The 55715-nt window shown below is 65.7% G+C and carries 57 protein-coding genes (2 of these 57 only partly in view); 35 read left to right on the forward strand and 22 right to left on the reverse strand.

Annotation, left to right across the window (positions count from 1 at the left end):
• Both RPS27_RS15855 and RPS27_RS15860 read left to right on the forward strand, forming a co-directional pair.
• On the forward strand, window positions 1-14 hold the 3' portion of the coding sequence (locus RPS27_RS15855) for a response regulator (RefSeq protein ID WP_194406090.1). It extends 712 nt beyond the left edge of the window; 14 of the gene's 726 nt are visible here — the last part of the coding sequence; its start codon lies off the left edge, out of view; its stop codon occupies window positions 12-14.
• 19 nt (window positions 15-33) lie between these two features.
• Window positions 34-1422, forward strand: coding sequence for an ATP-binding protein (locus RPS27_RS15860; protein ID WP_212067990.1), 1389 nt, complete (start codon window positions 34-36; stop codon window positions 1420-1422).
• A 67-nt stretch (window positions 1423-1489) separates the two neighbouring features.
• Here the strand turns inward: RPS27_RS15860 and RPS27_RS15865 are convergent, their stop codons facing one another.
• Together RPS27_RS15865 and RPS27_RS15870 are read right to left on the reverse strand one after the other, a co-directional pair.
• The gene (locus RPS27_RS15865) at window positions 1490-2020 is read right to left on the reverse strand and encodes a DUF3617 family protein (RefSeq protein ID WP_212067989.1); all 531 of its coding nucleotides are present in this window, start codon (window positions 2018-2020) and stop codon (window positions 1490-1492) included.
• Window positions 2021-2065: 45 nt separating this feature from the next.
• Window positions 2066-2365, reverse strand: a complete 300-nt coding sequence (locus tag RPS27_RS15870) for a hypothetical protein (protein WP_194406087.1) — start codon at window positions 2363-2365, stop codon at window positions 2066-2068.
• Window positions 2366-2550: 185 nt separating this feature from the next.
• On the opposite strand from RPS27_RS15870, the gene RPS27_RS15875 reads away from it, so the two are divergent.
• The 4 genes from RPS27_RS15875 (at window position 2551) to RPS27_RS15890 (ending at window position 5302) form a co-directional block, all read left to right on the forward strand.
• A complete protein-coding gene (locus tag RPS27_RS15875; protein ID WP_212067988.1) occupies window positions 2551-3012 on the forward strand; it encodes a hypothetical protein in 462 nt (153 codons plus the stop codon).
• Window positions 3013-3132: 120 nt separating this feature from the next.
• A complete protein-coding gene (locus RPS27_RS15880) occupies window positions 3133-3837 on the forward strand; it encodes a ribonuclease T2 family protein (protein ID WP_212067987.1) in 705 nt (234 codons plus the stop codon).
• Between the two features lie 121 nt (window positions 3838-3958).
• Complete coding sequence (locus RPS27_RS15885) at window positions 3959-4819, forward strand: 23S rRNA (adenine(2030)-N(6))-methyltransferase RlmJ (RefSeq protein WP_212067986.1); 861 nt, start codon at window positions 3959-3961, stop codon at window positions 4817-4819.
• 267 nt (window positions 4820-5086) lie between these two features.
• Complete coding sequence (locus tag RPS27_RS15890) at window positions 5087-5302, forward strand: cold-shock protein (protein WP_008544396.1); 216 nt, start codon at window positions 5087-5089, stop codon at window positions 5300-5302.
• A 125-nt stretch (window positions 5303-5427) separates the two neighbouring features.
• Here the strand turns inward: RPS27_RS15890 and RPS27_RS15895 are convergent, their stop codons facing one another.
• Window positions 5428-6051, reverse strand: a complete 624-nt coding sequence (locus RPS27_RS15895; protein ID WP_212067985.1) for an outer membrane protein — start codon at window positions 6049-6051, stop codon at window positions 5428-5430.
• Window positions 6052-6302: 251 nt separating this feature from the next.
• Between RPS27_RS15895 and uvrC the strand changes: the two genes are divergently transcribed.
• From uvrC to RPS27_RS15940, 9 genes are all read left to right on the forward strand, one after another.
• Window positions 6303-8345, forward strand: coding sequence for an excinuclease ABC subunit UvrC (gene uvrC / locus RPS27_RS15900; protein ID WP_212067984.1), 2043 nt, complete (start codon window positions 6303-6305; stop codon window positions 8343-8345).
• Between the two features lie 96 nt (window positions 8346-8441).
• On the forward strand, window positions 8442-9059 hold the full coding sequence (gene pgsA, locus RPS27_RS15905; RefSeq protein ID WP_194406081.1) for a CDP-diacylglycerol--glycerol-3-phosphate 3-phosphatidyltransferase: 618 nt from the start codon (window positions 8442-8444) through the stop codon (window positions 9057-9059).
• Window positions 9056-9307 carry a molybdopterin converting factor subunit 1 gene (gene moaD / locus RPS27_RS15910; protein ID WP_194406080.1) on the forward strand — a complete coding sequence of 84 codons (252 nt, stop codon included), beginning with the start codon at window positions 9056-9058 and terminating at the stop codon, window positions 9305-9307. The genes pgsA and moaD overlap by 4 nt, the downstream gene beginning before the upstream one ends.
• A 3-nt stretch (window positions 9308-9310) precedes the next feature.
• The gene (locus RPS27_RS15915) at window positions 9311-9793 is read left to right on the forward strand and encodes a molybdenum cofactor biosynthesis protein MoaE (RefSeq protein ID WP_212067983.1); all 483 of its coding nucleotides are present in this window, start codon (window positions 9311-9313) and stop codon (window positions 9791-9793) included.
• The gene (prmB, locus tag RPS27_RS15920) at window positions 9793-10752 is read left to right on the forward strand and encodes a 50S ribosomal protein L3 N(5)-glutamine methyltransferase (RefSeq protein WP_212067982.1); all 960 of its coding nucleotides are present in this window, start codon (window positions 9793-9795) and stop codon (window positions 10750-10752) included. Before RPS27_RS15915 ends, prmB begins: the two co-directional genes overlap by 1 nt.
• Window positions 10753-10844: 92 nt before the next feature.
• Complete coding sequence (locus RPS27_RS15925) at window positions 10845-11432, forward strand: phage holin family protein (RefSeq protein WP_212067981.1); 588 nt, start codon at window positions 10845-10847, stop codon at window positions 11430-11432.
• Window positions 11432-12562: a YihY/virulence factor BrkB family protein gene (locus RPS27_RS15930; RefSeq protein ID WP_212067980.1), complete on the forward strand. Its 1131-nt coding sequence runs from the start codon at window positions 11432-11434 to the stop codon at window positions 12560-12562. The genes RPS27_RS15925 and RPS27_RS15930 overlap by 1 nt, the downstream gene beginning before the upstream one ends.
• Before the next feature lie 162 nt (window positions 12563-12724).
• Window positions 12725-14242 (forward strand): EAL domain-containing protein, encoded by a 1518-nt coding sequence (locus tag RPS27_RS15935; RefSeq protein WP_212067979.1) that lies wholly within the window; start codon window positions 12725-12727, stop codon window positions 14240-14242.
• Window positions 14243-14257: 15 nt separating this feature from the next.
• Window positions 14258-15112 (forward strand): TIGR01459 family HAD-type hydrolase, encoded by an 855-nt coding sequence (locus RPS27_RS15940; protein ID WP_028140142.1) that lies wholly within the window; start codon window positions 14258-14260, stop codon window positions 15110-15112.
• 200 nt (window positions 15113-15312) lie between these two features.
• On the opposite strand, the gene RPS27_RS15945 is transcribed toward RPS27_RS15940, so the two are convergent.
• On the reverse strand, window positions 15313-15708 hold the full coding sequence (locus RPS27_RS15945) for a response regulator (protein ID WP_008567674.1): 396 nt from the start codon (window positions 15706-15708) through the stop codon (window positions 15313-15315).
• Between the two features lie 229 nt (window positions 15709-15937).
• Between RPS27_RS15945 and RPS27_RS15950 the strand changes: the two genes are divergently transcribed.
• From RPS27_RS15950 to arfB, 7 genes are all read left to right on the forward strand, one after another.
• On the forward strand, window positions 15938-16909 hold the full coding sequence (locus RPS27_RS15950; RefSeq protein WP_211418504.1) for a bifunctional riboflavin kinase/FAD synthetase: 972 nt from the start codon (window positions 15938-15940) through the stop codon (window positions 16907-16909).
• A 207-nt stretch (window positions 16910-17116) separates the two neighbouring features.
• A complete protein-coding gene (gene ileS / locus RPS27_RS15955) occupies window positions 17117-20116 on the forward strand; it encodes an isoleucine--tRNA ligase (protein WP_212067978.1) in 3000 nt (999 codons plus the stop codon).
• 8 nt (window positions 20117-20124) lie between these two features.
• Window positions 20125-20619 (forward strand): signal peptidase II, encoded by a 495-nt coding sequence (gene lspA, locus RPS27_RS15960; protein ID WP_212067977.1) that lies wholly within the window; start codon window positions 20125-20127, stop codon window positions 20617-20619.
• 96 nt (window positions 20620-20715) lie between these two features.
• Window positions 20716-21444, forward strand: a complete 729-nt coding sequence (locus tag RPS27_RS15965) for a hypothetical protein (RefSeq protein ID WP_194406071.1) — start codon at window positions 20716-20718, stop codon at window positions 21442-21444.
• Window positions 21445-21633: 189 nt separating this feature from the next.
• Complete coding sequence (locus RPS27_RS15970) at window positions 21634-23028, forward strand: M16 family metallopeptidase (protein ID WP_374762337.1); 1395 nt, start codon at window positions 21634-21636, stop codon at window positions 23026-23028.
• Window positions 23025-24389, forward strand: coding sequence for a M16 family metallopeptidase (locus RPS27_RS15975; RefSeq protein ID WP_212067975.1), 1365 nt, complete (start codon window positions 23025-23027; stop codon window positions 24387-24389). Before RPS27_RS15970 ends, RPS27_RS15975 begins: the two co-directional genes overlap by 4 nt.
• Before the next feature lie 116 nt (window positions 24390-24505).
• On the forward strand, window positions 24506-24922 hold the full coding sequence (arfB, locus tag RPS27_RS15980; RefSeq protein ID WP_211418509.1) for an alternative ribosome rescue aminoacyl-tRNA hydrolase ArfB: 417 nt from the start codon (window positions 24506-24508) through the stop codon (window positions 24920-24922).
• Between the two features lie 63 nt (window positions 24923-24985).
• Here arfB and RPS27_RS15985 read toward each other — a convergent pair whose 3' ends face one another.
• Window positions 24986-25294: a hypothetical protein gene (locus RPS27_RS15985; protein ID WP_211418510.1), complete on the reverse strand. Its 309-nt coding sequence runs from the start codon at window positions 25292-25294 to the stop codon at window positions 24986-24988.
• A gap of 317 nt (window positions 25295-25611) precedes the next feature.
• Between RPS27_RS15985 and mutL the strand changes: the two genes are divergently transcribed.
• A complete protein-coding gene (mutL, locus tag RPS27_RS15990) occupies window positions 25612-27426 on the forward strand; it encodes a DNA mismatch repair endonuclease MutL (RefSeq protein ID WP_212067974.1) in 1815 nt (604 codons plus the stop codon).
• 72 nt (window positions 27427-27498) lie between these two features.
• Here the strand turns inward: mutL and rsmD are convergent, their stop codons facing one another.
• Both rsmD and RPS27_RS16000 read right to left on the reverse strand, forming a co-directional pair.
• Complete coding sequence (gene rsmD, locus RPS27_RS15995; RefSeq protein ID WP_194406061.1) at window positions 27499-28056, reverse strand: 16S rRNA (guanine(966)-N(2))-methyltransferase RsmD; 558 nt, start codon at window positions 28054-28056, stop codon at window positions 27499-27501.
• A gap of 1 nt (window position 28057) precedes the next feature.
• Window positions 28058-30172 carry a pseudouridine synthase gene (locus tag RPS27_RS16000; RefSeq protein WP_212067973.1) on the reverse strand — a complete coding sequence of 705 codons (2115 nt, stop codon included), beginning with the start codon at window positions 30170-30172 and terminating at the stop codon, window positions 28058-28060.
• Window positions 30173-30293: 121 nt separating this feature from the next.
• Between RPS27_RS16000 and RPS27_RS16005 the strand changes: the two genes are divergently transcribed.
• Window positions 30294-30752: a nucleoside deaminase gene (locus tag RPS27_RS16005; protein WP_194406059.1), complete on the forward strand. Its 459-nt coding sequence runs from the start codon at window positions 30294-30296 to the stop codon at window positions 30750-30752.
• On the opposite strand, the gene RPS27_RS16010 is transcribed toward RPS27_RS16005, so the two are convergent.
• The 3 genes from RPS27_RS16010 to RPS27_RS16020 form a co-directional block, all read right to left on the reverse strand.
• Window positions 30749-31654 (reverse strand): alpha/beta fold hydrolase, encoded by a 906-nt coding sequence (locus tag RPS27_RS16010; RefSeq protein ID WP_212067972.1) that lies wholly within the window; start codon window positions 31652-31654, stop codon window positions 30749-30751. The genes RPS27_RS16005 and RPS27_RS16010 overlap by 4 nt on opposite strands.
• 219 nt (window positions 31655-31873) lie before the next feature.
• Entirely contained in the window at window positions 31874-33157 is a 1284-nt protein-coding gene (purD, locus tag RPS27_RS16015; RefSeq protein ID WP_212067971.1) for a phosphoribosylamine--glycine ligase, read from the reverse strand.
• Between the two features lie 1039 nt (window positions 33158-34196).
• Complete coding sequence (locus RPS27_RS16020) at window positions 34197-34517, reverse strand: hypothetical protein (protein WP_212067970.1); 321 nt, start codon at window positions 34515-34517, stop codon at window positions 34197-34199.
• A gap of 543 nt (window positions 34518-35060) precedes the next feature.
• Between RPS27_RS16020 and RPS27_RS16025 the strand changes: the two genes are divergently transcribed.
• Both RPS27_RS16025 and xseA read left to right on the forward strand, forming a co-directional pair.
• Window positions 35061-35597 (forward strand): REP-associated tyrosine transposase, encoded by a 537-nt coding sequence (locus RPS27_RS16025; RefSeq protein ID WP_212067969.1) that lies wholly within the window; start codon window positions 35061-35063, stop codon window positions 35595-35597.
• Between the two features lie 125 nt (window positions 35598-35722).
• Window positions 35723-37345, forward strand: a complete 1623-nt coding sequence (gene xseA / locus RPS27_RS16030) for an exodeoxyribonuclease VII large subunit (protein ID WP_212067968.1) — start codon at window positions 35723-35725, stop codon at window positions 37343-37345.
• A 66-nt stretch (window positions 37346-37411) separates the two neighbouring features.
• Here xseA and RPS27_RS16035 read toward each other — a convergent pair whose 3' ends face one another.
• Window positions 37412-37558: a hypothetical protein gene (locus RPS27_RS16035; protein ID WP_194406047.1), complete on the reverse strand. Its 147-nt coding sequence runs from the start codon at window positions 37556-37558 to the stop codon at window positions 37412-37414.
• 260 nt (window positions 37559-37818) lie between these two features.
• On the reverse strand, window positions 37819-38640 hold the full coding sequence (locus RPS27_RS16040; RefSeq protein WP_212067967.1) for a dienelactone hydrolase family protein: 822 nt from the start codon (window positions 38638-38640) through the stop codon (window positions 37819-37821).
• 195 nt (window positions 38641-38835) lie between these two features.
• Between RPS27_RS16040 and RPS27_RS16045 the strand changes: the two genes are divergently transcribed.
• Window positions 38836-39066, forward strand: coding sequence for a DUF2093 domain-containing protein (locus tag RPS27_RS16045; protein ID WP_194406045.1), 231 nt, complete (start codon window positions 38836-38838; stop codon window positions 39064-39066).
• A 22-nt stretch (window positions 39067-39088) separates the two neighbouring features.
• Here the strand turns inward: RPS27_RS16045 and RPS27_RS16050 are convergent, their stop codons facing one another.
• From RPS27_RS16050 to RPS27_RS16085, 8 genes are all read right to left on the reverse strand, one after another.
• Entirely contained in the window at window positions 39089-39400 is a 312-nt protein-coding gene (locus RPS27_RS16050) for a hypothetical protein (protein WP_212067966.1), read from the reverse strand.
• 1038 nt (window positions 39401-40438) lie between these two features.
• Window positions 40439-40774 (reverse strand): GYD domain-containing protein, encoded by a 336-nt coding sequence (locus tag RPS27_RS16055; protein WP_194406043.1) that lies wholly within the window; start codon window positions 40772-40774, stop codon window positions 40439-40441.
• Window positions 40775-41104: 330 nt separating this feature from the next.
• On the reverse strand, window positions 41105-42121 hold the full coding sequence (lpxK, locus tag RPS27_RS16060) for a tetraacyldisaccharide 4'-kinase (protein WP_212067965.1): 1017 nt from the start codon (window positions 42119-42121) through the stop codon (window positions 41105-41107).
• Entirely contained in the window at window positions 42114-43460 is a 1347-nt protein-coding gene (locus RPS27_RS16065) for a 3-deoxy-D-manno-octulosonic acid transferase (protein ID WP_259215828.1), read from the reverse strand. Before RPS27_RS16065 ends, lpxK begins: the two co-directional genes overlap by 8 nt.
• Window positions 43423-44136: a lysophospholipid acyltransferase family protein gene (locus tag RPS27_RS16070; protein WP_212067963.1), complete on the reverse strand. Its 714-nt coding sequence runs from the start codon at window positions 44134-44136 to the stop codon at window positions 43423-43425. Before RPS27_RS16070 ends, RPS27_RS16065 begins: the two co-directional genes overlap by 38 nt.
• Window positions 44133-44375: a DUF4170 domain-containing protein gene (locus RPS27_RS16075; RefSeq protein ID WP_028134338.1), complete on the reverse strand. Its 243-nt coding sequence runs from the start codon at window positions 44373-44375 to the stop codon at window positions 44133-44135. The genes RPS27_RS16070 and RPS27_RS16075 overlap by 4 nt, the downstream gene beginning before the upstream one ends.
• 62 nt (window positions 44376-44437) lie before the next feature.
• On the reverse strand, window positions 44438-45247 hold the full coding sequence (locus RPS27_RS16080) for a 3'(2'),5'-bisphosphate nucleotidase CysQ (protein ID WP_211418526.1): 810 nt from the start codon (window positions 45245-45247) through the stop codon (window positions 44438-44440).
• Window positions 45234-46622 (reverse strand): TldD/PmbA family protein, encoded by a 1389-nt coding sequence (locus RPS27_RS16085; RefSeq protein ID WP_212067962.1) that lies wholly within the window; start codon window positions 46620-46622, stop codon window positions 45234-45236. The genes RPS27_RS16080 and RPS27_RS16085 overlap by 14 nt, the downstream gene beginning before the upstream one ends.
• A 265-nt stretch (window positions 46623-46887) precedes the next feature.
• Here RPS27_RS16085 and RPS27_RS16090 point away from each other — a divergent pair, with 265 nt between their 5' ends.
• Window positions 46888-47406, forward strand: a complete 519-nt coding sequence (locus RPS27_RS16090; RefSeq protein WP_212067961.1) for a DUF6101 family protein — start codon at window positions 46888-46890, stop codon at window positions 47404-47406.
• A gap of 112 nt (window positions 47407-47518) precedes the next feature.
• On the opposite strand, the gene ubiA is transcribed toward RPS27_RS16090, so the two are convergent.
• Together ubiA and RPS27_RS16100 are read right to left on the reverse strand one after the other, a co-directional pair.
• Window positions 47519-48457, reverse strand: coding sequence for a 4-hydroxybenzoate octaprenyltransferase (ubiA, locus tag RPS27_RS16095; protein WP_212067960.1), 939 nt, complete (start codon window positions 48455-48457; stop codon window positions 47519-47521).
• Entirely contained in the window at window positions 48454-49116 is a 663-nt protein-coding gene (locus RPS27_RS16100; protein WP_212067959.1) for a hypothetical protein, read from the reverse strand. The genes ubiA and RPS27_RS16100 overlap by 4 nt, the downstream gene beginning before the upstream one ends.
• A gap of 211 nt (window positions 49117-49327) precedes the next feature.
• Between RPS27_RS16100 and RPS27_RS16105 the strand changes: the two genes are divergently transcribed.
• The 7 genes from RPS27_RS16105 to RPS27_RS16135 form a co-directional block, all read left to right on the forward strand.
• A complete protein-coding gene (locus tag RPS27_RS16105; protein WP_212067958.1) occupies window positions 49328-50098 on the forward strand; it encodes a 16S rRNA (uracil(1498)-N(3))-methyltransferase in 771 nt (256 codons plus the stop codon).
• Between the two features lie 122 nt (window positions 50099-50220).
• Entirely contained in the window at window positions 50221-51372 is a 1152-nt protein-coding gene (locus RPS27_RS16110) for an ATP phosphoribosyltransferase regulatory subunit (RefSeq protein WP_211418531.1), read from the forward strand.
• 3 nt (window positions 51373-51375) lie between these two features.
• Window positions 51376-52353: an ATP phosphoribosyltransferase gene (gene hisG, locus RPS27_RS16115; protein ID WP_211418532.1), complete on the forward strand. Its 978-nt coding sequence runs from the start codon at window positions 51376-51378 to the stop codon at window positions 52351-52353.
• 99 nt (window positions 52354-52452) lie between these two features.
• A complete protein-coding gene (locus RPS27_RS16120) occupies window positions 52453-53499 on the forward strand; it encodes a glycosyltransferase family 2 protein (protein WP_313754114.1) in 1047 nt (348 codons plus the stop codon).
• Entirely contained in the window at window positions 53496-54341 is an 846-nt protein-coding gene (locus tag RPS27_RS16125; protein ID WP_212067956.1) for a ChbG/HpnK family deacetylase, read from the forward strand. Before RPS27_RS16120 ends, RPS27_RS16125 begins: the two co-directional genes overlap by 4 nt.
• Window positions 54342-54467: 126 nt before the next feature.
• The gene (locus RPS27_RS16130; protein WP_212067955.1) at window positions 54468-55295 is read left to right on the forward strand and encodes a DUF2076 domain-containing protein; all 828 of its coding nucleotides are present in this window, start codon (window positions 54468-54470) and stop codon (window positions 55293-55295) included.
• Between the two features lie 310 nt (window positions 55296-55605).
• On the forward strand, window positions 55606-55715 hold the 5' portion of the coding sequence (locus RPS27_RS16135; protein ID WP_313754115.1) for a hypothetical protein. The gene runs 748 nt beyond the window's last position; 110 of the gene's 858 nt are visible here — the first part of the coding sequence; it begins with the start codon at window positions 55606-55608; the stop codon falls past the right edge of the window.

Consider the following 55715-nt stretch of genomic DNA (forward strand, 5'->3'; position numbering starts at 1 on the left):
TGGCCTCGCCATAAATCAAGTGAAGCGCGCCAGATGAGCACGATCGACACCGGCCTGACGCTTCTGAAGAGCGCCGCCGGCCGCGTTTCGGCGGCCAATGGCTGGATGGGCAACGCGTTCAAGGGCTGGATGCCGACCGGCCTCTACGCCCGCGCGCTCCTCATCATGATCGTGCCGATGGTGGTGCTGCAATCGGTCGTCGCCTTCGTGTTCATGGAGCGGCACTGGAACACGGTGACGCGCAGATTGTCCGCCGCGGTGGTCCAGGATATCGCCGCGCTGATCGACGTCTACAAGGGCTATCCGCAAGATAAGGATCGCGACCAGATCAAGCGCATCGCACAGCAGCGTCTCGGTCTCGTCGTCGACTTCCTCCCCGCCGGCGACATGCCACCGCCGGGACCAAAGCCGTTCTTCTCGCTGCTCGATCAGACGCTGTCGGTGCAGCTCGGCCGCCAGATCGGGCGCGCGTTCTGGATCGACACGGTCGGCCGCTCCAATTTGGTCGAGATCCGCATCCAGCTCGACGATGCCGTGATGCGCGTGTTCGCGCAGCGCAGCGCCGCCTATGCCTCGAACTCGGAGATCTTCCTGTTCTGGATGGTCGGCACGTCGTCGATCCTCCTGATCGTCGCGGTGCTGTTCCTGCGCAATCAGATCAAGCCGATCCTGCGCCTTGCGGACGCCGCCGAAAGCTTCGGCAAGGGCCGCGAGGCGCCGAACTTCCGCCCGCGCGGCGCGCGCGAGGTCCGGCGCGCCTCCGTCGCCTTCCTCGAGATGAAATCGCGCATCGAGCGCACGATGGAGCAGCGCACCGCGATGCTCGCCGGCGTCAGCCACGATCTGCGCACCATCCTGACCCGCTTCAAGCTCGAGCTGGCGCTGATCGGCGACAGCCCCGAGCTCGAGGGCATGCGCAAGGACGTCGACGAGATGTCGATGATGCTGGAGGATTACCTCGCCTTTGCGCGCGGCGATTCCGGTGAGCAATCGCAGCCGACCGACATGGCGCAGGCGCTCGAGGAGCTGCGCGGCGATGCCGAGCGCCATGGCCATGCCGCGACCGTCGCCTTCCATGGCCTGCCGGTCGTCACCGTGAAGCCGGCCTCGTTCAAGCGCTGCCTCGCCAACCTCGTCACCAACGCGGCACGCTACGGCAAGAGCATCGCCATCACCGGCCAGCGCGATCACCGTTATTTGACCGTGACGGTCGACGACGACGGACCCGGCATTCCCACGCATTTGCGCGAAGAAGTGTTCAAGCCGTTCCTGCGGCTGGACAATGCCCGCAACCAGGACGAAGGCGGCACCGGCCTCGGCCTTGCCATCGCCCGCGACATCGCCCGCTCCCACGGTGGCGACATCACGCTCGGCGACAGCCCGATGGGCGGCTTGAGGGCGAGCGTGCGGATTCCGGTGTAGGTCTTACTTCACCTCTCCCCCTAAGAACGGGGCGAGGAAGCGCACCGATTTTGCAGCTACGACAATCCTACTTCGGCAGCAGCGCCTTCAGCTTGTCCATGTCGCGCACGTTCATCTTGAAGCCGCCGGGCATCACGATGTCGCCGGGCTTCTGCTCCGGCTTGCAGGCGCCGAGCCATTTCGCCTCGAGAGTCATCGAGGTGTCGCGGCCCGCGGCACCGGCGGCGCCGCCCTGCGCGTGCGAGGTGGTCTTCACCGTATAGGCCGAATTGAAATCGCCCGTGATCTCGGCATGCGTGGTCGTGCTGATGCCGGCGACGCTGCACTCGGAATCGCTGACATAGCCGGTGGCCGTCTTCTTGATCTCCTGCTTGGCGCAGACCTGCTTGGCCATCGGCGAGACGTTGTTGTTCATCTCCTTGTCGACGGTCTCGTCGGTGCAGTGCTGCATGGTCATCTCAGGCACCGGCCCGCCGGTGCGGACCATCTTCAATTCCCAGAGACCGGCCTTGCGCACCGGCAGATCGTCGGCGCTGGCAATCCCCGCCGACACCACGAGACAAAGCGTCGAGCCGAGCAAAGCGAGTTTGCGCGTCATGCGAGAAGCTCCCGGCTTATTGGATTGCGGCGTTACGACAACGCCTCAGTAGAGCGTGCGGATCGGCTGCTCGGCGGCGCCATAGGGCACCCAGCGGCAGGAGAACGAGATGTAGCCGCCCTCATAGGCCTGCACGCTGAGGAATTTGACCACCTTGCGGTAGCGCGCGCAGTGATCGACCGCGACCTGACGTGCATCGACCTGGGTGGCCATCGAATAGGCGATGATCCCGCCGGTGTCATTGCCCTTGAACGGCGGCACGATGTCGGCGCGCGCCGACTGGCTCGCCGTCATACCCGAGACAACCAGGCTGGCGAGAAGACCCGCGGCCGCAATGATTCGCATTCCCGTCACTCCAATTGGCTGGCCCCCAGTTTACGGTGCCGGGATGGAAGTGGAAAGAACCGAAGCCCTGCCGACCACGATGTTGTGGTCAACTCCTGGCGAAGTGTTGCCGCGCTGCACTTGACCTCCCCCGGCCTTCACGGCACCGTCCGACCTTCGCAAGACCTTAGCTGTCCGGATTGACCATGCGCGCCCCCTCCCTGAAATCGCTCCGCTTTGCCGCTCTGCTCGGCCTCATGTTCGGGGCGGTGACGCTCGGCGAGGCCAGGGCCGCCAATCCGCTGGAGCTGAATTTCTGGCTGAGCGGACCCCGCTATGACGGCAACGTCGCCAATTGCGACTGGGCTCTGCCGAGGATCGAGCGCGAGTTCGCGGAGAAGGAATATACCTTCTGGAATTCTTCGCTGAAGATCACCGGCTTCTCCGCCGTGCACGAGACCGCGTACCGGCCCTGGCAGTCCGACAACATTCCGCGCCGCTATTGCAGCGGAGAGGCCATGCTCACCGACGGCAAGGTGCGCAAGGTGCACTTCTCGATCATCGAGGACGGCGGGTTCGCCAGCTACGGCAACGGCGTCGAATGGTGCGTGGTCGGGGTCGATCGCAACTGGGCCTATAATCCGGCCTGCCGCGCCGCCAGGCCTTGAGCTCGAGGCGCCCTGATTCGGGCGCTGTCAGCCGCCAAATGGCGGCCGCCTGAATTTTGTTCTTGAAATGTTCTTTTCGCCTGCTAGGCTTCCTGCACAGTCTAGTTGAGGGGCGTTGCCATGTTTCATTCCAGATTGCATTCGTTCTCCCGCCTCGTGATCTCGCTGGCCCTTTCCCTGATCCTCGCGGCTAGCCTCGCCTCGTTCGCCGGCGACGTAAAGGCCCAGGACAAACGGCAGAACGCGCCCGGCGAGTTCGATTTCTATGTGCTGTCGCTGTCATGGTCGCCCTCGTTCTGCGAGGAGGCGGCCGAGCGTGGCGGCCGCTCCCAGATCCAGTGCGGCGGACGGCCCTATGCCTTCGTGGTGCATGGGCTGTGGCCGCAATATGAGAACGGCTTCCCGGAATATTGCCAGCGGCCCGCGCCGCGGCTGAACCGCAACATCGTCTCCTCGATGCTCGACCTGATGCCGGCGCCGGGGCTGATCTTCAACGAATGGGACAAGCACGGCACCTGCTCGGGCCTCGAGGGCCGCAGCTATTTCGAGACGATCCGCAAAGCGCGCGCCGCGATCAAGATTCCGGCCGAATATCTCGATCTGTCGCAGGCCAAGTCCGTGGCGCCGGCTGAGGTCGAGGAGGCCTTCATCAAGGCCAATCCTGGCCTGAGCAATGCCGCCGTCTCGGTCACCTGTAACCGCACTCGGCTCTCCGAGGTGCGCATCTGCCTCAGCAAGGACCTGCAATTCCGTACCTGCGAGGAAACCGACCGCCGCGCCTGCCGCCGCGATCAGGTGACGATGCCGCCGATCAGGGGTGGTTGAGGCCGAGGCTCGCGCAAGAAACCGGCCCCGGCTCGGCGGCGCAGCGTTACACGCTGCACCGCGTCCAGGACACGTGATTGTGCCTCTTTGCTCGAGCCGTCACGTGGCGTAGTCCTACCTCATGAATTACCGCCACGCCTTCCACGCCGGCAGCTTCTCCGATGTCATCAAGCACATCGTGCTGGCGCGCATCGTCACCTATCTGCAGGACAAGCCGGGGGCGTTCCGCGTCATCGACACCCATGCCGGGGCCGGCCTCTACGATCTCGACAGCGACGAAGCGCGCCGCAGCGGCGAATGGCTGACCGGCATCGCGCGGCTGATGCAGGCCCGGCTGTCGAACGAGAGCGCGGCGCTGGCCAAGCCCTATCTCGACATCGTCCGCGCCTTCAACCCGAAGGGCGAGCTCAAAACCTATCCAGGCTCGCCGTTGATCGCGCGCGGTCTGCTGAGGCCGCAGGACCGGCTGGTCGCCTGCGAGCTCGAGCCGAGGGCGCGCAAGGCACTGATCGACGCTCTGCGCCGCGACGAACAGGCCCGCGTGGTCGATCTCGACGGCTGGGTGGCTCTGCCGGCCTTCGTGCCGCCAAAGGAGCGGCGCGGCCTCGTGCTGATCGATCCGCCCTTCGAAGCCAAGGACGAGTTCGAGCGGCTGGGCGAAGCCTTCGCCGCCGCCTTCGTGAAATGGCCGACCGGCATCTATCTCATCTGGTATCCGGCCAAGAGCCGGCGTGCCACCGACGCGCTGGCCCAAACGGTGGCCCGGCTCGCAGCCGCAGCAAAACCACCGGGAAAATGCCTGCGCCTCGAATTCAGCGTCGCGCCCCAGCTGGATGGCGGAGCGCTCGCCTCCACCGGGCTGCTGATCGTCAATCCGCCCTACACGCTGCAGGGCGAGCTGAAGACCATCCTGCCCGAGTTGGAAATACCGCTCGGCCAGGGCGGTGCTGCCAGATTCCGATTGGAGGTCCCCAAGCCTTAAGGAGAGACCGTAACACTCCGGCATTCTTGGGAAAAATATGCAGGAGCGGTAGTCAATCTGCAGAGAACCGTATTATGCTGTTTCCGTGACTGGCTTTACGTTCCGCTTCCGCGAATGGTTGCGGCGGAGTGAAGGCCTAAGAAAGATCCGGCCGGACCGCTTACGGTCCGCCCAAGGATGGCCAGCTCTCCCGGGCTTCGTATCGCCCGGTCATGTCGCGACGTGAGTCTGCGTCGCGGCGGAGGAGCAATGAGGGGGAGTTTCCCGATGGCCATGACGGGAACGGTTAAGTTTTTCAACGGCGAACGCGGCTACGGTTTCATCAAGCCTGACGACGGCGGCCGCGACGTCTTCGTGCATATTACTGCTGTGGAGCGGGCCGGACTCAAGGACCTTGCGGAAGGACAGCGCATTACTTTCGAAGTCGAGCCGGACAAGAAGGGGAAGGGACCGAAGGCGGTCAACCTGGTCATTCTCTCCTAGCGGGCCTGACGCAAAATACTTCGCGAAAATACTTCGCGAAAATACTTGGCGTAAAAATACTTGGCGAAAAAAATCCCGGCCGCGAGCGGCCGGGAGTTGTTGTCCGGTATTTTCTTCTTCAGCTATCAGAAGCGATAATTCACGCCTGCGCGAACAACGCTGGCGCTATAGCCGTTTGACACGCCCGTAATTGCGAACTGACTGGTCGACAGGTCGATGTAGAGATATTCGAGCTTGGCACTCCAGTTCGGAGCAAGGCCGACTTCTGCGCCGGCACCGATGGTCCAGCCCGCGGTGGTGTGCGATTCCGACCAGCCGAAGGTCTGCGCGCGCAGCTCGCCGAAGGCGAGGCCGGCGGTGCCGTAGAACAGCACGTTGTTGAAGGCATAGCCCGCGCGGCCGCGCAGGGTGCCGAACCACGGATTGGAGAATTTCCACGGGGCGAAGGTATCGTCGGCACCGGCCGCCTGGAGATCGCCCTCGACGCCGAACACGAACGGGCCGTTCTGGAAATTGTAGCCGGCCTGCACGCCGCCGACGAAGCCCGACGGCTTTGAGGGATTGTTGTCGACCGAGCCCCATTCATAGCCGATGTTGCCGCCGAGATAGGGACCTGCCCAGCTATACGCATTGAGCGGCTGGTTGACGGTATAGGGCGCACGCTGGCCGTAATTGAAATCCGCTGCCTCTGCCGAAGCTGTCCAGCCGGCTGCGACCAACGCGGCCGCGCCCAAAATGAGCCCCCTCATCACTTAACTCCAACGCAACTGCCGTTGCCGGTGCGGCGCCCGCGCACCCCGCGCGAGGCAAACCGCATGGTTACGGAACCACCATCTTTTCGCGTAAGATTTATCGAGAGTTTTAAGTTAAAGGGCTGTTAAGCTGGGTTACCGCGCGCTTAACACCCTTAAGGAAGCGTTACCGGGAACCGCGCCGCCGTCCTGTGCGTGCCGCACGGCCGGAACTTCAAATCGGCACCCCCAGCGCCTAAATTCGCCTCATGGTTCACGATTCCCCCGATAATCCGGACGACCGCGCGCGCAAACCGCCCCCGACTGCCGCGAGCGACACGCCGCCCGACCTCGATCCCGCGACGACCGGCGGTGACGACGAGGACGAGGCGCGGCTGCCCGACATCCTCGAAGAGAGCGGCGCGGTCGGCGAGGAGCCGCTGGCGACCGGTCACGAGGCGATCGAGCGCGCGGTCCGCCTCGCCCCGACCTCGCCCGGGGTCTATCGCATGCTCAGCGCCAATGCCGACGTGCTCTATGTCGGCAAGGCCAAGAACGTCAAAAAGCGCCTGTCGAACTATGCGCGCCAGAGCGCGCCGCAGCCGGCGCGCATCCTGCGCATGATCGCCGCCACCGTGACGGTGGAGATCGTCTCGACCAACACCGAGACCGAAGCGCTGCTGCTGGAAGCCAACCTGATCAAGCAGCTGCGTCCGCGCTTCAACGTGCAGCTGCGCGACGACAAGTCGTTCCCCTATATCCTGATCACCGGCGACCATTGGGCGCCGCAGATCCTGAAACATCGCGGCGCGCAGAGCCGGCCCGGCCGCTATTTCGGCCCGTTCGCCTCCGCCGGCGCGGTCAACCGCACCATCACGGCCTTGCAGCGCGCGTTCCTGATCCGCTCCTGCACCGATTCCTTCTTCGAGAGCCGCACCCGGCCCTGCCTGCTCTACCAGATCCGCCGCTGCGCTGGTCCCTGCACCCGCGAGATCGACTTCGGCGGCTATACGACGCTGGTGCGCGAGGCGAGCGACTTCCTGTCCGGCAAGAGCCATGCGGTGAAGCAGGAGCTTGCCGGCGAGATGGAGAAGGCGTCCGGTGAGCTCGAGTTCGAGCGCGCCGCGCTGTACCGCGACCGCCTCGCCGCGCTGTCGGCGATCCAGTCGCAGCAGGGCATCAATCCGCGCACGGTCGAGGAAGCCGACGTGTTCGCCATCCACCAGGAAGGCGGATTCTCCTGCGTCGAAGTGTTCTTCTTCCGCACCGGCCAGAACTGGGGCAACCGCGCCTATTTCCCGCGCGCGGAGAAGTCGTTCACCCCCGAAGAGGTGCTCGGCTCCTTCCTCGCCCAGTTCTACGACGACAAGCCGCCGCCGAGAAACATCCTGCTCTCGCACGAGATCGAGGAGAGCGAGCTGCTCGCCAACGCGCTGGCGATCAAGGCCGGCCACAAGGTCGAGGTCGCCGCACCCAAGCGCGGCGAGAAGAAGGAGCTGGTCGCTCACGCCCTGACCAATGCGCGCGAGGCGCTCGGCCGCAAGCTCGCCGACACCGCCACGCAAAGCCGCCTGCTCGACGCCATGGCCGCGACGCTGAGCCTGCCACATTCGCCCAAGCGCATCGAGGTGTACGACAACAGCCACATCCAGGGCACCAACGCGGTCGGCGCCATGATCGTCGCCGGCCCCGATGGTTTCGTGAAGAACCAGTACCGCAAGTTCAACATCAAGTCGGAAGGCATCACGCCCGGCGACGACTTCGCCATGATGCGCGAGGTCCTCGAGCGGCGCTTCAAGCGCCTGATCAATCCGCCCGAGGACGCCGGCACCAAGGCCAAGGACGACGATTTCCCGCAATGGCCTGACCTCGTGATCATCGACGGCGGCCGTGGCCAGCTCAACGCCGTCCGCGAGATCTTCTCCAATCTCGGGCTCACCCAGGTGTCGCTGATGTCGGTCGCCAAGGGGCCGGACCGGGATGCCGGCCGCGAGACCCTGTTCATGCCGGAGCGCGAAGCCATCAAGCTGGAGCCGCGCGACCCCGTTCTGTATTTCATCCAGCGCCTGCGCGACGAGGCCCACCGCTTCGTCATCGGCTCGCACCGCAAGCTGCGCAAGAAGGACATCCGCGAGGCCGGTTTGCAGGAGATTCCGGGCATCGGCCCGTCACGCAAACGGGCCTTGCTGCATCATTTCGGCACCCTGAAGGAGATCGAACGCGCCTCGATCGCCGATCTCGGCAAGGTTCCGGGGGTCAGCGCCGAGAGCGCTCGCAGAATTTTCGACTATTTCCATCCCCAGCTGGGATGAACTAAAGGGGCTGCGGTCATATGGTCGTCGCACCCCGCACCCCATCTGGGGAGCGGAACGGTTGACCTTCAGGCTTGAGCGGTATTGGTAGGACGAATGAACATCGCCACGACACGAGGGACCACCAGCCGCGCGATGTCCCTCCCGAACATCCTGACTTATGGCCGGATCGCCGCGATCCCGGTCGTGGTCGGATGCATCTATGCGCAGTCGATCCTGGATCAGCCGCTGTGGCTGCGCTGGGTCGCGGTCGCCATCTTCATCGCCGCCGCGGTGACCGATTACCTTGACGGCTATTATGCGCGAATCTGGAATCAGCAATCGGCCTTCGGCCGGATGCTCGATCCGATCGCCGACAAGCTCCTGGTCGCCTCGTGCCTCTTGATGCTGGCGGCCGACGGCATCATCCACGGCTGGTCGCTGTGGGCCGCCATCGTCATCCTGTGCCGCGAGATCCTGGTCTCGGGCCTGCGCGAATATCTCGCCGCGCTCCGCGTCAGCGTGCCCGTGACCAAGCTTGCGAAGTGGAAGACCACGGTCCAGCTGGTCGCGATCGGGTTCCTCCTTGCCGGCCCCGCCGGCGACGAGGTCGTGCCCGTCGTCTCGATGCTTGGCCTCGCGCTGCTCTGGGCCTCGGCGATCGTGACCATCTACACCGGCTACGATTATTTCCGCGCCGGCATCCATCACCTCATCAAGGAGGACGAGGGATGAAGGTGAAGTATTTCGCCTGGGTGCGCGAGCGCGTCGGCAAGGCGGAGGAGACCATCGAGCCGCCGGCGACCGTGCGCACCGTCGAGGAGCTGATCGCCTGGCTGTCCGGCCAGAGCGAGGCCTATGCCTACGCGTTCGAGAAGCCGAAGGTGATCCGCACCGCGATTGATCACACCCACGTCAAATCGGATGCCGCTATCGCGGGCGCCCGCGAGATCGCGTTCTTCCCGCCGATGACCGGCGGCTAGGCCATGACGTCCCCTGTCGCCAGCTGCCCCGTCACCATCCGCATCCAGGAAGACGATTTCGACATTGCGCGCGAGATCGCGATCCTGACCAAGAGCCGCACCGATATCGGTGCGGTCGTGAGCTTCTCCGGCATCTGCCGCGCCGACGACGACAGCGCCAGGGTCGCGGCGCTGACGCTCGAACATTATCCGGGGATGGCCGAGGAAGAGATCAGGCGCCACGCCGACGAGGCCACATCGCGCTGGCCGCTCAACGGGGTCACCGTGATCCACCGCGTCGGCCGCTTCATGCCGGGCCAGAACATCGTGCTGGTGCTGACCGCCTCGCAGCATCGCCAGGCCGCGTTCCAGGCGGCCGAGTTCCTGATGGACTACCTCAAGACCAGCGCGCCGTTCTGGAAGAAGGAAGAGAGCGCCTCCGGCACCGGCTGGGTCGAGGCCCAGGCCCGTGACGACGAGGCCGCCGCACGCTGGACCAAATCCTGATGGCTAGAGCTGCAAAAAAGACCGCGCGCGGCCGCGCTACGCCGAAGCTCGCGAAAGTGGGACCCGGCGAGCTTGTCACGCTGTTCGATTTCGTCCGCTATGCCGTGAGCCGCTTTGTCGAGGCCGAACTCGCCTTTGCCCACGGCACGACCGACCCGGTGGCCGAAGCCGCGTTCCTGGTCGGCGAAGCGCTGCATCTCGATCCCGAGCAGTTCGAAGCCTTTGCCCACGCCCGCGTCACGGCTGCCGAGGGCAAGACCGTCCTCGATCTCGTTCATCAGCGCATCACCACGCGCAAACCGGCCGCCTATCTCGTCAACAAAATCTACATGCGCGGCCTGCCCTTCTATGTCGACGAGCGGGTCATCGTTCCGCGCTCCTTCATCGGTGAGCTCCTGGATTCGCATTTCGGCAACGAAGGCGCTGCCGGATCGCTTATCGACGATCCCACGGAAGTCGAGCGCGTGCTCGATCTCTGCACGGGGTCGGGATGCCTCGCCATCCTCGCCGCACATCACTTTCCAAACGCTATTGTCGACGCCGTCGACATCTCCAAGGGCGCGCTCGAGGTTGCCGCCCGCAATGTCGGCGAGTATGGGCTCGAGGACCGGGTCAGCCTGTATCGCGGCGATTTGTTCGCCCCACTCGGCAACAACAGATACGATCTGATCATCACCAACCCGCCTTACGTCGATGCCGAAGGCATGGCGGCATTGCCGCCGGAATGCCGGGCCGAGCCAAAACTCGCCTTCGACGGCGGCGCCGATGGTCTCGACGTGGTGCGCCGGATCCTGCGCGAGGCGCCGGATCACCTGACGCCGGACGGCGGGCTGATCTGCGAGATCGGCCGTGGCCGGGACTTGGTCGACGAGGCCTTTCCGGAACTGCCGCTGCTCTGGCTCGACACCGAGGAGTCCGAGGGCGAGGTGTTCTGGATCGCGGCCGCCGATCTCGGCTGATTCATCAGGACGGACGGAGCTCCGTCGGAACAAGTCAAATTCGGCCACGTTCACCCCCCGAACGAATTTTCTCGCTCTCGGAGGATGTCCAGATGCTCGCGCCATCGGGCGAATTGCTGCGCGCCGGCATGGCGCTCAAGCTCAATCACGTCAAACGCGCCGCGCAAGCCTATCTGCGCGACCAGACCAGCCAGGCCACCGGCAAGGTGACATCCTACGCAATGGCTGGCGGGCTGTTCGCGGTCGCGGGCCTGTTCGCCATCGCGGCATTCTTCGTCGGGCTGATCGCCCTGTACCGCTGGATCGCCATCACCTACGGGCAGTTCTGGGGTTTCGGTGCCGTCGCGGGCGTGCTGCTGGTGCTGGCGGCGGTCTGCGCTGGGGTGGCGATGGCGCAGATGAAGCGCAAGGCCAGGCCGATCGTGCCACTTACTAGCCGGTTGCGCGTTGCCATCGCGACCCCGCGGATTCCGCGCGGAACGGTCAAGCAGGCCGTCAAGGAGGTCGCCACCACGATTCCCCTTGCGCCGCTCGCGCCCGGCGAGCGCCGCCATGGTGCAAGCGCTCGGCCGGCGTATACCAACCGCCCCGTGCAGCTCGGTCTGATGCTCGCGGCGATCGGATTGGCGGGGTTCACGGCGGCGCGGCGCAGGCGTCACGGTCATAGATTGGATGCCTGATGCTGGTGCGGCGCTCCGAGCAGATCGACTCCTGGCTGCTGGTGGCGGCGACGGCCGTCTTCGTGCTGACGGCTGAGCGCTACTTCCAGGACTCTGACCTGCTCCGGTCGGGCCCGCCGCAGGGCCACCGCAAGGGCGAGGCAAACTCACCAGAGACGCACCCGGCGCGCGCCGCCGTGCAGCCCGGCCGCGGCCGCCATGCGAAGAGCCCGTTCGCAATCCCCTGGGCCGGCTGGAAGGACATTTTCTGGCGGACCTATCAACGCGTCGACGAGGATCGCCTGCTCGCGACTGCAGGCGGTGTCGTCTTCTTCGGGCTGCTCGCGATCTTTCCGGCGGTGACGGCGCTGGTTTCCTCCTACGGCCTGTTCGCCGATCCCGCGACGATCAGCGCCAATCTGCACACGCTCGCGACCATGCTGCCTGAGGGCTCGTTCCAGATTGTCGAGGACCAGGTGGCCCGCGTGGTCTCGCATGGCAACACGACGCTCGGTGTCACCTTCCTGTTCGGCCTCCTGCTGGCGATCTGGAGCGCCAATGCCGGCGTCAAGGCGATCTTCGATGCCCTCAATGTCGCCTATGAGGAGCGCGAGAAGCGCGGCTTCATCAAGCTCAACATGGTGTCGCTCGCCTTTACGGTCGGCGGCATCGTGGCGCTGCTGCTGATGGTCGGAGTTGTCGTCGCCTTCCCGCTGGCGCTCAATCATCTCGGCATGGCGCCCGAAAGCAAGCTGATCGTGGCGCTGGCACGATGGCCGCTGATGTTCCTCATCCTGCTCGTGGCGCTCGCGATCCTCTACCGCTTCGCGCCGAGCCGCGATGCGCCGCGCTGGCAATGGCTGAGCCTCGGCGCCGTGGCCGCGGCGCTGCTCTGGATCGCCGGTTCGGCGCTGCTGTCCTGGTATCTCTCGGAATTCGCCAATTACAATGCGACCTACGGCTCGCTCGGCGCAGCGATCGGCCTGATGACGTGGATGTGGATGTCGGCGATCGTCATCATGTTCGGCGCCGAGCTCAATTCGGAGATCGAGCGGCAGACGCTGAAGGACACGACCGAGGGGCCAGCCAAGCCGCTCGGCAGCCGCGACGCCGTCTCGGCCGACACCGTCGGCGCCGCCGCGCCGTCTTGACTCCCCACGGGCCTGAACTTGCAGGCCCGAGGCGCTATCCCCTCGAATCAACAATGATGTTAAGGTTGCGCGGCTTGGGGAAGCACGAGGCGTGACGCGATCGCACGGCGACCCGTGTTTTCCCGGGTGAGGCAGTCAGCTCTTAAAGGCGTAACGCGCGGCATGATTCGCATTTCGACGATCTTCATCGCCATCTGCATGGTTCTGGTCGCGGCCTCGCTCGGGCTTGTCCTCTACGCCGTCGCCGGCATCAGCGGAACCGAATCCGCGATCGTGGCGCTGACCGCGCTGACCTTCCTGATCCTCTACAATGCGGTGTCGATGCGGCTGCGTGACCGCAGCGACGTCGGCGGCCAAATCGCCGACCTGTCGCGCGGCACGGCCGACCTCGCCCGCCAGGTGGCCGAGTTCGGCCGGCGGCTCGCCGCGATCGAGGGCCGCATCGCCTCGTCCAATTCGACCAACTCCGACCGCATCCAGTCGGTGGTCGGCGAGATCAACGAGCTCGGCGGATTGGTCAGACAGCTCGCCACCACCGTGTCGGCCCATGAGGACATGCTGGCCGGCAGCGCGCCGGCGCCCGCCCCGGTCGCCAGATCCGAGTTCAAGTCCGAATTCAAGTCCGAGCCGGAGGCGCCGATCGACCTGGTTGCGCCGTTCGAGGAGCAGCCAGCCGCTCCTCCCCCGCTTCCCGCAGCTCCGCCGCCTGCACTGGCGCAGCCGCGGCCGGCGCCGGCGGTCCAGCCCCCGAGCTCCAGCCCGGTTCAGACGGCAGGTGGGCGCAACCAGACCCAATTGCTGGCGACGCTGCGCAACGCCATCGACGAGAACCGCATCGACATCTTCCTGCAGCCGATGGTGACGTTGCCGCAGCGCAAGGTGCGGTTCTACGAGGCGGTGACGCGCCTGCGCGACGAACGCGACCAGTTGATCGCAGCCGAGGAGTTCATCAGCATCGCGGAGGCCTCCGGGCTGATCGGGCGCATCGACAACATGGTGATGCTGCGCTGTGTGCAGGTGCTGCGGCGCCTGATGGTGCGCAACAAGGAGGTCGGCGTGTTCTGCAACGTCGCCGCGTCCACGCTCGGCAATTCCACCACCTTCGCACAATGCCTCGACTTCCTCGAAGCCAACCGGGCGCTGGCGCCCTCGCTGGTGCTGGAGTTCAAGCAATCGACGTTCCGCAATCTCGGCCCGGCCGAGACCGAGAATCTCGCGGCGCTGGCCCAGCGCGGCTTCCGCTTCTCAATCGACCATGTCACGGATCTCAGGATCGAGCCGCGCGAGCTGGCCGACCGCGGGGTGCGTTTCATCAAGGTGCCGGCGACGCTGCTACTCGACCCCAGGCAAGCCTCGGCCTCGGACATCCATCCTTCCGACCTCTCCGACCTGCTCGGCCGCTTCGGCATCGACCTGATCGCCGAAAGGATCGAAGGCGAGCGCGCGGTCGTGGACCTGCTCGATTACGACGTGCGGTTCGGCCAGGGCTTCCTGTTCGCGCCGCCCCGCCCATTGCGGCCGGAGGGGGCATCTGCTACCGGCGGGGCCTCGCCGAACCAGGACATTCAGGGATCCAATGGCTCCGCTTCCCCCAGCCAAGGCACGCAATCTGGCACGACGTCAGCCACTTCTGCGGCCCAACGCATCACCGGCAACGCCGCGCTTGCGCGCCGCATCTGATCGGCCCCGCGCATCATGACCACGCTGCATTTCGCCGAAAGCCTGCGTGAGCTCGTGGGCGGCGTGGATGTCGTGCTGAGCGACATCTGGGGCGTCGTCCATAACGGCCTCGAATCCTTCCCCGAAGCCTGCGAAGCCTTGCACACTTATCGCAGCCGCGGCGGTACGGTGATCCTGATCACCAACGCACCGCGGCCGGCCGACAGCGTGCAGCGGCAATTGCGCAAGCTCGGCGTCGCCGACGAGACCTACGACGCCATCGTGTCTTCGGGCGACCTGACGCGGCTCTATGTCGCCGAGCATCCCGGCCGCAAGATGTTCTGGCTCGGGCCCGAGCGCGACAACTCGATCTATCGCGGCCTCGATGCAAAGACCGCTCCGCTGGAGGAAGCCGATTACATCGTCTGCACCGGCCTCTATGACGACGAGACCGAGACGGCGGAAGACTATCGCGGCATGATGCTGAAGGCCCGCGAGCGCAAGCTGACGCTGGTCTGCGCCAACCCCGACATCGTGGTGGAACGCGGCGACCGGCTGATCTACTGCGCCGGCGCCATCGCGGAGCTCTACCGGGAGCTCGGCGGCGAGGTGATCTTCTACGGCAAGCCGCACCGGCCGATCTACGAGCGCGCCATGGCGCTCGCCGGCGAACGCCAGGGCCACCCGATCGACCGGAAGAAGGTGCTGGCGATCGGCGATTCCGTCCGCACCGACTTAACCGGCGCGCGCGAATTCGGCATCGACTGCCTGTTCGTGACCCGCGGCATCCATGCCGAGGAGTTCGAGGGCCTCGACCAGCTCGACCCGGCATCGGTGATGGAATTGTTCGGCCACCCGCCTAAGGCCTTGATGCGCGAATTGAAGTGGTGACGATCTAGCCGTCATCCCGGGATGGTCCGAAGGACCAGACCTCGGATGCGCATTGCGCATCGGGGGATCTCGAGATTCTCAGGTGCGCAATTGCGCACCATAGCTCGGTGCTCGCGCACCGCTCCGGTGTGACGATCCCAACGCAAAAAGCCCGGGACCAGCCCGGGCTTTTCCGAATCACCTGATGGCTTCGAAGCGCCTTACGCGCTCGCCATGTCCGGGAAGACCGCCTCGATCTTGGTCTTCAGCGTCGCCGCATTGAACGGCTTGACGATGTAGTTGTTCACGCCGGCCTTCTTGGCCGCGATCACGTTCTCGGTCTTGGATTCGGCTGTGATCATGATGAAGGGCGTGGTGGCGAGGTTCGGATCCGCGCGCACTTCGCGCAACAGGTCGTAACCCGTCATCGGCTCCATGTTCCAATCGGAGATCACGAGCCCGTACTTCTTGCCGCGCATCTTGTTCAGTGCTGCCGAACCGTCGCTGGCATCATCGATGTTCTCGAAGCCAAGCTGCTTCAGCAGATTCCGGATGATACGGATCATGGTGCTGTAGTCATCCACCACCAGAACCGGCATCGACAAATCAACCGCCATCTCGACTCCCCCAACGCATACCCAGGAATATTACGATCGGACCTGCCGGGCCGGAGCCCGCCTGTTCCAGATGCAAGGACTAGCACCAAGGCGTTAAACAGCGCGTTAATTGGGGGCGCCCCGAAAGAACTGAAATTGCGTTCGATACGCCCCGCCCCCTTCCGCTTGACTTCATCGGGCTCGTCGCGCCACGGTCCCGGACGGTCCCGCCGGTTCGAGAATTCCCCTGATGGCCCCGCATTTTAACGTTATCCGCGACACCACGCCGGACTCCGCGATTCCGAGGGGCGCCGTGGTCGCCATGGGCAATTTCGACGGGGTCCATCTCGGTCACCGCGCCGTGATCGCCGCCGCCCTGGAAATGGGCCGGGCGCATGGCCGTCCTGCGCTGGCGCTGACCTTCGAGCCGCATCCAAGGCGGTTTTTCAGCCCCAACACCCCGCAGTTCCGCCTGACGGATGAACGGGCCAAGCTGCGGCTCCTGGCCGGCACAGGGCTTGCCGGCGCCGTGGTCATGACCTTCGACAAGGCGCGCGCCGGGACCAGCGCGCAAGATTTCATTCACCATGACCTGATCGGGCGGCTCGGCGTCAGCGGGATCGCGGTCGGCTACGACTTCCATTTCGGCAAGGGACGCGTCGGTTCGCCCAGCCTGCTGGTCAACGAGGCGCCCCGGCTCGGCATCGAGGTCGACGTGCAGCCGCATGTCGACATCGACGAGCGGCCGGTGTCCTCCAGCGCGATCCGGATCGCCCTCGCCGAAGGCCAGCTCGACGAGGCCACCACCATGCTGAGCGCGCCCTGGTTCATCACCGGCGAGGTGATCCACGGCGAGAAGCGCGGCCGCGATCTCGGCTACCCCACCGCCAATATCCGCCTGGACGCCAATTGCGGGCTGAAGCACGGCATCTATGCGGTGCGGGTCGGCCGCGGCACCGAGCGGCTCGACGGGGTCGCCAGCTTCGGCCGCCGCCCGACCTTCGACAACGGTGCCCCGCTGCTGGAAATCTTCCTGTTCGACTTCAAGGGCGACCTCTACGGGCAGGTGCTGGACTGCGCCTTCATCGGCTTCATCCGCGAGGAGCTGAAATTCGAGGGTATCGAGGCCCTGATCCGGCAGATGGACGACGATTCCGCCCGCGCCCGCGCCATCCTGGCCGCCGCCCCGGACGCGTTTCCGCGGCTCGGCACCATAGATTAAGGCCAGGGCCGGGGCCTTTCCCGAACCTTTGCGCTTCCTTTGGCCCCCTGCTATGGAGAGCCCATGTTTGCGCGGCGCATCATAGGGATTAGCGGCCCGGCTTCCGCCTGAGCCCAAAGGCTCGGCGCAAGACCGGGATTTTGGTCGTTTCACCCCGCGATTCCGCATCGCCATCCGTTCCCGCGCCATTCCGAGCCAGTCAGCCCCATGTCCGAAAAGCCGCAAAAGTCCGACACCAAAGACTATTCGAAGACCCTGTTCCTGCCGCAGACCGAATTCCCGATGCGCGCCGGCCTGCCGCAGCGCGAGCCGGAGATCCTCAAGCGCTGGTACGAGATCGGCCTCTACGAGAAGCTGCGCGAAACCGCGAAGGGCCGCGCCAAATTCGTGCTGCATGACGGCCCGCCCTATGCCAACGGCAACATCCATATCGGCACGGCGCTGAACAAGATCCTCAAGGATCTCGTCACCAAGAGCCAGCAGATGCTCGGCTTCGACTCCAACTACGTGCCCGGCTGGGACTGCCACGGCCTGCCGATCGAGTGGAAGGTCGAGGAGGAGCACTATCGCAAGAAGGGCAAGCAGAAGCCCGACTTCCGCGACTCCACCGCGATGATCGACTTCCGGAAGGAGTGCCGCGCCTACGCCACGCATTGGCTCGGCGTGCAACGCGAGGAGTTCAAGCGCCTCGGCGTCATCGGCGACTGGGACCATCCCTACGCCACCATGAGCTTCCCGGCCGAGGCCCAGATCGCGCGCGAGCTGATGAAGTTCGCCGCCAACGGCACGCTCTATCGCGGCTCCAAGCCGGTGATGTGGAGCGTGGTCGAGAAGACCGCGCTGGCCGAAGCCGAGGTCGAGTACGAGGACTACACATCCGATACGGTGTGGGTGAAATTCCCAGTCACCTCCCCCGCGCACGGTGCACTCGCCGCCGCAAGCGTCGTGATCTGGACCACCACGCCCTGGACGCTGCCCGGCAACCGCGCCATCTCGTTCTCGCCGAAGATCGCCTACGGCCTGTACAAGGTGACGGACGCGCCCGCCGACAATTGGACCAAGACCGGCGATCTCCTGATCCTCGCCGACGCACTGGCCGAAGAGGTCTTCAAGCAGGCGCGCGTGACTGCTTACGAGAAGGTCCGCGACGTCCCCGGCGACACCATGGACGCGATCGAATGCGCCCATCCGCTCAAGGGGCTTGCCGGCGGCTACGACTTCATCGTGCCGCTGCTGCCCGGCGACCACGTCACCGACGACACCGGTACCGGCTTCGTGCACACCGCGCCCGGCCATGGCCGCGAGGACTTCGATGCCTGGATGGCGCAGGCGCGCGACCTCGATGCGCGCGGCATCAACACGGCGATCCCCTACACCGTCGACGAGAACGGCAGCTACACCGATCATGCGCCGGGTTTTGCCGGCAAGCGTGTCATCAACGACAAGGGCGAGAAGGGCGATGCCAACGAGGCCGTGATCAAGGCGCTCGTCGAACGCGGCATGCTGCTCGCCCGCGGCCGGCTCAAGCATCAATACCCGCACTCCTGGCGCTCCAAGAAGCCGGTGATCTTCCGCAACACGCCGCAATGGTTCATCGCCATGGACAAGGACGTGGCGCAGAGCGGCAAGGCCAAGAGCGGCGACACGCTGCGCGCCCGCGCGCTGCACGCGATCTCGGTGACGCAATGGGTGCCGCCGTCGGGCGAGAACCGCATCAACGGCATGATCGAGGCGCGGCCCGACTGGGTGATCTCGCGCCAGCGCGCCTGGGGCGTGCCGATCGCCGTGTTCGTGCGCGAGAAGGGCGACGGCTCCGCCGAGATCCTGCAGGATGAGGCGGTCAACGCCCGCATCGGCGAAGCCTTCGAGAAGGAAGGCGCCGACGCCTGGTACGCGACGGGGGCGCGCGAGCGCTTCCTGGGATCACGCGCGAGCGAGGATTGGCAGAAGGTCGACGACATTCTCGACGTCTGGTTCGATTCCGGCTCGACCCACGCCTTCGTGCTCGAAGACCCCGTGCAGTTTCCCGGGCTCGCCGGCATCAAGCGCAAGGTCGACGGCGGCACCGACACGGTGATGTACCTGGAAGGCTCGGACCAGCATCGCGGCTGGTTCCACTCCTCGCTGCTGGAAAGCTGCGGCACGCGCGGCCGCGCGCCCTACGACATCGTGCTGACCCACGGCTTCACCCAGGCCGAGGACGGCCGCAAGATGTCGAAGTCGCTCGGCAACACCATCGAGCCGCAGGCGGTCATCAAGGAATCCGGCGCCGACATCCTCCGGCTCTGGGTCGCGTCCTGCGACTACACCGACGACCAGCGCATCGGCCCCGAGATCCTGAAGAACACGGTCGAGACCTACCGCAAGCTGCGCAACACCGTGCGCTGGATGCTCGGCACGCTGCATCATTACAAGCCGGCTGAGGCCGTCGCGCCCGCCGACATGCCCGAGCTCGAGCGGCTGATGCTGCACGAGCTCGCGATGCGCGCGGCCGCCGTCGACAAGGCCTATCGGGAGTTCGACTACAAGACCGTGGTCGCGACCCTCTCCGCCTTCCTCAACAGCGAGCTCTCCGCGTTCTATTTCGACATCCGCAAGGACACGCTGTATTGCGATCCGCCGTCCTCGCTGACGCGCAAGGCGGCGCTGACTACGATCGACCTGTTGTGCACCTCGATCCTGAAGTGGCTGGCGCCGATCCTGAGCTTCACCGCGGAGGAAGGCTGGCGCATGTACCGGCCCGACGCCGAGCCGTCGGTGCACCTGACGCTGTTCCCGACGGATCTCGAAGGCTTCCGCGACGACAAGCTCGCCGCGAAGTGGGAGACGATCCGCAATGTCCGCCGCGTCGTCACCGGCGCGCTCGAGCTCGAACGCGCCGCCAAGAACATCGGCTCGTCGCTGGAGGCATCGCCCGTGATCTATGTCGCGGACCGCGCGATGCTGGCGACGCTGTTCGACATCGACCTGGCTGAAGTCTGCATCACCTCGAATTACGAGGTACGCGAGGGCGAGGCGCCGGCTTCGGCGTTCCGTCTCGATGCCGTGCCCGGTGTCGCGGTCGTGGTGGAGAAGGCGGTCGGCACCAAATGCGCCCGCTCCTGGAAGATCTCCCCGATGGTGGGCGAAGACGCTGAGTATCCCGACGTCACCCCGCGCGATGCCAAGGCGCTGCGCGAATGGAAGGCGTTGGGGGTAGCGGTCTGATTCCGGCCATGTCCCCGCTCGGCGCCGGCATCCTCGCGGCATTGGCGACCCTCGTGGCCGACCAGGCCTCGAAGCTCTGGCTGCTGAACGGGTTCGACCTCGCCCGCCGCGGGGTCGTGAAGGTGACGCCGTTCTTCGATTTGGTGCTGGCCTGGAATATCGGCATCAGCTTCGGCTGGCTGCAGAACGACGGCCAGGCCGCGCAGCTCGCGCTGATGGCCGTCAAGGTCATCGCCGTGGTCGCCCTGGCGATCTGGATGGCCCGTTCGCAAACCCGGCTTGCGACCATCGCCCTGGGGCTGATCATCGGCGGCGCCATCGGCAACGGCATCGACCGCCTGGCCTATGGCGCGGTGGTCGATTTCGCGCTGTTCCACATCGAGATCGGCGGAAATACCTATAATTGGTATGTGTTTAACCTCGCGGACGTGGCGATCGTTGCTGGGGTGGCGGGGCTATTGTATGATTCCTTCCTGGGGGTACCCGCCGCAAAAGCGCCCTGATCCCGGCCGATACGGACCGGCAGGTGGAACCCGGCTTTTGCGAGGGGTCGGCCGCGTTTGAGCGGCAATCTGCCACAATATGGAACAGGTACAGTAATGCGCAGCTCGAAGACCAGCGGTTCGATGGTTCGAGACCCCCAATCGGGGTTCTGGCAGGCGTTGAAATTGTCCGCTGCCGTACTTGGCGTCGGTCTCGTCGTCATGTCGGCTGGTGCGGCCCGCGCCGGTGACGACGACGATGAAGATGACGGCATGACCTTCGAAGAGAAGATCATCGACAATCTGATGTCCGGCATCGGCGCCAAGAGCATGGAGAAGAAGGGCATCGAATACCGCGAGCGCTCGCCGCTGGTCGTGCCGCCCAAGCTCGATCTGCCGCCGCCTGCGACCGAAGCCAAGGCTGCGCCGAACTGGCCCAAGGATCCCGAGGAAAAGCGCCGCAAGGAAGCCATCGCCGCGCGCAGGAAGGCGACCAAGGAAACCGAGAACTGGCAGGCCGCCCGACAGCTGACGCCCGCCGAGATGAAGGCCGGCCAGGTCGCCGCCGCCCCCCGGACCAGCAATGATCCGATCCAGCCGGGCACCAACGGCAATCCGTCGCTCAGCCCCGCCGAGCTCGGCTTCTCCGGCGGCCTGTGGAATATGATGAAGGGCGGCAACGCCACCGAAGAGAAGAAATTCACCAGCGAGCCGCCGCGCCAGTCGCTGGTCGAGCCGCCCGCGGGCTATCAGACGCCTTCGCCGAACTACGCCTATGGCGCCGGACCGGACAAGACACGGCGGACCTATTTCGACATCATGTCGGGCAAGGACAAGGAACAATAGCGTTCCTGTCTCATAGAAGCGGCCCCGGAGCCGGCGTGTCATGCACGCCGGCCGCAGTCCATAAATTGCCTATCAGTAACTTGCCACCGCGTTGAGTTCTCTGCTTCGTGACGCGAAGCCTCAGCCGCACGGTGTACCATGCCGTGCCTTTCGAGCCGGACATCCGGACTCGGCCTTTCACTAGGGATCATGATGTCCGCAAACCGATCGGCTGCCTGCCTCCTTGCCGCGCTGCTTTCGACCAGTGTCCTGACAGCGGGCGCGGCCCTCGCCCAGACCACGGTCACATCCGCCCCGCCCGCCAGCTTCACGCTTCCCAACGGCATGCAGGTCGTGGTGATTCCCGATCACCGCACCCCCGTCGTCACTGAGATGATCTGGTACAAGGTCGGCTCGGCCGACGAGACACCGGGCAAGTCCGGGCTCGCGCACTTCCTCGAGCATTTGATGTTCAAGGGTACCTCGAAGCATCCCGTCGGCGAATTCTCCCAGACCGTGCTCCGCGTCGGCGGCAACGAGAACGCTTCGACCTCGGTCGACTACACCAATTACTACCAGCGTGTGCCGAAAGAGCAGCTGCCGACCATGATGGAATTCGAGGCCGACCGCATGACCGGCCTGATCCTCAAGGACGAGAACGTGCTGCCCGAGCGCGACGTGGTGCTCGAAGAATACAACATGCGCGTCGCCAACAATCCGGACGCGCGGCTGAACGAGCAGATCATGGCCGCGCTCTATCTCAATCATCCCTACGGCCGTCCGGTGATCGGCTGGCATCAGGAGATCGAGAAGCTCGATCGCGAGGACGCGCTTGCTTTCTACCGCCGCTTCTATGCGCCGAACAACGCGATCCTGGTGATCGCCGGCGACGTCGAGGCCGCCGACATCCGCCCGCTGGTCGAGCGCAATTTCGGCTCGATCCCGGCGCAGCCTGCGATCCCGGCGCGGCGTGTCCGCCCGCAGGAGCCGGAGCCCGCTGCCCCGCGCACCGTCACGCTGGCCGACCCGCGCGTCGAGCAGCCGAGCATGAGGCGCTATTATCTCGTGCCCTCGGCGACCACGGCCGCGGCCGGTGAGAGCGCGGCCCTCGACGTGCTGGCGCAGCTGATGGGCAGCGGCAGCAATTCCTATCTCTACCGCGCGCTCGTCGTCGACAAGCCGCTCGCGGTCTCCGCCAATGCCAGCTATTCGAGCATCTCGCTCGACCCGACCCAGTTCGCGATCTCCGCGGCGCCGAAGCCCGGCGTCAGCTTCGCCGACGTCGAGCAGGCGGTCGACGGCGTCATCGCCAACGTCGCGCAAAACCCGATCCGCGCCGAGGACCTGGAGCGTGTGAAGACCCAGCTCATCGCGGAAGCGATCTACGCCCAGGACAACCAGGCGGTGCTGGCACGCTGGTATGGCGGCGCGCTGACCACGGGTCTGTCGATCGAGGACATCAGGAGCTGGCCCGACCGCATCCGCGCGGTCACCGCCGAGCAAGTCCGTGCCGTCGCGCAGAAATGGCTCGAGAAGAAGCGCTCGGTCACGGGCTATCTGATCAAGGACACCGCGACGACCAAGCGCGAGGAGAAGCGTTCGTGACCTATCCTTTCCTTCGACGCATTGCATTCTCTCTCGCCACCGGCGCGGCACTCGCGCTGGCCGCGGTGACGCCGTCGCTGGCCGCTGCCAAGATCCAGCACCTGACCTCGCCGGGCGGCATCGAAGCCTGGTTCGTGCAGGACGCGACCGTGCCGCTGATCGCCATGGAATATTCCTTTGCCGGCGGCTCGGCGCAGGATCCCAAGGACAAGCCGGGCGTCGCCAATCTGGTCGGCGATCTGCTCGACGAAGGCTCCGGCGACCTCGATTCCAAGACCTTCCACGAGCGGCTCGACCGCCGCGCCATCGAGCTCTCCTTCAGCGCCACCCGCGACACCTTCCGCGGCAGCCTGCGCATGCTGCGCGACAACAAGGACGAGGCCTTCGACCTCTTGCGCAGCGCGCTGACCTCGCCGCATTTCGACACCGCCGATGTCGAGCGCATCCGCTCGCAGGTCATCTCCGGCCTGCGCCGCGAGACCACCAACCCGACCTCGCTGGCGAGCCGCAAATTCCTCGAGGTCGCCTTCGGCGATCATCCCTACGGCCGGCAGAGCAACGGCAACCTCGACAGCGTGCCGACCATCACGGTCGCCGACATGAAGGACTATGTCGGCCGCGTGCTTGCCAAGGATGGGCTCAAGATCGCAGTCGTCGGCGACGTCGATCCGGCAACGCTCGGCAAGCTGCTCGACCACACCTTCGGCAGCCTGCCCGCCAAGGCCAATCTCACGCCGGTCCCCGACGTCGAGGCCGCAAAGCCGCCGCAACGCGCCTTCGTGACCCTCGACGTGCCGCAGACCGTGATCACCTTCGGCGGTCCCGGGGTGAAGCGCAGCGATCCCAACTTCATGGCCGCCTATGTCGTCAACCACATCCTCGGCGGCGGTGGATTGTCCTCGCGCCTCTATCGCGAGGTCCGCGAGAAGCGCGGCCTCGCCTATTCCGTGTTCGAATCGCTGCTCTGGATGCAGCATTCGGCGGTGTTCATCGGCAATACCGGCACGCGCGCCGACCGTGCCAACGACACGATCGAGGCCATCGACAAGGAAGTCCGCCGCATTGCCGAGGAAGGCCCCACGCAGAAGGAGCTCGACGAGGCCAAGTCCTACCTCAAGGGCTCGCAGATGCTGGCGCTCGACACCTCGTCCAAGCTGGCGCAGGCGCTGCTGCAGTACCAGCAGGACAAGCTGCCGATCGACTATATCGAGAAGCGCAATGCCATCGTCGACGCCGTGACGCTGGACGACGCCAAGGCCGCCGCCAAGCGCCTCTGGGGCCAGGGCCTCCTGACCGTCGTCGTCGGCCGCGCCCCGCAGGCCGCGGCACAGCCGGCCGCCCCGGCGACGAAGTCGAACTGAGACCTCCAACGTCGACTGCAATGGCCGGGCTCGCCCCGGCCATTTGCGTTTTCAGCATGCACCATTGCCGAAATCTGACGTCCGCGATATGTCCGGACATCACAGATGGTGCCAGCATGCTGCGGATATCCCGCGATCTCGTCATCGACGAGGACGACATCGAGATCGGCTTTGTCCGCGCCTCCGGCCCGGGCGGGCAGAACGTCAACAAGGTCTCGACCTCGGCCCAGCTGCGCTTCGACACGCGCAAGCTGACGATCCCGGAGGACGCGGCGATCCGGCTCGCCCGCATCGCCGGCCAGCGCATGACCAAGGACGGCGTGATCGTGATCCACGCCCAGCGCTTCCGCACCCAGGAGCGCAATCGACAGGACGCCATCGATCGGCTGGTCGAAATCCTGAGCGAGGCGATGGTGCGGCCGAAGCCGCGGCGCGCGACAAAGCCGACTTTCGGGTCCAAGCAACGCCGGCTCGACGGCAAGAAGCGCCGCAGCGACGTCAAGGCCGGACGCGGCCGGAGCTTCGACGATTAGCAGGCGCAGCCGAAAAAACTCCGGCCGCGAGGCGGCCGGAGTTTTGCCGCTTCACCGGCGGGATCAGTAACGCTTGGATGGAGCTGCGCCGCCCGTCGCCGCATCGTCGGCGGTTCCCTTGTGCGCAGCGCTGCCCGTGGTGCCGACCGTACCTTTGGTGCCCTTGGTCGACTTCATGCCGGTCTTCTCGCCCGCGGCGCCCGGCTGAGCATTCATCTCGTCGTCGCCGCTGCCCATCGTGCTGCCTTGCATGGGTTTGCTTTGCACGGTGCCGCCCGGCTTGGCGGTCGGAGGCGCGCTCTGCGCGAGAACGGGCGTCGCAATGAGAGCCGACACAGCGCATGCGATCATCGAGGTCTTCACCAACTTCATCCATTTCTCCTGGATTTTCGCGCGATGAATGGCTCGGCGATTCTCCACGCCGCTCCTCCGGACCGGACCATCACATCGCGCAAACTATGCGAACGGCGCACCCGCGATGCAAACGGTCTGGTGTGTTGATCGTTTAGGGATTTCGCGGCGGTTTCGCGGAATTGCGCTCCTTATATGCGGCGCCCGAGTACGCACGTCGGATTGCGCCGGAGCTGCCCGAGGCTTGGATTTCCCACATCTGGTATGTGGGAAGTGCGACCTTCCCCATGCATTTGTTGCAGGTCGGAGTTACACTGGGACATTCGCCGAGTGAACCCATGCCCGTCCGCCAATTGCCAGAACAGGTCGTCAACCGCATCGCCGCCGGCGAGGTGGTCGAGCGGCCTGCGAGCGTGGTCAAGGAACTGGTCGAGAACGCGATCGATGCCGGCGCGAGCCGGATCGACGTCTTCACTGACGGCGGCGGACGGCGGCGAATCGGCATCACCGACGACGGCGGCGGCATGACCGCGAAAGACCTGGCGCTCGCGGTCGAGCGCCATGCGACCTCCAAGCTCGACGACGAGGATCTCTTGCAGATCCGCACGCTCGGCTTCCGCGGTGAGGCGCTGCCCTCGATCGGCTCCGTCGCGCGGCTCTCCATCACCACGCGGCATGCGAGCGAACCCCACGCCTGGGCGCTGACAGTCGAGGGCGGCGAGAAATCCGAGATCATGCCGGCGGCGCTGGCCCATGGCACCCGCGTCGAGGTGGGCGACCTCTTCTATGCGACGCCGGCGCGGCTGAAGTTTCTGAAGACCGACCGCACCGAGGCCGAGGCGATCCGCGAGGTGGTGCGGCGCCTCGCAATGGCGCGGCCCGATATCGCCTTCACGCTGGCGGGCGAGGAGCGCGCGCCGGTGACCTGGGCCGCGGCGCTGCCCGGCGCCGCCGGACGGCTGACGCGGCTCGGCGACATCCTGGGCGCGGAGTTCCGCAGCCATGCCTTCGAGGTCCATGCCGAGCGCGACGGCGTCGTCGTCGCCGGCTATGCCGCGGCACCGGCGCTGACCAAGGCCAATGCGCTCGGGCAATATCTCTTCGTCAACGGCCGCCCCGTGCGCGACAAGCTGATCTTAGGGGCGGTGCGCGGAGCCTATGCCGACTATCTGCCGCGCGACCGGCATCCGGTGCTGGCGCTGTTCGTCACGCTCGACCCGCGCGAGGTCGACGCCAACGTGCATCCGGCCAAGACCGAGGTGCGCTTCCGCAATGCCGGACTCGTCCGCGCGCTGATCGTGCACGGATTGAAGGAAGGTCTCGCGCGCGAGGGACGTCGCACCGCCGCCAACAGCGGCGAGAGCGCGTTGTCTTCGTTCCGGCCCGCCTTCACGCCACAGCGTCCGGCGAGCTGGGACTGGCGCGCCTCGCCCTCCGCCCCGGTGGCACCGAAGCCGTCATTCGAAGGCGCCGCCGCGCCCGCCTTCGCCGAGCGCGCGCAGGCCGCATTTGACGTCGGGGCGCCCAGCGCGGACGTGAGGATCGAGACGCAGCCGGCGAGCGACCTCGTCGACCGCCCGCTTGGCGCGGCGCGCACGCAGATCCACGAGACCTACATCGTCTCGCAGACCCGCGACGGCCTGATCATCGTCGACCAGCATGCCGCGCATGAGCGCATCGTCTATGAGCGGCTCAAGGCGTCGCTGGCCGCGAACGGCGTGCAGCGGCAGATCCTGCTCATTCCCGAGATCGTCGAGATGGACGAGGCGACGGTCGAGCGCCTCCTGGAGCGCAGCGAGGAGCTGGCCTCGTTCGGCCTCGCCATCGAATCCTTTGGCCCCGGCGCTGTCGCGGTGCGCGAGACGCCCTCGCTGCTTGGCAAGACCAACGCGGGCGGATTGCTGCGCGATCTCTCCGAGCACATGGCCGAATGGGACGAGGCGCTTCCTCTCGAACGCCGCCTGATGCACGTCGCTGCGACCATGGCCTGCCACGGCTCGGTGCGCGCCGGCCGAAGGCTGCGTCCGGAGGAGATGAACGCCCTGCTCCGCGAGATGGAGGACACGCCGAACTCCGGCCAGTGCAATCACGGCCGGCCGACTTACGTTGAGCTGAAGCTGAGCGATGTGGAGAAGCTGTTCGGGCGGAGGTGAATTCGTAGGGCGGGTTAGCGTAGCGTAACCCGCCTCTTCTGCATCTCTGGGACGATGGCGGATTACGCTTCGCTAATCCGCCCTACGCAAAAACACGAACTCGGTGTCGTCATACGCCCGCCGCTCCAGCTCCTCAAAGCCGTCCGGTGTCGCGAACTGCGCGGCCTTGGCCTCTTCCACCACCAGCAGCGCCCCCGGCGTCAGCCAGCCGCCATCGCGCAAGGATGCCAGCGCCTTCTCCGCAAAGCCCTTGCCATAGGGCGGATCGAGAAACACCAGCGAGAACGGCTCGACGGGATGCGCAGGCCCGAGATCGGTCGCGTCGCGGCGATAGACTTTTGTGACGCCACCCAAGCCGAGTGACTCGACGTTGTTGCGCAGCAGCGCCCGCGCTTCCGCGCCGTTGTCGACGAACAGCGTGAACTTCGCCCCGCGCGACGAGGCCTCGATGCCGAGCGCGCCGGTGCCGGCGAACAGATCGAGCACGCGCGCGTCCTCGATCGGATCGTCATAGGCATGCACAAGGATGTTGAACACGGACTCGCGCAACCGGTCCGCCGTGGGGCGGATGTCGCGCGAGGACGGTGAGGCCAGATTACGCCCCTTCAAACGACCGCCGACGACGCGCAAGCTAGTCCTCCCGCGGCGTCAGGTCGCGCTTGCCGTGATAGCCGCGCTTGGGACGGCGCGGCGGGCCGTAGCCGCTCGCCTCTTCCTCGTTGCGCTCGCGCGCCTCTTCGCTCCCAGTGCGCTGCACCAGCACGCGGCGGCCCTTGCGGTCGTTGATCACGGCGCGCTTGCTGACGGGCTTCTTCTCGCTCGGTGCGTCATCGACGCGTGCGGATTTCGAGGGCACGTCGAACTGCGCGCCCGACTTCTCGATCACCTTGTCGCCGAGCTGCTCGCGCAGCACGCGCGAACGGATCTCCTCGACCTGGCCTTCGGGCACCTCGCCGAGCTGGAACGGTCCGTAGGAGACGCGGATCAGCCGGTTCACCTCGAGCCCGAGATGGGCGCAGACGTTGCGCACCTCGCGGTTCTTGCCTTCGCGGATCGCGAACACCAGCCAGACATTGGCGCCCTGATCACGCTCCAGCGTCGCCTCGATCGGACCGTATTTGACGCCCTCGACCTCGATGCCGTTCTTGAGCTCGTCGAGCTGGGCCTGGGTGACGTCGCCGTGGGCGCGAACGCGGTAGCGGCGCAGCCAGCCGGTATCCGGCAATTCGAGCGTGCGCGCGAGGCCGCCGTCGTTGGTGAGCAGCAGGAGGCCTTCGGTGTTGAAGTCGAGCCGGCCGACGCTGATCAGCCGCGGCAGACCTTCCGGCAGATTGTCGAACACGGTCGGACGCCCCTCGGGATCGTCATGCGTGGTCATCAGTCCGCGCGGCTTGTGATACAGAAACAGCCGCGTGCGCTCGCGCTCCGGCAACGGCTTGCCGTCGACCAGGACGACATCGTTCTTGGTGATGTCGAGCGCAGGCGAGTTGATGACGCGGCCATTGACCGTGACGCGGCCCTGCGTGACCATTTCCTCGGCGTCGCGGCGCGACGCGAGGCCTGCGCGTGCCAGCGCTTTCGCGATACGCTCGCCGGCCTTCTTCGGCTTCGGCTCTTCGTCCCGGCGCGGCCGCCGGTCGAAATCACGATCGCGCTCGCGATAGGCACCGCGGCCGCCGAAGGCCGGACGTTTCTCGAAGATCCTGCTCTCGTCCTCGTTTTCGCGGCGCGGGCGATCGCCGAAACGGCCTTCGCTGCGCGGATGCTCGTGCCAATCGGAACGGCCTTCCGACCGCTCGCGCGGACGATTGAATTTCGGCCGGTCACCACCGCGCCCGCCGCGGTCGCCGTCGCCCTCACGTCGGGGCCGATCGAATTTTGGACGATCCTCGCGCGGCCGGTCGAATTTGGGCCGCTCGCGGAACGGGCGATCGCCCGACGCGCGATCGTCGCGCGAACGCGAGAACCGCGGACGATCATCGCCGCCGCCTTGCCGATCGTCGCGCTTCTGCCAGGGCTTGTCCTGGCCGCGATCACGGTCGCCGAAATCCTTGCGCGGACCCTTGCCGAAATCCTTGCGCGGCGGCCGGTCGCCGCGCGGAGCCGCGTCACGCTTCTGCCAGGGCTTGGAATCGCTGCGCTCGCCGCGATCCCGCGGACCGCCGCCGCGATCCCCCCCGCGCGAAAACCTCCGCTCGCCGTCGAACGGGCGCTCGGGGCGGTCGCCACGCGGCGCATAGGGCTTCTTGTCGCCGAACTTCCTGTCGCTCGAGCGGCCGGCCGGGCGGGCGTCGTCGCGGTCCCTGCGCGGCGGACGGTCGTCACGGCCATAGGACGGACGATCGCCACGCGGCTTGAAGGGGCGCTTCTCGCCATCGCGCGAGGAGCGATCGGAAAACGGACGGTCGCCGCGCGGCTTGAAGCTGCGCTCGCCGCGGGCTTCACTGCCGCGATCGTCGCGCTTGAAGCGCGGACGGTCGGAAAAATCGCGGCGCGGGGCATCGCCCTCCTCGCGGCGGCGGAACGGACGGTTCTCGCGATCCCCGCGCGGTGGACGGCTGTCGCGATCGCCACGGGGCGGGCGGCTGTCGCGGTCGCCCCTGCCCTCGCTCTTTCCCGCGCTCTTGCCCTCAAAACCGCGCTTGGCGAACTTCTTCTCGGGGCCGCGCGCCTTGCCGCTGCGGCCGCCTTTGGGCGGGCCTCGCCGGCCGCGGGAATCGTTGTCTTTGTCGCTGTCGCGAGGCATGGATAATCTCACTCGAGGGGGTGGCCGTTGAGCATTGTGCGCGCTCGTTCCGAGCCGCATGCTCAGGCAATTTCGGTTAAGCACTTCTGCTGAAGGCGCAGCTACTAGCAGGTTTCTGGCGATGATACGAGGCTTGAAAGCCCCCTCTTTCATGGATTTGGCGCTCAAAACGGCCGAAAGTGCCGGAAAGGCGGGCGAAGTTCCTGTTGGATGCGTCGTGGTCCGCAATGACGAGGTCATCGCCACCGCGGCGAACCGGACGCTGACCGATTACGACCCGACGGCCCATGCCGAGATCGTGGCGCTGCGCGAGGCCGCGAAAAAGATCGGCAGCGAGCGCCTCGTCGACTGCGACCTCTACGTGACGCTGGAGCCCTGCACCATGTGTGCGGGCGCGATCTCGTTTGCAAGGGTCAGGCGGCTCTATTACGGCGCCGCCGACCCCAAGGGCGGCGCGGTCGAATCCGGCGTGCGGTTCTTTGCCTCCCCGACCTGCCACCACGCGCCGGATGTCTATTCCGGCGTCGGCGAGAGCGAGGCGGCGCGGCTGCTCAAGGAGTTCTTTCGGGAGCGGCGCTAATCGCCCACAAAGAACTCCCGCAGCGCCCTCGCCGTCACGTCCGGATTCTCCTCGGTGAGGAAGTGCCCTGAGTCGACCGGCATGCCCTCCACATTCGTCGCCCATTGCCGCCAGATATCGAGCGGCGTCGCCGCGGCCTGGGCCACGCCGGCATTGCCCCACAGCGCCAGCATCGGGACCGTGATCTTCTTGCCGGCCTCGAAATCGGCCTTGTCGAGATCGTAGTCGAAATAGGCGCCGGCGCGATAGTCCTCGCACATCGCATGGATGCGGGCGGGATCGCGGAACGGGGCGAGGTAATGCTCGAGCGCGCGCGGGTCGATCGCGTCCAGCGTCTTCGACCTGGTCTGGCTCGCCATCTTGAAGCGTAGGAAGAACTCTCCCTGCCCTGAGATCAGCGTCTCCGGCAGAGGATAGGGCTGCGCCAGGAAGGTCCAGTGATAGATCTTCAGCGCATAGGCGCGGTTCATCCGCTCCCAGTAATTATAGGTCGGCAGGATATCGAGCACCGCGAGCTTCGACAGCCGGCCGGGGTGGTCGAGCGCGAGCCGATAGGAGACACGGCCGCCGCGGTCGTGGCCGGCGAGCGCGAAGTGGACGTGGCCGAGCCGCTCCATCATTTCGACCATGGCTTTCGCCATCGCGCGCTTGCTGTAGGGGATGTGCAGCGCATCGCTCTCGGGCATGTCGGACCAGCCGTAGCCCGGCAGGTCGGCGATGATCAGCGTGAAGGCCTCGGCGAGCTCGGGCGCCACCTGGTGCCACATCACGTTGGTCTCGGAGAAGCCGTGCAGGAGCAACAGCGGCGGGCCGCTGCCGCCGACGCGGGCGAAGATCCGGCCGAACGAGGTATCGATCCATTCGGAGGCAAAACCCGGATAGAGGTCGGCGAGATCGGACATCTTGTTGCATCCTTGGTTGGTCAGCCTGGAGGTCGTCCCGACAAACAAAAAGTCGAAAAACAACCCCATGCACAGTAGCGGTATTATCTGCGGGGTAACTAACCCCAACAGCCGATTGCACATTCTGGAATGTCGATGTGGCGGCGCGGTGACGACAACACGCGATTCCGGCCTTGGCGCGCCCTCCGGGATCGCGAGCTCGGGCCCGTCGGCGGCGTCTCAGCCCTTGGCCTTCTCCGCCTCCACCGCCTGCCAGCCGATGTCGCGGCGGCAGAAGCCCTCCGGCCAGCGGATGCGGTCGACGGCCTGATAGGCTCTCGCCTGCGCCTCCGTCACGGTCGCACCCAGAGCGCAGACATTGAGCACTCGGCCGCCATTGGCGAGGATCGCACCGTCCTTGGCAACCGTCCCCGCGTGGAAGATCTCGACATTGTCCACCCCAGCGGCGTCATCGAGCCCCTCGATGCGCGTGCCCTTCTGGTAGTCGCCGGGATAGCCTTGCGCGGCCATCACCACGGTGATCGCGGCTTCCTTGTGCCAGCGCAGGTCGAAATTCTTCAACTGGCCATCACATGACGCCAGCAGCGCCGGCACGATGTCGCTCATCATGCGCAGCATCAGCACCTGGCATTCGGGGTCGCCGAAGCGGACGTTGAACTCGAACAGCTTTGGGCCCTGCGTCGTCAGCATGATCCCGGCATAGAGCACGCCGCGGAACGGCGTGCCGCGCTGCTTCATGCCTGCGACCGTCGGCAAAATGATCTTCGCCATGATCGCGTCGTGGATGGCAGGCGTCACCAGCGGCGTCGGCGAATAGGCGCCCATGCCGCCGGTGTTGGGGCCGACGTCGTGGTCGAACACGCGCTTGTGGTCCTGCGCGGACGCCAGCGGAATCGCGGTCTCGCCGTCGCACAGCGCGAAGAAGCTGATCTCGCGGCCGGGCAGAAACTCCTCGATCACGACCTCCGCGCCGGCCTCGCCGAAGGCGCCCTCGAACATCATGGCGATGGCGTCCTCGGCCTCGCGCACGGTCTTGGCGACGACGACGCCCTTGCCGGCGGCGAGCCCGTCGGCCTTCACGACGATCGGCGCGCCCTGGCTGGTGACGTAATCGCGCGCGTCCTTGGCGTTGGTGAAGCGCTTGTAGGCGCCCGTGGGAATGCCGAACTCGGTGCACACCGCCTTGGTGAACCCCTTGGAGCTTTCGAGCTGCGCCGCCGCCTTGCTCGGCCCGAACGCCTTGATGCCGGCGGCGGTGAGATCATCGACGATGCCGGCCGCCAGCGGCGTCTCCGGCCCGACCACCACCAGCTCGACCTTGTTCGCCTTGCAGAAATCGATCACCGCGCCATGGTCGGCGACGTCGAGCGCCACGCATTCCGCCTCCTTCGCGATCCCGGCATTGCCGGGCGCGCACCAGAATTTGGTCACCAGGGGGGACGCCGCGATCTTCCACGCCAGAGCATGTTCGCGGCCGCCGGAACCGAGCAGGAGAATGTGCATAAGAGGCTCAGAATAAGGGGTTTTGCTGGGGGGCGGAGGTCGCACGAATCGGGGTGGGGCTCAAGGGGGATGGCGGCGAACTCCCCGTCATTCCGGGGCGCGCCCATTTGGCGCAAACCAGCGATTCCGTTCTGCATAACTCAGCCGCAGCGTGCACTACCCCTGCGTTGGCCGGCGTCGCCTGTGATATGTCAGGTACATGGGGTTCTTGAGGACAAACATGGCAAGAGGGGCCATTAGTTGGGCCATTTCGAAACTCCTTGGCGGAGTATGCATCGCGCTTGGGTTTGTTCCTGAAGCCTGGATCAGCAGCGTCTTGCAGAGCCCACCCGTCTGGGTCAGCAGCCCATGGCTTCGCGTAGGCACCGTCGCTATTGGCGTAATCGTATTCTTTTTTGGAAACTCACTTGTGGCGCGGCTCGGTGGTGATCCTATTGATCGGCGGCGCCGGGTCATGGTGGAAGAGGCCTTGGCGTTCGACGTCAGAGGTACGCGTGTGACCGATCTTCGTCCTCTCCGGCAGAGCCTCACGATGCAGCTCGAATTGCAGTGGTGGTCGACGCCCGTCGATCAGCGGGGCAAGCTCGCTAAGCCGTTTTCGCTCAGATAGCCCGTAGGATGGGTTGAGCGCTTGCAAAACCTATCAAACGTTTCTCGAAGCATCTGTAAAGCTTATCGACCCTGAGCCATCCTCGATTCGTAGTCACTTACAGCCCGTAGGATGGGTTGAGCCTTTGCGAAACCCATCATACGCGGTTTCTCAGAGCGTCCGAAGCTAGTCGACCGAGCGCCATCTGCAGTTCATCATCACTTGCAATCGGATGATAGCCGCTAAGACAGAGAGCGGGAATGGGAAAGCGATGGGTTTCGCAAGGGCTCAACCCATCCTACGAACTGCTGTTGGCGAAAAAGGCCATGCAGGCCCCTATCACCCGCTTCTGGAACAGCCGTCAGCAGCATCGAGCCGAAATCGAAGCCAACCGCAGATATTTGGGCAGAGCCTATTCTTGATGTTCTACGCGCCAAGCGGCGGAGTCTCTCACTCGTTATACAGATCTTCGAATTTCCGTTGGCATTTTTTTAGTGCAGCAACAATTTCTGGCGAAGGCGCGCGAGGTACATTCTCCAATTTGCCATCCAATTGCATGGCAATTTTGCCGTGAGGATCACCCGGATTAAGAATAAAATTCAGCACGGCTTCACGACCAAAGTTCTTCATCGCAATACATTGCGCTTGATTTTTGAAAACCTGACCGAATACCAGCCAGTCTTTTACTGGTTGTGTGAAAAAGGGGGCATCGGCACCCGCTTCCACAATTCCCGCCAGCGAGACGAGAACCAGCGCAAGATTTTTCGACATGCATTTGCCTACTGCTTTTACCTGGCCAGAAAGGTGCATCGAATTTGACTGGTTAGCCACAAGCGACGATATGGCTACACTTCCTTGTGCAGCCTCATCCGCTTCTCGCTTTCGGTTTGATTGTTCCTCCGGTGTTCGCCGAAAGCGCAGCACCGAGTTAAGACAATCTCCCTCATCGGTTCAAGATCGTAACGTTGTGACTTGTCTGCGAGCCCGGATTCGTGCCTGCCGACAGGTTTGTATATTTTCGCTCGTCGGCTTCCATGGCCAGTCTAAGCCCTTCGCAATTCTGCGGAGCGGCAGGGTTGGCCGTTAAGCAAGCTTTGTACTGTGCCTCAGAGGCTTGGTAATCCTGTCGAGCATCAATTTTGGCGGCAATACCACAGCCCGAGAGCGGCACAAGGGCAAGCAAGATTAAGGTTCTTTTCATCACAGTGTCCCCCCACAGAAAACGTTCTAGTCTAAGCCCTTGCTGACTGATTGTTCAACAGCCAGTTGGTCTAGAAGACCGTAACGAAACTTGTTTCGTGATACGATCGCGTCATGACCGCGTACCGCCGCAACTTCGTTCCGGGTGGGTGCTTCTTCTTCACCGTCAATCTGGCGGAGCGGAAGCTCGCCTTGCTGACAGATCATGTCGAGGCGTTGCGCGCGGCGTTTCGCGAAACGCGTGCGCGCCATCCATTCACGATCGACGCCATCGTGGTGCTGCCTGACCACCTGCACACTGTGTGGACGTTACCGGAAGGCGATGCCGATTTTGCAATGCGCTGGCAGCTAATCAAATCCAGCTTTTCGCGCGGGCTGTCGCGCAATGAGAGGATATCCCAAAGCCGTTCGGCCAAAGGTGAACGGGGCATCTGGCAGCGCAGATATTGGGAGCACACCATTCGTGACGACGTCGATTTCGCGCGGCATGTCGATTATGTTCACATCAATCCGCTCAAGCACGGGCTCGTCAGCCGGGTACGTGACTGGGCGCCCTCCTCGTTTCATCGCCACGTCAAGCTCGGCAATTACCCGGTCGATTGGGCCGGCGATCGGTCGGAGGACGGGCGCGATTACGGAGAGCGGGGATAGAGAGGCGATGGGTTTCGCAAGGGCTCAACCCATCCTACAGCCTCTAACCGCCAGTTTCGCATGGCGCCGGCTAGCGAAAATCCTTAACGTCGGGCCTGACCCCAAAATGCCGAATCGTTTGCTCAATGCCGCCTGCGGAACCACTTCACAACGCGCCTGAATTCACCGTTTCCGAGCTTTCGCAGTCCCTGAAGCGGACCGTGGAGGACACATATGGCCATGTCCGGGTCCGCGGCGAGATCTCGGGCTTCCGGGGCGCCCACTCCTCCGGGCATTGCTATTTCGCGCTGAAGGACGAGAGCGCCAAGATCGAGGCGGTGATCTGGAAGGGCGTGCACGGACGAATGCGCTTCAAGCCCCAGGAAGGGCTCGAGGTCATCGCCACCGGCAAGCTGACGACCTATCCGGGCTCCTCGAAGTACCAGATCGTGATCGAGGCGCTGGAGCCGGCCGGCATCGGCGCGCTGATGGCGCTGATGGAGGAGCGCAAGAAGAAGCTCGCCGCCGAAGGCCTGTTCGACGAGGCGCGCAAGCAGCTCCTGCCGTGGCTGCCGGAGGTGATCGGCGTCGTGACCTCGCCGACCGGCGCGGTGATCCGCGACATCCTGCATCGGCTGGAGGACCGTTTCCCCCGCCGCGTGCTGGTGTGGCCGGTGAAGGTGCAGGGCGAAGGCTCGGCCGAGCAGGTCGCGGCCGCGATCCGCGGCTTCAACGCGCTGCCGGAGGGCGGCAAGATTCCGCGGCCCGACGTCTTGATCGTCGCACGCGGCGGCGGCTCGCTGGAGGATCTCTGGTCGTTCAACGAGGAGATCGTGGTGCGCGCGGCGGCCGAGAGCATGATCCCGCTGATCTCGGCGGTGGGACACGAGACCGACATCACGCTGATCGACTTCGTCGCCGACAAGCGCGCGCCGACGCCGACGGCGGCCGCCGAGATGGCGGTGCCGGTGCGCAGCGATCTGTTCGTCGAGGTCGCCGATCTCGGACGCCGCACCCGCGCCAGATGGCAGCGCGCCCAGGAGAGCCGCCGCAGCGAGCTCCGCGCCGCCGCGCGCGCGCTGCCGGCGGCCGGCGACCTGCTCGCCATTCCAAGGCAACGGCTGGATTCGGCGGGCGCCTCCCTGCCCCGCTGCCTCAAGGCCAACACGCACGCGCATTTCCGCAGGTTCACCGCCGCCAGCTCGAAGCTGACGCTGCGCGTGCTGCACGGCCAGATCTCGCAGGCCGACCATCGCCTGACAGTGTGCGGCGAGCGGCTCGGCCTCTCCGCGCGCTCGCTGCTGCGGCGGCGGCGCGACCGCTTTGCCGGACTCGAGGTTCGCCTGCGCGCGTCAAAAATCTCCAATGCGCAGGCGCAGCGCAACGCGATCGCCCGCCAGCGCGAGCGCACGCATCGCCTCAGCGAGCGCGCCGGCCGCGCGCTTCTCACGCTGCTGCAGCGGCTGGAGGCCCGCGTCGAGAACAGCGGCAAGCTGCTGTCGGCCTTGTCCTATCGCAGCGTGCTCGCACGCGGCTTCGCGCTGGTGCGGGACGAGGCGGGTCATCCGCTGCATGCGGCCGACAGCGTCGGGCCGAACGCGCGGCTCGAGATCGAGTTCGCGGACGGACGTGTGGCGGCGACCGCGGATGCGGATCGGCCGGTGCCGACGGCCAAGCGTGCGCCGGCGCCAGCGAAGCCGGCCGCAGCGGACGCAAAGCCCGCGCCGAAGCGCGTGGCCAAGCCGGTGGATCAGGGCAGTCTGTTCTGAGGCGATGACCGCTTCACATGCAGTGTCATTCGCCGCCAATAGCGACGCGCGTGGACACGGCGAGCCCTAGCGGCAGGACAATCCCGCGTCGATCGTGGTCCAGAAGCCGCAATGCTCCGGTGCGCGCTGGGGGGCGCCGGCGTGGGCCTCGTACAGGAAGATCGCGACGGTGAAGGCGACGAGTGCGGAGAAGAGCGTGATGCGGTTGCGCATGGGACTTTCGTTTAAGCGACATCGTGGTCGAACTAAGGCGCCGTCACGCGCTGAAACCGGCGCGCGCGCGATCCGTAGATTCCCGGTCGGCCATTTTCCGTGCAGGGCGGTGGTCGATGCGGGGCTGTCCGCCTGACGTTGTTCCCCGGGCGGCCCCGCTTCACGTGGCCCGTAGCCCGGATGGAGCGCAGCGCATTCCGGGGATCGTGCCCCACGTTGCACTGTCCCGGATTTCGCTGCGCTCCATCCGGGCTACGAGATTACCGCGCCAGCCACTCCGCGACCTCTCTCTGCGACTCCGCGCGCGCCTCTGCATTCGTGCCGAGATGGCCGCGCTCGGGCGCGCCTGCATCGTTGCTGCCAGCCGCATGCAGCGGCGTGTTGGCGCGGTCGAAATCGTGATAGGCGCCGGGATAGACCACGATGCGCGCGAGCGCGCTGCGGCCATGCGCGCCCTCCACCATCTGGCGGCAGGCCGGCGGCGACGAGACGTCGTCATCGGCGCCGATCAGCACCAGCGTGGGCACGCGCGTGCTCCAGCCGAGGCCGGCCGAGATCCGGCAATCGGGATAGAAAGCGACGGCAGCACGGAAATCCGGACCGAGATCCCGCGCGGCACTCTGCGGACGCACGGCCCAGAGCAGCGCGCTCGCGCCATTGGCCCAGCCCATCAGGCTGACGCGGTCGCGCGCCACCCAGCTCTGCTGCATCAGCCAGGCCCGGCTCGCCGCGATGTCGGCGACGCGCTCGCGCCGCGCCTTGACGTGCATCTCCTTGACGCGGCATTGCGGGCCGAGTTCGCGCGAGCCGTAGCTGTCGGGCCACAGCACGGCGTTGCCGGCCCTGAGCAGGCGCTCGGCCCAGTCGCGATAGCGCGGCAGGATGGAATCGGAATGGCCGCCGAGCCCGCCGCAGCCATGCAGCGCGATCACGGTCGGAAACGGGCCTGCTCCCTCGGGCTTGTAGAGCTGCGCATGGAGAACGCCCGACGCCAGCGGAATCTCGACTGCTAGCGGCGCCGGCGCGGCATGCGCGGCCGACATCACGAGCATCACGAACAGGGCGGTCAGTCGAAGGCGCATCGGACTCTGCCGTAGGGAGCTGCCGGAACCAGCGATCCTTCGCGCCAGAACTATCATGCGGAAACGGCGGCAAAACATCACAAACCGGTGGGTTTACCGGGCGGACAAGCCGCCCTATCTATGCTACATCCCGGCCAACACATCGTGCCCTCCGGGGGTTTCCTCGAGGGCGGCCTTCCACGGAGACTTTCGACCGTGCTGAACAAGTTCGGCCCCTCGGGCCATGGCGAAGCGCAGGTGCAATATCTCGACGGCGATTTCCGCGTGATCTCGCCGGGGACCTTCGTGCGCTGCGCCATCACCGACGCGCGGATTCCGCTCGACGAGCTGAAATACTGGAGCGTCGACCTGCAGGAGGCCTACGCCACGCCTGCCGCCGTGCTGCAGCGGCATTTTCCCGGCGCGCCGAGACCGCAGGAATCGTGATCCCGTCGTCAATCTCGCTCGCCTATTGCGGCTCGGGTGCATCGCCGCCCATGCAAGTCTTGATCGCACTCTTCCTGGATTCGCCGACGATCTTCTGATCGATCGCCTGCTTCAGGCAGTCGACCCGCGCCTGCGCCAGGCAGAGCTGCAGCTGGTCGCGCTTGTCCTGCCCTTTCAGGCTCGCCGTCGTGGCAAGGCACGTCACGCGCTTGGTCGCGGGAACCGGCACGGTGGCGGTCGGAGCGGCGGCAGGTGGTGCGGATGTCTGAGCAAGGGCGGGCAACACCGGCAGACACATGAGGCTGGCGGTAAGAAGCGCGGACCGCAATTTCATCTGACCTCTCCTTGGACGCAGCTCTATCGATAAGAGCCTGGCCATGAATGCCGGCTGAATGGCGGCGTGCGGCAACCAGGTCGGCACGAGCATCGATAAGGATGTGTCAATTGCGACGATATGCGCGCGCGTGATTTGCCAGCCTCACCGCCGATGATCTCCGCCACGCCGCTCCGCGTTGCATCGAGCAGTGCGCGCACTCAGTGGTTAGTCATTTCGCGCTGTAGTTGGATTCTTCGTTGCGATTTGGCGCCCTTAAGTTGTTCGACGAAGTCTTGGTGAAACAGAGGGCTGCTATAGTTGCATGTTAGGTAACTGGCCCTGCTCCTTTTATCGCGCAGACAATCAAGCCAACCAACCGACCATTGAGCTTTGGAATTGGCGCAGTCTGTGAACGGGCTCATATCGAAGCGTCATCTGGACGGCTACGTTCACCAAGAAAATTCGCGGCGGAATATCAAGCCAAACGATGGGGATGATCATGCCCGCCATATTAGAGTTGCTCTATCGTGAATATTGTCGCGCCCGTCTTGCTGAAATGCGGAAACAGCTTCTGATCGCGACTGAACGCGCTCAGGCTCCGGACGCGGATCATCATCCTGCAGATCGGGGGGACGATGACAAGATGCACATGCATCGCAAACCCGATTACCGCGCGCCGCACTGAAGCGGCCCGACCACGGGCAACCTCTCCCGCGTAGCAATGACCAAGCAATTGGCAACAGTTTGGGAGCCTGCAATGAATACACCCGAATACTATACTGTCATGGTGGCCTGCCTCTCGTGCCTGACCATTATCGGAATGATGGCCGCTGGGGCGTGGTGAGCACAACTGACTGCTGAAGCACGATCGCCGCGGAGAACCGCGGCCGCTGGCAAGCACGTTCAATCCGGCCCATGGCACCGGACGCAGCACGCATCGTATTACATCGTCCGTCGATGGACGCCAGACCTTCGGCTTGCAGACGTGATTGATCCCTTGATGTGAGCGTTGCCGCCGCCTGCAAAGCCTGCGGCGGCTTCGCTCAAGATCCGGAGTCAGCCTCCGGGCGGAGTATAAGAAGCACGCAGCTTCGCCGCATTCTGGCGGACCTGCTTGATCTCGTCCTGCGTGAACAACCGGGTCAGCTTCACGTTCTGCAGGGTGCCTGCCGTAACGGTCAGCCCGGAAATGGCCGGAGCCACGCCCGGATCAGGCACATCGAAAATCACCAGGACGCCTGGGCCGTCGGCCGCAACGCTGTACATCGAAATCAGCTTGCCGCCGGCGGCTTCAATGAGCTTCCTGGCGGCCTCCTGGCGATTGGTCGTGGGATTTTCCAAGATAGCGTTGAGCGCGCGTGGTGTGTATTGTCCGGTGAGGCAAAAATGCATGGCATGTTCTCCTCTGAACTCTTAGCAATACCTCTTCATGCCGTTCCGAGCTGGTCGTTACGGCCATCGCACCTGAAATGATGAAGATACACTGCCCGCCGTGGGCATAAACGCCGTCGATGATTTCCGGGAGTTCGGCACGTCCCGGTGACGGCTCTCATGAAAGGCTACATCAACTCCCGGACGTGCGGAAGAGACTTTGTCGCCCCCGCGACATGACAGCTCGGTTCACACATCGCATCGCGCCAATTCATTCGCCATCACACGTTGCGTTCGCGCAGGAAAGCGCGAGGCGCAATCTTCGCGGAATAGCCTTGCCTCCCTACGAGATCATCGCCTGCCAAATCTTCGCTCGCGCGCCTTGTAGAGCTGGTCGCCGATCAACTGGCGCAGCGCGTCGGGATCGTCGAACTCGAGATGGACGGCGAATGGCACGATGTCGTCAGGCACGCCATCCTGGCCGCGCAGGCGCGCAAGGTCCTTTTCCGTCGTCACCAGCGTGAGCTGCTCGCGCTCCGCCTCCGCCGCGAGGGCTGCGATCTCCTCGCGCGAGAACATGTGGTGATCGGCGAAGGCGCGCGTGCGCGCGACGTCGATGCCGCCGGCGCGAAGGGTGCGGAAGAAGCGTTCGGGATCGCCGATGCCGGCGAAGGCGAACACTTTCCGGCCGAGCAGTTGCGCGAGCGAGCCCGCATCCGGCTTCAACCGTGCGCGCAGCTCGGGCTTGTTGCGCTTGGCGAGCTCGGCCGCGACATCGTTGGCGGCGCGGCCGTCGCCGATCAGCACCAGCGCGTCGGTGCGTGCAAGCTGGGCCTGCAGCGGCGCGCGCAAGGGGCCTGCCGGGAACACCTGGCCGTTGCCGAGGCCGCGCTCGCTGTCGATCACGATCAGCGAAGCATCCTTGAGCAGGCGCGGGTTCTGGAAACCGTCGTCCATCAGGATGACGGTGGCGCCTTGCGACTTCGCCAGCGCAACACCGTCGACGCGGTCGCGCGCGACCACGACCGGGACGTCGCGCGCCATCATCAAGGGCTCGTCGCCCACATCGGCGGCGGTGTGACGGTCGCGGCCGACCATGACGGGGCCTTTCAGGCGCCCGCCGTAGCCGCGGCTGAGCACCACCGGCGTTTCGCCGAGCCCGCGCAACAGCTTCGTCAGCGCCAGCACGGTCGGCGTCTTGCCGGCGCCGCCGACATGGTAATTGCCGACGCAGATCACGGGGATGCCGGCATCCATGCCCTCGCGCAGCATGCGCCGTTCGGTGATCGCGCCGTAGAGCGCGCCGAACGGCCATAACGCATAGGACGGAAGAGAACGTGGCCGGTACCAGAAGGCCGGCTCACGCATTGGCGGCCCCCATCTCGATGCGCAATTGCAGCAGATAGGGCTCGAGTGCCGTCATGGTGCGATCCAGCGCGCCGCCGAGCCGCTCGACCACGCCGGTACCGGCGCGCTGCATTGTCTCGCGCAAGGCGGGATCGGCCAGCAGCTGGCCGAGCTGCTTGACCAGCGCCTCCTGATTATCGGCCTGCCGCGCCGCACCGCTCGCATCGAGCGCCTCGAACACATCGGTGAAGTTGAAGACGTGCGGACCATGGACGATGGCGGCGCCGAGCTTGATCGCCTCGATCGGATTCTGTCCGCCGTGGCGGATCAGCGACCCGCCCATGAACACGATCGGCGAGAGGCGGTAGAACAGGCCGAGCTCGCCCATGGTGTCGGCGACATAGATGTCGGTGGTCGCGCCCGGCAGTTCTTCGCGCGAGCGCAGGGCAGGCGTCAGGCCGGAGGCCGTGATCAGGCCAGCGATCGAGGAGCCGCGATCGGGATGCCGCGGCACGATCACGGTGAGGAGCTGCGGGAAGAAGCCGACGAGGCTGCGATGCGCGGCGACCAGCATCTCGTCCTCGCCCGGATGGGTCGAGGCCGCGACGATGATCGGCCGCCCGCGCGTCATCGCCATCAACCGCTCGAGCTTGGCGGGATCGGCCGGCGGCGCCGGCACGTCGAGCTTGAGATTCCCTGTCGTGGCGACGTCGCGGCCACCGAGCGCGGCGAAGCGTTCGGCATCGATCTTCGACTGCGCCAGGCAAATGTCGAACCGCGACAGCAGCGCCGAGATGGTGCCGTGCATGCGCCGCCAGCGCGGGAAGGAGCGCGGCGACATCCGCCCGTTGATCAGCACCATCGGCACGCGGCGCGCGGCGCCGGCGAGGATCAGGTTCGGCCACAGATCGGATTCGATGAACAGCGCCAGCGACGGCTTCCAGTGATCGAGGAAACGCGCGACATAACGCGGAGAATCATACGGCACGTATTGATGGATGACGTCGGGCGGAAAGCGCTTGGCGACCACCGCGGCCGAGGTGACGGTGCCCGAGGTGAGCAGGATGCGCAGATTGAGATCGCGCAAACGCTCGATCAGCGCCGCCGCGGCCAGCACCTCGCCGACGCTGGCACCGTGGATCCAGACCAGCGGGCCGTGCGGCCGCACGTCCCGGGAGAGACCGCGCCGCTCGCCGACGCGCGCGGGATCTTCCTTGCCCTGCTTCAGCCGCCGCTTGATCAGCGCGGGCGCCAGCGGCACCAGGCCGGAGGCCAGGCGCCGGTACATCCGCAGCGTGATCGGCAACGCAATGGGCAGCGATTTAGGCATCTTGAGGCCCCGGACGGCCGAGTTGCGCATAGGCGCGCCGGGTCGCCTCGTTCAAGGTCTCTTCCAGCTCCAGCCGCAGCGCTTCCATCGTGGCGGCATCCGCATCCGGTGGCACGTGGATTTCCTTGATGCCGACCAGGACGCCCCGCCCGAACGGCAGATTGATGGTGGTGCGGTCCCAGTTCTTCAGCCGGATGAAGCGGCTGGTCGCCATCGCGAAAGGCATGATCGGCCGCCCGGATTCCCGTGCCAGCATGATGATGCCGAGTCCCGCCACGCGCGCGCGCTTGGGGACATCGGCGGTCAGCGCGACATTACAACCGTCCTGCAGCGTCCGCACCATTTCCTTGAAGGCGCCGACGCCGCCTTTGCGGTGGAAGGCGCTGCCATGATCGCCGGAACCGCGGATCAGGCCGATGCCGAGCCGCTCCACCGCAATGGCGTTGAACTCGCCGTCGCGGTGCCGGGAGATCAGGACCTTGGCCCGATAGGAGTCCTTGTTCTTGATGAAGGGCGTGAGGAAATGCTGGCCGTGCCAGAAGGCGAAGATCGCCGGGATCTGCGGCTCGACGATGTCATAGACATCGGGCGGATCGAACGTGAACTTGTTGGTGCGCCAGACCAGACGCAGATATTCGGCCGCCAGAACCCCGACGGCACGCTGAAACCAGCTGCTTCGCAGCGTATTGCGAAGCAGTTTTTTCAACGTGCCGGTTCTTGATTGGGGTCGAGCAGCCGATGGAGATGGACGATGAAATAGCGCATCTGCGCATTATCGACCGTGCTCTGCGCCTTGGCCCGCCAGGCGGCGTGGGCGGTCGCATAATTCGGGTAGAGGCCGACGATCTCGACGTCGTCGAGATTCTTGAAGACGTTCTGCTCGAGATCGACGAGCTCGCCGCCGATGACGAGGTGGAGCAGTTGTTGCGGGGCACTATCTGGCATGAGTTCTGTTCCTAGCGGGCGGCCCGGCAAAGCAGTGTTCGACGAGCACGACGACGGGCGCTTCAGGCCAAGGGGCGATCTCGAAAATGCGCGACAATGCCCGCATGACGATCGCGCCCCGCTGCCACCAGCACCCCGTGCGCCACTTCCCGGCGGTTATAGAGGATGGGTTCTCCGGAGAGGTCGCTCATCCTACCATCGGCTTCCTGCACGATCAAATCGGCCGCCGCAAGGTCCCAATCATGGCTGTTGCCGCCCGCAAAAGCCGCATCCAGCGCGCCATGGGCGACCCGGCACAGGCGCAGCGCCAGCGAGCCGATTCGCGGATGCAGCTGGATGTCGCCGAGCGAGGGCTTCAGGCGCTCGACCAGGGGTTTCGGCCCGGCGACGCGGGCGAAGTCCAGCTCGGCTCCGCCCGTCGCCCGCACCGGGACGTCGTTGAGCGTCGTGCCGCGTCCGCGCGCGGCGAAGAAGAACTCGCCGCTCACAGGCGCGAACACTGCACCGAGCACGGGCGTTGCATCCTCGACCAGCGCGACGCTGACGCACCAATCGTCATGGCCGTTGAGGTAGTTGCGCGTGCCGTCGATGGGATCGACGATCCAGGTCAGCCGCCGCGACAGCCGGGCCGCGTCGTCGGCGCTCTCCTCCGAGAGCCAGCCATAATCCGGCGTCGCGCTCCGCAAGCGCGTTTCGAGCAAATCGTTGACGGCGATGTCGGCTTCCGACACCGGCGAGGATGCGCCCTTGATCCACTTCTTCAGCTCGGTGCGGAACATCGACTGCGCCAGTGCGCCCGCTTCCCGCACCGTGTCCTGCAGCAGTGCGGCGTCGCGGGTCAGGATCGTGTCGTTCGCGTCAACGTCCGCCAAGCGTCAAGCCCTCGATGCGCACCGTCGGCGCATTGATGCCGTAGCGGAATTCGAGATTGTTCGCCGGTTGCATCGATTTGAAGATCTCGAACAGATGGCCGGCGATCGTCACCTCGCTGACGGGATAGGTGATCTCGCCATTCTCGATCCAGAAGCCGGAAGCGCCGCGGCTGTAATCGCCGGTGACACCGTTGACGCCCGAGCCGATCAGATCGGTGACGTAGAAGCCCTGCTTGATGTCTGAGATCAATTCGGCCGGCGTCGGCGTGCCGGGTTCGAGATGCAGATTGTAGGGGCCCGGCGAGGGCGAGGAGGAGACGCCGCGATGGGCATGACCGGTGGTGGCAAGGCCGAGCTCGCGCGCGGTGGCGCAATCGAGCAGCCAGGTCGTCAGCACGCCCTCGTCGATCAGCGCGATCTTCTTCACGGCGACGCCCTCGGCGTCGAAGGTCTGCGAGCGCAGGCCGCGCTTGCGCAGGGGATCGTCGATGATGCGGATGTTCTTGGCAAACAGCTGCTGGCCGAGCTTGTCCTTCAGGAAGCTGGTCTTGCGCGCGATCGAGGCGCCATTGATGGCACCTACGACATGGCCGACCAGCGATCCGGCAACGCGCGGATCGAACACCACGGGCACCTTGCAGGTCTCGACCTTGCGCGGGTTGGAGCGCGCCACGGTGCGCTCGCCGGCGGAGCGGCCGACCACCTCCGGTGACAAGAGGTCGGCGGCATGCGGCGCCGAGGTGAAATCGTAGTCGCGCTCCATGCCGGTGCCCTCGCCCGAGATGGCGGTGGCCGAAATGCCCTGGCTGGAGCGCAAGTAGGAGCCGTGGAAACCGGTCGAGGTGACCAGCACCATGCCGCCCATGCCGGCGGAGGCCGAAGCGCCGCCGGATTTCGTGACGCCCTTCACGGCGAGCGCGGCGGCTTCGGCCGCGAGCGCGCGGCGCTCGAGCTCGCTGGTCGCGGGAATGTCGGGATCGAGCAGATCGAGATCGGGGAAATCGCGCGCGAGCAGCGCGGGATCGGCGAGGCCGACATATTTGTCGTCGGGGGCCACGCGCGCCATCGCGACCGCGCGTTCGGCAAGCTTGGTGACGGCATCGCCGCTGACGTCGTTGGTCGAGACCACCGCCTGACGCTGGCCGACCAGCACGCGCAGGCCGACATCGTCGCCCTCCGAGCGCTCGGATTCCTCGACGCGTCCGTCGCGCACCTCGACGCCTTGCGAGACGCCGCGCACGGCGACCGCATCGGCCGCGTCCGCGCCCGCGCGCCTGGCCGCCTCGACCAGCCGTTGCGCGAGATCGGAGAGCGCGGACTGGTCGAACAGGTCGCGATTGGCTGTGGTCGAGCTTGCGGATGGTGAAGAGTTCACGAACGAAATCCTGTTGGGGCGGGGGTTCGGGACCGGAACCCACAGATGTGCCCTGATCGCGCGGACTTCAAGCATTTTCAGCCCGCCAAAAGCTCAGATTCGCACCATCGGCGCAACGTCTCGTCAATCATGCGTGCCAAGGTCTTGTCAATCATGAGGAGCAGTGACGGTGGGTTAACCAGCCTTTTTAAGCGGTTTCGGAAGAGCGCGCGCTAAGGTCCTCGCATCGACCGGGAACATAATCCCGGCGGGGAGAACGAAAGCCGTGAGGCGTCAAACAGCAACATGCGGGGTCGCTCCCGCCGGGTCGAGCCGCTCTCTGCGGCTCGACCCTCTTTCCCTCCCGGTCCGCTTCGATGCGCATGATCCGCGCGCCGACGGATACACGAGGCAGATCGAGCTTCATCGCGAACGTGTCGTGCTGCGCCGTGCCGTCCGCGGCATGCAGATGGCGATCAACGTCCGCGTCAGCGACTTCACCGGCGTCGCGCTGCGCGGCAATGACGAGGCGCAGGCCCTCGTCCTCGTGCATCGCGATCCCTCGCTGTCCGTGCCGCTGCTGGTCGGTGCCGAGGGCGACGAGCTCAACGAGGCCTGGGCGATCTGGAGCGAGATCTTCGCGCTGCCGCAGCTCGACGAAGGCGCGCGCAAGCCCGCCGCCCGCCGTCGCCGCGCCAATGCGATCCGCGCCCGCCGTCCGAAATTCCTGATGCGCCGCCGCGTCGCGATGGCGCGCGAACTCACCGTTCATCGCGAAGAACGCGAGATCATCGCGCGGAATTAAGCGGCAGTCACAATTGCCGTAGGGCGGGTTAGCCGTAGGCGTAACCCGCCTCTTTGCTTTCTACTCGGACAGAAGTTGGCGGATTGCGCTTCGCTGATCCGCCCTACGCATCCTACGAGAGCTGTGCCCGCATCGCCGCGTCCGCGAGCAATCCCGCGAACAGCAGCAGGCCCGCATATTTGTTCGACTTGAACAGCCGCAGGCACAATTCGGGATCGTCGATCCGCAAGCGCATGACCTGCCACGCCAGATGCGCGGCGAAGGCGGCGAGCCCGAGCCAGGCCGGCCAGCGCGCATCGCCTGAGGCCAGCGCGACGCCGATCAGCATCACCGCGACGCCATAGAACAGGATCAGCGCCTGATGCGTATGGGCGCCGAACAGGCGCGCGGTGGATTTGACACCGATCAGCGCGTCGTCCTCGGCGTCCTGATGCGCATAGATCGTGTCGTAGCCGATCACCCAGGCGATCGAACCGGCATAGAGCACCAGCGCGGTGACGTCGATGCGTCCGAAGGTGACGGCGAAGCCCATCAGCGCGCCCCAGGAGAAGGCGAGTCCGAGAAAGACCTGCGGCCACCACGTGACGCGCTTCATGAAGGGATAGATGGCGACGACCAGGAGCGAGGCGATGCCGGTCATGACGGCAAAGCGGTTGAACTGGAGCAGCACGACGAACCCGAGCAGCGCCAGAGCAACCAGGAAGGCCAGCGCCTGCGTCACGGTGATCTGTCCCGCAGGCAGCGGCCGCGAGCGGGTGCGCTCGACCTTGTCGTCGAGATCGCGATCAGTGATGTCGTTCCAGGCGCAGCCCGCCCCGCGCATTGCGAAGGCGCCGATGAAGAACAGGACGATGGTGAGCGGCAGGCCGCGGACGTCATGCGCCATGCCGCTCGCGAGCGCCGCCGACCACCAGCACGGCATCAGCAGCAGCCAGGAGCCGATCGGACGATCGAAGCGGGACAGGCGCAAATAAGGCCGCGCCCATTGCGGCGCGCGCGTATCAACCCAGTTGCCGGTGGAATCGGCAACGCGGGCGGATGTGTCGCTCATCGGGTGAGGACGTTGCCGTTGAGTGTGTCGAAGGTGCTGCCGCCCTTCTTGCCGGCATTGGCCTCAGGCGCCGAGCCCGAGCCCAGCACCTCGCTCAGCGACGGGCCTGCGGGGCGCGCCTGCTGCTGCTGCATCTGCGTCGCGACGTTGCAGACCTTGGTCGCCATGGCCTCGGTGTTCTTGTGGCCGTCCTTCATCTGCGCGCCGACCTGCGGCGGGATTCCGCATTTGGCGGCGTGGGTCTCGATGTACTTGATCATCTTGGTTTCAGCCTGGCTGAAATTGCGGATCAGCTTGCAGGCCTCGTCCGGCGGCGCGTGACGGTCGCTCGCGGCCTTGATCAGCTTGCCGCGCTTCTCGGCCTCTTCGCGCAGGGGCATGAACGCCTTCATGCAGTCCTCGCCGGGACCGGCCTGGGTCGGCGGCGCCGCGCTGAAAGCACCAGCGCCACCGATCGGGGCGGCGCCATTCACGGGAAATGACGATTGCGGAGCCGCACCGACCGACGCGGTCGGCGCCGCACCGTTCACCGGCGGAAACGCCGAACTGGCGGGAGCCTGATTGGGGAGCGGCGCCGGGAACGCGCTTTGCGCATAAGCACCTGGGGCAACCATGGTGATCATGGCCGCAGCGATCGGAACCATCAAACGACGGATCATCAAGAAATTCTCTCCGGCAGGAGCTGACGGGGTCCAGCGTCTTCCCAACAGAAGCGCAACCAGCGTGCTCGCGATTTTACGATTCCCGCCGGCGCTTAACAACCCGCCGAATAGGGCAAGAGCGCGGCGCGCCGACGCAGCGGTTCGGCAATATTTACCCCCGGAAGGGCTGCTTTCGGTTAATAACGGCGCCAAATCGGACTTTTGAACGATGCCCGCCTACGATTTTCGCGCTCCCCGCCTGTTCGTCGATGCCCCCCTTGCCCAGGACGCCAGTGTCGCGCTCGACCGCGACCAGAGCAATTACCTCGGCAACGTGCTGCGGCTCGCCGCCGGGGCCGAGGTTTTGGCGTTCAACGGCCGCGACGGCGAGTGGCAGGCCGCCATTGAAGGCCGCAAGCGGCCGGACGGCCTCCTCATCCTCCAGCAGACCCGGCCTCAGGACCGGCTTGCCGACCTCGCCTACGTCTTCGCCCCGCTGAAGCATGCCCGGCTCGATTACATGGTCCAGAAGGCCATCGAGATGGGCGCCGCCGCCCTGCAGCCGGTGCTGACCCGGTTCACCCAGGCCTCCCGGGTCAATACCGAGAGGATGCGGGCCAATGTCGTCGAGGCGGCCGAGCAATGCGGTATCCTGAGCATCGCCACCGTCGCCGAACCGGTGGCCCTGGAGCGCTTTTTGAGCCAGCGCCCGGCCGACCGGCTGCTGATCTTCTGCGATGAGGCCGCGGAAGTCGAAAACCCGGTCCAGAGCCTGCAGGCCGCCCGCGAGGCCGCCCAAGGGATCGACGTCCTGATCGGCCCCGAAGGGGGCTTCGCCGAGGAAGAGCGCGCCCTCCTGCTGCGGCAGCCCAAGATCCTCCGGCTGGCCCTGGGTCCCCGGATCATGCGGGCCGACACGGCCGCCGTGGCGGCGCTGGCGCTGGTCCAGGCGGTGCTGGGCGATTGGGGCGGCACGACCGCCGAAGCCAAGTCCAGCTGATCCCCCGTTAAGCGATTGATCCTTTGGAGGTCGAAACCGCGCATCGGCCATGCTAAGGGCTGCGCAATTCCTGTCCTTCCCCTTGCCCTGCCCGGTTCCACCGGGACAGATGGACCTCTGTCATGACCGCGACTGCCACCTCAAATGCTGCCGGCTCCGCCGCCTGGGCGGATACGCTGCTCTTGTCGTTCGCGCAGGCCGGCTATGTCAGGGCCGAGCCGGCGATCCTGCAGCCGGCCGAGCCGTTCCTCGACCTCTCCGGCGAGGACATCCGCAAGAGCCTGTATCTGACCACGGATCTCACGGGCGAGGAGCTGTGCCTGCGCCCGGACCTGACCATTCCGGTCGCCCGCGACTACCTCGCCTCCAGCCGCGCCGGCCAGCCGGCCGGGTTCAGCTATCTCGGCCCGGTGTTTCGTTACCGCAGCGGCCAGGCCAGCGAATTCCTGCAGGCCGGCATCGAATCGTTCGGCCGCCAGGACCGCGCCGCGGCCGATGCCGAGACGCTGGCCCTGGCGCTGGAGGCGACCGCGGCCTTCGGCGTCCGCGACGTCGAGATCCGCACCGGCGACGTGGCGCTGTTCAACGCGCTGCTCGACGCGCTCGACCTCTACCCGGTCTGGCGCCGCCGCCTGGTCAAGGATTTCAACCGCAAGATCAGCCTGGAGCAGGATCTGGAGCGGCTGGCGGCCGCGACCACCGCGACCCGGAGTGAATATGAGGGCGTGCTCGCAGCCCTCGCCGGCTCCGACCGCAAGGCCGCGCTCGCCTTCGTCACCGATCTGATGTCGATCGCCGGCACCACCAATGTCGGCGGCCGCACCACCGCCGAGATCGCCGATCGCTTCCTCGAGCAATCGACGCTGAAGGGCGGCGCGCTGTCGCGCGAGGCGATCACCGTGCTCAAGCGCTTCCTGTCGATATCGGGCAGCCCCGACGATTCCATAGCCGCGCTGCGCGCGCTGACCAATGATGCCAAGCTCGACCTTGCCGCGGCCATCGACCAGTTCGAAAGCCGGGTCGGCTTCATGGCCGCGCGCGGCATCGACGTGAAGCAGACGCGCTTTTCGACCGCGTTCGGACGCGGCCTCGACTATTACACCGGGTTCGAATTCGAGCTGCATCACCGCGGCAACGGCGCCGAGCCGCTGGTCGCCGGCGGCCGCTATGACGGGCTGATGACCCAGCTCGGATCGTCTGAACCCATTCCCGCGGTCGGCTTCTCGGTCTGGGTGGATGCGCTGACCAGGATCGGCCGCAAGGTGGGAGCTTAAGTCATGAGCGCGCCATTCGTTCTGGCCGTTCCCTCCAAGGGCCGCCTGCAGGAGAACACCGAAGCCTTCTTCGCCCGCGCGGGCCTGAAGCTGTCGAAGGCCGGCGGCGCGCGCGACTACCGCGGCACCATCGCGGGCCTCGACAATGTCGAGGTCGCCTATCTGTCGGCGAGCGAGATCGCATCGCAATTGTCGCGCGGCGTCGCGCATCTCGGCGTCACCGGTGAAGACCTGGTGCGCGAGAACATCGCCGATGCCGACAACCGCGTGTCGCTGATCGACGGCCTCGGCTTCGGCTATGCCGACGTCGTCGTCGCGGTGCCGCAGGCCTGGATCGACGTCCGCACCATGGCCGATCTCGACGACGTCACCACCGGCTTCCGCGAGCAGCATCACATGCGGATGCGGGTCGCGACCAAGTTCGTCAATCTCACCCGGGCGTTCTTCCAGACCCACGGCATCACCGATTACCGCATCGTCGAGAGCGCAGGCGCGACCGAAGGCGCACCTGCGGCCGGCAGCGCCGAGCTGATCGTCGACATCACGACGACCGGCGCGACGCTCGCCGCCAACGGCCTGCGGGTGCTCGACGACGGCATGATCCTGCGCAGCCAGGCCAATCTCGTGGCGTCGAAGGACGCGGACTGGTCGCCGCAGGCCCGCGAGACGGCGCGCGTGATCCTCGATCACATCGCGGCACGGGCGCGGGCCAACAAATACCGCGAGGTCCGCACCCGCTTTCGGCAATGCGACGCCGCCCTGCTCGGCGAGGCCCACAGCCGGTTCGGCGTCGAGGCCCCGTTCGGCGGACCGACCTCGTCAGGCATGCTGACGTTGCACTGCCCACCGGGGCAGCTCTATGCACTGGCGAGCTTCCTGCGCGAGCATGGCGCCGAGACCGTCTCGGTGGTCTCGCTCGATTACGTGTTCGACCGCGAGAACCCGCTGTTCGCAAAGCTCGAAGCGTTCCTGCGGCGGTGAGCCCAGGTCCGCTCGGCTTTTCCGTTCAGCTTTGCGACAGCAAACGGCAGCTACCATATGCTGTTGAGATGACTTTGACCGCCTCTGGAACCTCGACCGATGACGCTGGGCTCTGACGTATCAGGCATGACGACCAATGCGGCCAGCGCCGCCGCGAAGGGACTGTCGATCGTCGTCCCCGTCTACAACGAGGCGGCTGGCCTCGGCGCCCTGCATCAGCGCGTCTGCGATCTCGCAAGAGTTTTGCGGGAGCGCTATCGGCTGTCTTGCGAGATCGTCTATGTCGACGACGGCAGCAAGGATGCGACGCTGGCGATCGCACGCAGCCTGCCGGCAGATGCGATCGACGTCCAGGTGGTGTCGCTCTCGCGCAATTTCGGCAAGGAGGCGGCGTTGATGGCCGGCCTCGACCATGCCCGGCTCGGCGCCGTCATGTTCATGGACGGTGACGGCCAGCATCCGCCGGCCCTGATCGAACAGCTGGTGCGGCACTGGATCGAAGACGGCTATGACGTCGTCTATACCGCCAAGGCGCATCGCGACAACGAGACCTTCCTGCGCCGCGTCGCCGTGCACGGCTTCTATGCGCTGATCAATTGGGGCGCACGCCAGAAGATTCCCGAGGACGCCGGCGATTTCCGCCTGCTCTCCCCGCGCGCGGTCGCAGCCCTCAGGCAATTGCCCGAGCGCAACCGCTTCTTCAAAGGCCTCGCCAGCTGGATCGGATTCCGCCAGATCCGCGTCGATTACGAGCCCGCGGCGCGCTCTCATGGCGTCACCACCTTCAACGCCGCAAGCCTGCTCGGCCTGTCGATCGAGGGCCTGACCTCGTTTTCGGTGGCGCCCCTGCGCTTCGCCAGCCTGCTCGGGGTCATCCTCGCCGGAGGCGCCTTCCTGTTCGGCCTGTCGATCCTCTGGGAGGTGCTCACGACCGGCAAGCAGGTGCCCGGCTATCCCTCGCTCGTGATCGGCCTGATGACGATCGGCGGCGTGCAGCTCATCATGATCGGCATCGTCGGCGAATATATCGGCAAGATCCTCTCCGAGCTGAAGGCGCGCCCGATCTACTTCGTCGCCGAGCACAGCGACAAGCGCTTCGAGACCGACAAGGCTGACGACGCCGCGAAGAGGACGGCGGCCGAATGAGCGAGGCCGCGGGCCTGCGGCGGATCTGGCTCTGCGCCGACGATTACGGCATCAGCCCGGGCGTCAACCGCGCCATCCGCGACCTGATCGAACGCGGCCGCCTCAACGCCACCTCGGTGATGATGGTGGGCCCGGCGATCGAGCGTAGCGAGATCGAAGCGCTCCAAGCGGCCGCGGCAGCGAGCCCGCGCTGCGCGATCGGATTGCACGTGACGCTGTCGGCGCCGTTCCGCCCCCTCACCATGCATTTCCGTCCGCTCGACGGCGACATGTTCATGCCGTTTCCGAAGCTGCTGCGCGCGGGCGTCTTGCGGCGGCTCGACCGCGAATTCTTCCGCAACGAGGTGAAGGCGCAGCTCGCCGCCTTCGCGGAGGCGTTCGGCCGCGCGCCCGATTTCGTCGACGGCCACCAGCATGTGCAGCTTTATCCGCAGGTGCGCGACGGCTTCGTCGATGCTGTCGTCGATGGCGCGCCGAACGCCTGGGTGCGCCAGGGCGGCCGCGACCTGCCGCTCAAGCAGCGGCTTGCCTCTCCCAAGGCCATGGTGCTCGATGTGCTCAGCACGCAATTCCGCCGTCGCGCCGGCAGCGCCGGTCTCAGCTTCAATCCCGGCTTCGCCGGCGCCTATGACTTCGCGCGGGCGACCGATTTCGGCGAGCTGATGCGGCAGTTCCTGGAAGGTCTGCCGGATGGCGGCCTCGTGATGTGCCATCCCGGCTTCGTCGACGACGTCCTCGCCGGCCTCGATCCGATGACGGATGTCCGCGAACGCGAGCACGCCTATCTCGCGAGCGACGCCTTCCCGCGTCTGCTGGCGGACAGTGGCGCCACGCTGAGGTGAAAACGGCGGACAGCAAGCCGCAGAGGCAGCTTGTCGCATACCGAAATTTAATCCGGCCGGCACTGTTGGGGCCACAATGGAACCCTACATCTGCCTCGCGCTTGTTTTGCGCGAGGGAGATTGATCATGACGCCGCAGGAACGCCAGCTCGTCGACGACCTGTTCGACCGGCTTTCGAAACTGGAAAATGCACCGCGCGATCCCGACGCGATCGCCGCGATCTCCGACGGGCTGCGCAAGGCGCCCGGCGCGGTCTATGCGCTGGTCCAGACCACGCTGTTGCAGGACGAGGCGTTGAAGCGCGCCCATAACCGCATCCAGGAGCTGGAGGCGGCCCATGCACCCGAACAGGCGCAGTCCGGCGGCTTCCTCGACACCATGCGTGACACGCTGTTCGGCGGAGGCCCCTCGCGCGGCTCGGTTCCGAACGTGCCGCCGCGTGAGCAGCGGCCGGTCTGGAACACCGGCGGAGCGATGCAGCAGGGCCAGCCGGGCTACGGCGCACCGCCGCCTTATGGACAGGCCTACGGCCAAGGTCCGGGCCAGGGTTATGGCGCTCCGCCGGTCGGCGGTGGCGGCGGCTCGTTCCTCGGCACGGCGGCGGCGGCCGCGGCCGGCGTCGTCGGCGGCTCGCTGTTGCTCTCCAGCATCCGCGGCATGATGGGCGGATCGCACCAGCAAGGTTTCGGCGATAGCGCTGCGCTCGGTGACCGCGGCGCTGGTGGAAGCCCCTGGGGCGGCAGCGACCAGTCCGGCGGCTCGCTCGCGCGCGATGCCGGTCTCGACGACATCGGCTCGAACCGCGAGTCCCGCCAGGGCTTCATCGACCAGGCGTCGAACGATCGGAGCAATGACGACAACGATCAGAACTACGCCAATGGCGACGGCAATATGGACATGGCCGACGACAGCGATTTCGGCGGCGACGACGATGGCGGCAGCGACTACGCGTGAGGCCAGTCCGAACCTTTGCAAACGAGAACGGCCGCCCTTGAGGCGGCCGTTCTATTTGCATCGTTCTGCGCTGAATTCTTCCTTCTCCCCTTGTGGGAGATGGAAATGGCTTAATTATCAACTAGTTGGTCGCTTCAAGTCCCTAAAAAGTCACTCCGGACAGTGGCGCCGAAGCCAGCGGCAGCGCACCGTGATCTGACGGAAGTAAGCCTTCTGCCGAATCAGAGTAACTGTCTCACGACGCCCATTCGGCAACCGGCAGACAGGCATGGAAGGTACTTGCAGGCTCTGTAATCAACAAGCGCCCCTCATGCACAGCCATGTGCTGCCTGCGTTTGCTTTCAAGTGGCTCAAGCAATCCGGTCACATTCGCCATTCCCAAACGCCTAATCGTCGGTCGCAGGATGGCGCAAAGAGGCA

Source organism: Bradyrhizobium sp. WYCCWR 12699 (assembly GCF_032144035.1).
In the GTDB taxonomy this organism is placed as follows: Bacteria; Pseudomonadota; Alphaproteobacteria; order Rhizobiales; family Xanthobacteraceae; genus Bradyrhizobium.

Bases quoted from the DNA above. Each gene is read 5' to 3' on its own strand.
- ileS (WP_212067978.1), top strand. From the start codon at position 17,117: ATGTCCGAAAAGCCGCAAAAGTCCGACACCAAAGACTATTCGAAGACC.
- RPS27_RS15890 (WP_008544396.1), top strand. From the start codon at position 5,087: ATGGCCATGACGGGAACGGTTAAGTTTTTCAACGGCGAACGCGGCTAC.
- RPS27_RS15880 (WP_212067987.1), top strand. From the start codon at position 3,133: ATGTTTCATTCCAGATTGCATTCGTTCTCCCGCCTCGTGATCTCGCTG.
- RPS27_RS15875 (WP_212067988.1), top strand. From the start codon at position 2,551: ATGCGCGCCCCCTCCCTGAAATCGCTCCGCTTTGCCGCTCTGCTCGGC.
- lspA (WP_212067977.1), top strand. From the start codon at position 20,125: ATGTCCCCGCTCGGCGCCGGCATCCTCGCGGCATTGGCGACCCTCGTG.
- RPS27_RS15945 (WP_008567674.1), bottom strand. From the start codon at position 15,708: ATGGCGGTTGATTTGTCGATGCCGGTTCTGGTGGTGGATGACTACAGC.
- RPS27_RS15935 (WP_212067979.1), top strand. From the start codon at position 12,725: ATGATTCGCATTTCGACGATCTTCATCGCCATCTGCATGGTTCTGGTC.
- RPS27_RS15950 (WP_211418504.1), top strand. From the start codon at position 15,938: ATGGCCCCGCATTTTAACGTTATCCGCGACACCACGCCGGACTCCGCG.
- moaD (WP_194406080.1), top strand. From the start codon at position 9,056: ATGAAGGTGAAGTATTTCGCCTGGGTGCGCGAGCGCGTCGGCAAGGCG.
- pgsA (WP_194406081.1), top strand. From the start codon at position 8,442: ATGAACATCGCCACGACACGAGGGACCACCAGCCGCGCGATGTCCCTC.
- purD (WP_212067971.1), bottom strand. From the start codon at position 33,157: ATGCACATTCTCCTGCTCGGTTCCGGCGGCCGCGAACATGCTCTGGCG.
- RPS27_RS16065 (WP_259215828.1), bottom strand. From the start codon at position 43,460: ATGCGCAACTCGGCCGTCCGGGGCCTCAAGATGCCTAAATCGCTGCCC.
- RPS27_RS16025 (WP_212067969.1), top strand. From the start codon at position 35,061: ATGACCGCGTACCGCCGCAACTTCGTTCCGGGTGGGTGCTTCTTCTTC.
- RPS27_RS15870 (WP_194406087.1), bottom strand. From the start codon at position 2,365: ATGCGAATCATTGCGGCCGCGGGTCTTCTCGCCAGCCTGGTTGTCTCG.
- RPS27_RS16040 (WP_212067967.1), bottom strand. From the start codon at position 38,640: ATGCGCCTTCGACTGACCGCCCTGTTCGTGATGCTCGTGATGTCGGCC.
- RPS27_RS15930 (WP_212067980.1), top strand. From the start codon at position 11,432: ATGCTGGTGCGGCGCTCCGAGCAGATCGACTCCTGGCTGCTGGTGGCG.
- RPS27_RS16035 (WP_194406047.1), bottom strand. From the start codon at position 37,558: ATGCGCAACCGCATCACGCTCTTCTCCGCACTCGTCGCCTTCACCGTC.
- RPS27_RS16050 (WP_212067966.1), bottom strand. From the start codon at position 39,400: ATGAAATTGCGGTCCGCGCTTCTTACCGCCAGCCTCATGTGTCTGCCG.
- prmB (WP_212067982.1), top strand. From the start codon at position 9,793: ATGGCTAGAGCTGCAAAAAAGACCGCGCGCGGCCGCGCTACGCCGAAG.
- arfB (WP_211418509.1), top strand. From the start codon at position 24,506: ATGCTGCGGATATCCCGCGATCTCGTCATCGACGAGGACGACATCGAG.
- RPS27_RS16005 (WP_194406059.1), top strand. From the start codon at position 30,294: ATGATACGAGGCTTGAAAGCCCCCTCTTTCATGGATTTGGCGCTCAAA.
- RPS27_RS16000 (WP_212067973.1), bottom strand. From the start codon at position 30,172: ATGCCTCGCGACAGCGACAAAGACAACGATTCCCGCGGCCGGCGAGGC.
- RPS27_RS16055 (WP_194406043.1), bottom strand. From the start codon at position 40,774: ATGCATTTTTGCCTCACCGGACAATACACACCACGCGCGCTCAACGCT.
- RPS27_RS15925 (WP_212067981.1), top strand. From the start codon at position 10,845: ATGCTCGCGCCATCGGGCGAATTGCTGCGCGCCGGCATGGCGCTCAAG.
- RPS27_RS16010 (WP_212067972.1), bottom strand. From the start codon at position 31,654: ATGTCCGATCTCGCCGACCTCTATCCGGGTTTTGCCTCCGAATGGATC.
- RPS27_RS16130 (WP_212067955.1), top strand. From the start codon at position 54,468: ATGACGCCGCAGGAACGCCAGCTCGTCGACGACCTGTTCGACCGGCTT.
- RPS27_RS15965 (WP_194406071.1), top strand. From the start codon at position 20,716: ATGCGCAGCTCGAAGACCAGCGGTTCGATGGTTCGAGACCCCCAATCG.
- RPS27_RS15940 (WP_028140142.1), top strand. From the start codon at position 14,258: ATGACCACGCTGCATTTCGCCGAAAGCCTGCGTGAGCTCGTGGGCGGC.
- RPS27_RS15970 (WP_374762337.1), top strand. From the start codon at position 21,634: ATGATGTCCGCAAACCGATCGGCTGCCTGCCTCCTTGCCGCGCTGCTT.
- RPS27_RS16105 (WP_212067958.1), top strand. From the start codon at position 49,328: ATGCCCGCCTACGATTTTCGCGCTCCCCGCCTGTTCGTCGATGCCCCC.
- RPS27_RS15915 (WP_212067983.1), top strand. From the start codon at position 9,311: ATGACGTCCCCTGTCGCCAGCTGCCCCGTCACCATCCGCATCCAGGAA.
- RPS27_RS15865 (WP_212067989.1), bottom strand. From the start codon at position 2,020: ATGACGCGCAAACTCGCTTTGCTCGGCTCGACGCTTTGTCTCGTGGTG.
- lpxK (WP_212067965.1), bottom strand. From the start codon at position 42,121: ATGCGTGAGCCGGCCTTCTGGTACCGGCCACGTTCTCTTCCGTCCTAT.
- ubiA (WP_212067960.1), bottom strand. From the start codon at position 48,457: ATGAGCGACACATCCGCCCGCGTTGCCGATTCCACCGGCAACTGGGTT.
- RPS27_RS16125 (WP_212067956.1), top strand. From the start codon at position 53,496: ATGAGCGAGGCCGCGGGCCTGCGGCGGATCTGGCTCTGCGCCGACGAT.
- mutL (WP_212067974.1), top strand. From the start codon at position 25,612: ATGCCCGTCCGCCAATTGCCAGAACAGGTCGTCAACCGCATCGCCGCC.
- RPS27_RS16020 (WP_212067970.1), bottom strand. From the start codon at position 34,517: ATGTCGAAAAATCTTGCGCTGGTTCTCGTCTCGCTGGCGGGAATTGTG.
- RPS27_RS16100 (WP_212067959.1), bottom strand. From the start codon at position 49,116: ATGATCCGTCGTTTGATGGTTCCGATCGCTGCGGCCATGATCACCATG.
- RPS27_RS15885 (WP_212067986.1), top strand. From the start codon at position 3,959: ATGAATTACCGCCACGCCTTCCACGCCGGCAGCTTCTCCGATGTCATC.
- RPS27_RS16075 (WP_028134338.1), bottom strand. From the start codon at position 44,375: ATGCCAGATAGTGCCCCGCAACAACTGCTCCACCTCGTCATCGGCGGC.
- RPS27_RS15985 (WP_211418510.1), bottom strand. From the start codon at position 25,294: ATGAAGTTGGTGAAGACCTCGATGATCGCATGCGCTGTGTCGGCTCTC.
- hisG (WP_211418532.1), top strand. From the start codon at position 51,376: ATGAGCGCGCCATTCGTTCTGGCCGTTCCCTCCAAGGGCCGCCTGCAG.
- RPS27_RS15895 (WP_212067985.1), bottom strand. From the start codon at position 6,051: ATGAGGGGGCTCATTTTGGGCGCGGCCGCGTTGGTCGCAGCCGGCTGG.
- RPS27_RS15860 (WP_212067990.1), top strand. From the start codon at position 34: ATGAGCACGATCGACACCGGCCTGACGCTTCTGAAGAGCGCCGCCGGC.
- RPS27_RS16110 (WP_211418531.1), top strand. From the start codon at position 50,221: ATGACCGCGACTGCCACCTCAAATGCTGCCGGCTCCGCCGCCTGGGCG.
- uvrC (WP_212067984.1), top strand. From the start codon at position 6,303: ATGGTTCACGATTCCCCCGATAATCCGGACGACCGCGCGCGCAAACCG.
- RPS27_RS16120 (WP_313754114.1), top strand. From the start codon at position 52,453: ATGACGCTGGGCTCTGACGTATCAGGCATGACGACCAATGCGGCCAGC.
- xseA (WP_212067968.1), top strand. From the start codon at position 35,723: ATGCCGCCTGCGGAACCACTTCACAACGCGCCTGAATTCACCGTTTCC.